The sequence below is a fragment of the Acidobacteriaceae bacterium genome, from assembly GCA_028283655.1.
In the GTDB taxonomy this organism is placed as follows: Bacteria; Acidobacteriota; Terriglobia; order Terriglobales; family Acidobacteriaceae; genus Granulicella.
On the sequence record JAPWKE010000003.1, the window covers coordinates 3,224,280 to 3,281,950 of the forward strand.

Consider the following 57,671-nt stretch of genomic DNA (forward strand, 5'->3'; position numbering starts at 1 on the left):
GAGATGACCCTTGGCGACGCCCCCAATGGCAGGATTGCAGGACATCTGCGCGATAAGGTCTAGGTTCAACGTAAACATGGCCGTGCGGAGGCCCATGCGCGCAGAGGCGGCAGCGGCCTCACAGCCGGCGTGCCCTGCGCCCACCACCAAAACATCGAACTTTTCAATAAATGCCATCGTATACAGAACCATCAACTATTCTAGTTGCCACACAGACCTTTGCGTCAGGCCGTTGCACGAAGTGTGCCCGGTTGGACGTTGGCAACTCATCGCCGAGTACTCAGGAGACTTCACTCACATGCATCGTTTGCATAAGAGCCTTACCGCCGCAACACTGGTTGCGGGACTGGCCGCTGGTTCTGCCGCGCAAGCGCAGGCCGCGAAGAGCACCACTCACCCTGCCGCTCATGCCGCCGTCGCCAGCAAGCTGCCGACGATTAAGTATGAGACCTACACACTGCCCAACGGGTTGAAGGTGATCACGCATGAAGATCATCGCCTTCCGCTGGTGGCTGTCGATCTCTGGTATCACGTTGGCCCGCTGAACGAGAAGGCTGGACGCACAGGCTTCGCGCATCTCTTCGAGCACATGATGTTCGAAGGCTCAGAGCACGTTGGCGAGAAGATGCACATCAAGACGGTGGACGCAGCGGGCGCCACCGACGTAAACGGCACCACCAACTGGGACCGCACAAACTACTTCGAAACGCTGCCTGCGAACCAGCTTGAGCTGGGCCTGTGGCTTGAGTCCGACCGTATGGGCTTCCTGATGGAAGGCCTGAACCGCGAGCTGCTCGCGAACCAGCGCGATGTGGTCCGTAACGAGCGTCGCCAGCATGAGGGCACGCCGTACTCGCTGGGCGAGGAAGAGATGGTGCACCAGCTCTTTCCGAAGGACCACCCCTACTACGGCGTCGTAATCGGCTCGCACGCGGATGTTGAAGCTGCGCGCATTGCGGACATTCGCGACTTCCACCAGCAGTACTACACGCCGAACAATGCTTCGATTGCGATTGCGGGCGACTTCGATCCGGTGAAGCTGAAGGCATTGCTGACGAAGTACTTTGGACCGATTCCCAAGGGCCCTACGGTACCGCCGGTACATGTAGTGACGCCGCCGATCACGGCACAGCGTCGCTCAACCGTGACAGACACGGTGCAGCTCCCGCAGTTGAATATCGGCTGGCTGACGCCCCCGGTGTTTGCAGCAGACTCGTACTCCCTGGCTGTAGCTGTCGATGCACTGGGAGAGGCGAAGGTGAGCCGCCTGGATAAGGCGCTGGTCTACGATCGCCAGCTTGCACAGAGCGTGACCTGCGATAACGATGCGGAGAAACTTGCAGGCATGACGGGATGCTCAATCACAGCACGCCCGGGCGTGAAGCTCGAAGAGATTGAGCCGATCGTGTGGGACGTGATCAAGAAGCTCGACGAAGAGGGCCCTACCGAAGCAGAGGTGAAGGCGGCGAAGGCGAAGGCCCTCTCCGGCAAGATCATCGGCTTGCAGCGTCTGGGTGGCTTTGGTGGAGTAGCCGACACACTGAACCGCTACAACCAGTACATGGGCGATCCGGACTATCTGCCCAAGGACGTGGCCGCGATGAACGCGGTGACGGTGACTTCGGCAAAGGCTGCGGCGCAGAAGTATCTGACCGCGGACAAGGCAGTCGTGGTCTCTGTTGTGCCCGGCAAGAAGGTAGTGGACGATGTTCCCCGTTCGCCAGCGGACACCGATGCCGATGTGAAGATCACCAACCCCTACACGCCGCAGTTCGAGGCAGCGCAGGAGTGGCGTAAGACGAAGCCCGCTCCGGGTGCTCCGGTGAAGTTCAACCTGCCGGTGCCGAAGACGTTCACGATGGAGAACGGGCTGCAAGTGATGGTGGTGGAAGACCACACACTGCCGGTGGTTTCCGTGTCTCTCTCCACGCGCGCTGGCAACGGCGCAACGACGATCGACAAAGCCGGGCTGCCTGCGCTGGCGATGAAAACTCTGACGGAAGCTACAACCTCGAAGAACGTCGAGCAGCTTTCAGCAGCGGAAGAGGAGATCGGCACGAGCATTCACGCAACCACGGTGATGGATGGATCGAGCGTAAGCACGACGTTTCTGAAGAGCAGCACGGCGGAAGCTCTGCCGCTCTTCAGCGATGTGGTGATGCATCCGGCGTTTGCGCAGAAGGACTTTGACCGCCTGAAGAAGCAGACGCTGGTCGGCATCCAGCAGTCTTCGGACAACGTCATGGCGATGGCGCAGCGCGTTGGCCCGAAGCTCGTCTTCGGCGACACGGCGTACGGTATGCCCGCAACCGGCACACCGCTCAGCGTGACAAAGCTGACGCAGGATGAGCTGCCAAAGTGGTACACGACGCACATCGGGCCATCGAACTCGGCGCTGGTCTTCACCGGCGACGTGACGATGGTGGAGGCAAAGAAGCTGGCCGAGAAGTACCTGGGAAGCTGGGCAAACAAGCCTTCTGCCGGTACTGTGCTGGCGACGAACCCCACGATGAAGCCGACGTATATCGCGATCCTCGACAAACCCGGTGCACCGCAGACAGGTCTGCTTGCGTTTGGTGTTGGTATCCCGATCAGCTCGCCGGAGATGCCGACCGTTGAGGTGATGAACTACATCCTCGGCGGCTCGTTCGGTTCGCGCATCAACATGAATCTGCGCGAAGTACACGGCTATACCTACGGTGCGTCGTCGGGCTATCGCGGCTACGCGGACGGCGGCATGTTCCTGGCGGGTGGATTGATCCGCACGGACGCGACCGCAGCAGCCACCAAGGAGATGATGGGCGAGCTCACCCGCTTCCCCACCGCTCTGGTGACCGATGTGGAGCTGAACAGCGCGAAGGATGCTCGCATTCAATCGCTGCCTGGGCAGTTTGAAACGACCGAAGCGACAGCAGCCGCGCTGCGCGGCATCTTCCTCTTCAAGCTTCCGATCGACTACTACGCCCAGCTTCCGGGCAAGTATCGCGCGGTGACGGCAGAGGATGTAAAGCATGCAGCGATGACGGACCTGCACCCGGACCAGCTTGTGATCGTGACCGCGGGCGACCGCTCGAAGATTGAGCAGTCACTGCGTGATGAAAAGCTCGGTGATGTGGTGGTGGTCGATCTTGCAGGCCAGCCGGTGACGGAGAAGAAGTAGGGTCTAGGGTCTAGGGTCTAGGGTCTAGGGTCTAGAAAAGCTAACGTCTCGCCACTCTTTCAAGTGGCGAGACGTTTTGTTTGTGGGCATTGGGCTATCGAAGGAAATGCAGAGTTGTGGAGGATGCCGGGGCTGAAGCCCCTTCTCACCAGGAGCAGGACGGTGGGCTAAAGCCCGCCTCTACTCCGTCAATAAGTGCCACCTGCGCGTGCCTACGTCGAGGCTCTGGAACCTTCGCTTTTGAGTCTTCCCTTAGCGCTTGAGTCTCGACTTTGAGCCCTGGAGCCTAAGCCCTGTCCTTACGCCGAAAGTGCGGCAAGAGCCTTCTCCAGGCTGGCCTTGTCTTCGATGTTGACCGTGGCGAGGGCGCGGTCGATCTGGCGGTTGAGGCCGGTGAGCACCTTACCAGGGCCGACTTCGAGGTAGTTTGTCACGCCGGAGTTCCGTAGCAGGTTGATGCACTCAACCCAGCGCACCGCGCCGGTGACCTGGCGGATGAGCGCGTCGCGGGCGTCCGCTCCACGGCGAACGAGGCGGGCGTCGACGTTAGAAACAACAGGGATGGTCGAGTCCTGGAACGCAACCGACTCAAGCTGGTTCGCGAGGCGTTCCTGAGCGGGCTGCATGAGCGCGCAGTGGAACGGAGCGCTGACGGAGAGCATCACGGTGCGCGAAGCACCGGCTTCCTTCAGGCGTTCTACAGCGACTTCCACCGCGCTCTTTTCGCCAGAGATCACGGTCTGGTTGGGCGAGTTGAGGTTTGCCGGGGCGACCACCGTGCTGACGCGTGAGGCAGCCTGCGCAGGTGTTACGTCCACGGAGTCGTCCTTCATCTGCGAGACGACAGCTTCGCTTTGCTCTGCGGGATCGGAGGGATTAGCTGGCGGGTTCTGCGTAAGTTCGTCCGAGACAGCGGCGCAAATATCGTTGATGCGCTCCGGGTCGAGGCCAAGCACAGCGGCCATCGCGCCCAGGCCTGCAGGGACTGCGGACTGCATGAACTGGCCACGAGCACGGACGGTTCGGACGGCGTCCGCGAAGGAAAAGGTTCCGGCAGCAACGTGTGCGGAGTACTCACCGAGCGAGTGGCCGGCAGCGAACGCAGGCGCAAAGCCGAGTGCCTTCAACTGCGGCTCCAATACGCGCAACACGGCGATGGACATGGTGAGAATTGCAGGCTGCGTGTGCTCTGTCAGCTTCAGGTCCTCTTCGGGGCCGTCGAAGATCAGGCGGGAGAGCGGGAAGCCAAGCGCATCGTCGGCTTCTTCGAAAACAGCGCGTGCGGCGGGTTCACTCTCAAAAAACTCGCGGCCCATGCCGACGGTCTGCGATCCCTGTCCGGGAAAAAGAAGGGCAATCTGCTTCGGGGCGGTTACGATTTCTTCGCTCATCAGGCTTAAGAGTATCCTGCGCGGCAGGGCTATTCCAGCGGCGCGGTTGAGAAGCTGGACTCGGCTTTCGCCGTGACCAGCCTGTAGAGCGCGAAGTCGCGCGAGGTATTCGCACGGCGCTCAAACAACAAGCTGGCGCGATGCGATCCATCTGCATCGACCACATCAATGAAACGCATCCACGGCGCACGGTTCAGATGCGCCGAATCAGTTACCTGCGCGAGCGAGACCTGCACGTTGCCTTCAGGTAGGCGCTGCGCCACGATCGCCACGCGAGCGGTCACGACGGTGCCGTCCTTAGCCATCGCGACCGGTGCGCTGGCGGTATAGACAAATGTGGGCAGACCACCGTAGCTAAGGTTGAAGGCGTGCAGCTCTTCATTCGCAAAGGTGAGCGTCACGACAGGCGCCGCTTGAGCTTTATGCGACGACTTCGCCTTGCCAGCCTTCGATTTCGTTGGCGTTTTGGGAGCTGCGGCTGGCGAAGTGGCAAGCGCAGCTTTGTGTGTCGCGGTGTCCACGCCCTGCGGGGTACGCTGCAGCTTCGGTGGAGCTCCACTGTCGTCGCTGGAAGCTACAGGCACAGCCGTTTCTTCGGTCAGAAGCGTAGGAGTGGCCGTGGCTTTGGCAGGAACAAGAGCGTTGGCCGCGAGGTACGCCTTGACTCGCTCTGCAGCGAGCGCACGCATGGCGTCCAGCGTCTGCTCGCGCTCCACAGAAGAACTCCAGCCGCGCGTGAAGATGTGCTGCGGGCGGTTGCCGGGATCAGAGACGGCAACCGCCTGGTGCATGTCGGCGGGCAGGCCTGTGAGCATGTCTGGCTCATCGCTGGCTTTCTTGCCGTGGCTCAACGTAGGGCGGTCGGGGTCGTCGTTCAGGTTGCCGTAGCCCGTGACGTAGCCCTGCGGCTTCTGCTTCTTTTCTTTCTTCTTCTTGTCGTCGTCGACGGATTCGGCACGGCGTGCGAGCGTGGGACGCTCGGGGTCGTCAGCGTCGTTGCTGGTGGGATGAGCGCGACGGTTCATCGTCGGCTTATCGCTATCGTCGGCCTGCGCGGGACGCTTGGTCACGAAGTGCGGCTCGGAGTCGTCATCGTCGGCCGAACTGTCAATCCTGGCGGGCAGCTTTGAAGGTTTCAGCTTCTTCAGCTTTTCCGGCGCGGGAGGATGAAAGTCGCCGTAACCGTACCAACTGCCTGCTCCTGTCTCCACATCCCCCGGCCCTGCAGTGGTGAGCTTGCGAGCGTTCTTCAGCTCCAGCGTGCCTTCGGCATCGCCAGCCTTCTCCACCGAGTACAGATTGCCTGCAGCCAGCGCAAACGGCACAGGACGCGAGAGATAGGTGCCACCGTCTTCAAGCTCGTCGTTGATGAATACAGTGACGGGCACCAGACGCACAGCCTTGGGCTTGTCGAGCGGGCCAGTCCACTCGTAGACAGAAACGGCGCGCGTGACGTCTTCCGGCTTGTCGACGTGATGCATCTGCGCCGCCGCAGAGAACGGCAGGACTGTGGCCGGGAGCAACAACACGAAGCTGCGAAGTTTCTGGCGCATGAGAACAAGGGTAGCCGCGCATGGTTAGACGCGGCAAAACGCCATCAGGTTCTAGTCCCCCGCTGCCGGATGCGGCTCATGCCCTGCCGGACCGTGCGAGGAGGGCTTGCGACGCGGCAAACCGACGAAGTCCCAGAGCCACGAACGCCAGACTGGCAGCTTGAGGCGGACCCATTCAAACGCGAGGTAAACGACCGGCGTGGTGAAGAGAGTGAGGCACTGCGAGACGATGAGGCCACCGATGATGGTGACGCCCAGCGGCTGACGAAGCTCCGACCCTGTCCCCGTCCCCATAGCCAGCGGGATGGCGCCGAGCAGCGCGGCCATTGTGGTCATCATGATGGGACGGAAACGCAACAGGCAAGCCTCATAGATGGCTTCCTGCGGCGACTTGCCATGTTCGCGCTCGGCGACCAGCGCGAAGTCGATCATCATGATGGCGTTCTTCTTCACGATGCCGATCAAAAGGATAATGCCAATCATCGCGATGACGCTGAGGTCGATCTTGAAGAGCAGCAACGCCAGCAGAGCACCCACGCCCGCCGAAGGCAGGGTGGAGAGAATTGTCAGAGGATGGATGAAGCTTTCGTACAGGATGCCGAGCACGATATACACCGTGACCAGCGCGAGCAGGATCAGCAACGGCTCTGACGAGAAAGAGGCCTTGGCCGCCTGTGCGGTACCAGCAAATCCGCCGCGAATCGTTGACGGCATACCGATCTTCTGGCGGGCCGACTCAATCGCAATCGTCGCCTGGCCGAGCGAGTAGCCCGGTGTGAGGTTGAACGAGAGCGTCGCGGCCGGGGACATGCTCTGATGGTTGACGGCCAGCGGCATACGCGAGGTAGTGAGCTTGGTAACAGCCGACAGCGGCACCTGGGCGCCCGTCGAAGACTTGACGTAGATCGACTGCAACGCCTCAGGCGATTGCTGGAAGGGCTGCGCCACTTCAAGCACCACGTGGTACTGGTTGAGCGGACGATAGCTGGTCGAAACCTGACGCTGGCCGAATGCGTCGTTCAGCGTGGCGTCGATGGTCAGCGTGCTAACTCCAAGACGGGATGCCGTATCGCGGTCGATGGTGAGATAGCTCTCGAGGCCGTTGTCCTGCTGGTCGGTCGCGACGTCCTTCAGGCCTGGCAGTTTCTGCATGGCGGCCATCAACTGCGGCGCCCATGTGTCGAGCGTCGTCGTGTCCGGAGCAATCAGCGTGTACTGATACAGGGCCGCGGAAGAGCGGCCACCGACGCGAAGCTCCTGCGAACTCTGCATATAGAGCTGCGCACCAGCCATGTGCGAGGTCTTCGGACGGAGACGCTGGATGATCTTGTCAGCCGTCTCGCCTTCCTTCGCACGCTTCTCCGCGTCCTTCAGAATGATGAACATGCTCGCCGTGTTCGACGACGATCCGCCGGGACCACCGGCACCGGCAAACGCCAGCGTGTTTTCCACCTGTGGATCCTTGGCAACGATCTTCGCCACCTGTTGAATCTGGGCCTTCAGCGTATCGAAGCTCGTGTCCTGCTGGGCCTTCAACTGCCCCTGAATACGGCCTGTATCCTGCTCCGGGAAGAAGCCCTTGGGGACAAGGATGAAGAGGTAAATGTTCAGGAAGAACGTTACGACAAAGATGAAGAGCGTGAAGATCTTGTGGCGCAGTACCCACTGCAGGCCGCGCTCGTACTCGGCAGTAAGGCGAGCAAGATGGCGCTCGCCGGTGACGTAGAACCAACCCTTCTTCTGCTCGTCGTGAGACTTCAGGAACTTGGCCGAGAGCATCGGTGTGGTGGTGAGCGAGACGACCAGTGAAACGGCGATGGCCACCGAGAGTGTCACGGCAAACTCGCGGAAGAGGCGGCCGACGATACCCGGCATCATCAGGATCGGGATAAAGACCGCGATCAGCGAGATGGACATCGACATGACCGTGAAGCCGATCTCCTTGGAGCCGATCATGGCAGCTTCGAAAGGCTTCTTGCCCATCTCAAGATGGCGCATGATGTTTTCGATCACAACGATGGCATCGTCGACAACGAAGCCGGTCGAGATCGTAAGCGCCATCAGCGAGAGGTTATCCAGCGTGTAACCGAGCAGGTACATCACGCCGAAGGTGCCCAGCAGCGACAACGGCACGGAGATCGACGGGATAACAGTCGAGCGACCCTCGCGAAGGAAGACGAAGACCACAAGAACGACCAGCAGGATCGAGATGATCAGCGTGAACTCAACGTCCTTCAACGAGGCGCGGATGCTGAGCGTACGGTCGAGGACCACATCCAGCTTGATGTTCGGCGGAATAGATGCCTGCAGTTGCGGAAGGGTCTTCAGCACGTTATCGACGGTTTGAATAACGTTCGCACCGGGCGATTTGAAGACCACGACAAGGATGGCGGGCTTGCCGTTGAAGAGACCCATGGTGTGGATGTCTTCGACGTTGTCCTCGACCTGCGCGATATCGCGCAGGCGAACGACTCCGTGCTCGTTGGTAGCGCCGACATCAGTGATGGTGGAGGTGGCGAAGTTCTTGACTGCGGTACTGCTTGTCGTGCTGCTCGCCGTACTGGCGGCGCTGCTTGTCTTCGAGGTGGAAGTAGTGCTCGTGGTACTGCTGGTCGTGGCGCTGGAAACGGCTGAAGCGACAGAACTCGGCAGGCCGCTGGCCGCAGTGGCGTTCGAAACCGCGCCACGATTGGTGGCAATAATCAGCGGGGCATACGCGGCCGAACCATACAGTTGATCGGTCGTGGCAATGCGAGTACGCTGTCCGTTTTCCCCGTCGCCGTTGAGGTAACCCGTAGGCTTGAGCACGTTCACGGTGCTCATGGCGGTACGCACATCTTCGAGCGAGAGACCGAAGCTGGAGAGCATGTACGGGTTGGCTTCAATGCGGACTGCGGGTTTGGCCGAGCCACCCGTGAAGACCTGGCCGACACCGTCTACCTGTGCGATCTTCTGCGCGAGCACGGAGTCAGACGCGTCGTACATCTGCGCACGCGTAGCGTCGTCCGAGGTCAGCGCAAGAATGAGAATCGGAGAGTCGGCCGGGTTGATCTTGCGGTACGTCGGGTTCGAAGGCAGGTTGGCGGGAAGCTGTGCGCGGGCAGCGTTGATAGCAGCCTGGACGTCTCGCGCGGCACCGTTGATGTCGCGCGAAAGGTCGAACTGCAGAACGATGCTGGTGGACCCCGTGGAGGAGGACGAGGTCATTTCATTGATGCCCGCGATACGCGTGAACTGCCGCTCGAGCGGCGTCGCGATCGAGGAGGCCATCGTATTGGGGTCAGCACCAGGCAACGATGCGCCAACCGCAATGACCGGAAACTCCACCTGCGGCAGCGAAGAGACAGGCAGCAGGTTGTACGCTACGCTGCCGGCGATGAGGATCGCGATGGAGAGCAGGAACGTTGCGACAGGGCGCTGGATAAACGGTGCCGAAAAGTGAACGCCACCGATAGGCTCGCCAGATTCACCGAGCTCCTGCTGCGTGACGTGCGGCTCGTCAGGAGCCTGCTCGCCTGCACGTTCGTTCGCACCGCCATTGCCGTGCGCCTTGGCGTAGTCGCCGGGAAGCGGAGCATCGTGTGGGGTCTTGTCGCCGGGTTGGGGTTTTTCAAAGCTCATGCAGAAACCAGGGTTCGCTCACGTGTTGTCGTGGGCAGCGGGGGGTTAGTCCCCCGCTGCCGTTTGCGGATGTTCCGGACGATGCTGGCCACCGTGCGAGTGCTCGTACAGCTCTTCATCAGCCTTTGCCGTGCCGAGATACTTACGGCCGATGCGGTCAAAGAACAGGTACACAACCGGCGTGGTGAAGAGCGTAAGGATCTGCGAGATGATGAGGCCGCCGATGATCGAGATACCGAGCGGACGGCGAAGCTCCGAACCCGTACCCGAACCGAAGGCCAGTGGCACAGCGCCTAGCAATGCGGCCATCGTCGTCATCATGATGGGACGGAAGCGCAGCAGGCAGGCCTGATAGATCGCCTCTTCCGGCTCCATGCCCTGCTCACGCTCGGCCTCGAGCGCAAAATCGATCATCATGATGGCGTTCTTTTTCACGATGCCGATGAGCAGGATGATGCCAATCAACGCGATGACCGAAAGGTCCTCGTGGAAGAGCAGCAGCGCAAGGATGGCTCCGACGCCCGCCGAAGGCAGCGTGGAGAGAATCGTGACCGGATGAATGTAGCTTTCGTACAGCACGCCCAGCACGATGTACACCGTGATGAGCGCAGCAAGAATAAGGATCGGCTCGTTTGCGAGTGAGGCTTCAAACGCAGCAGCCGTTCCTTCAAACTGCGTCTGCACGCTGAGCGGAAGGTTCAACCCAGCGACAGCCTTGTTCACCGCCTTTACCGCTTCACCAATGCTCTTGCCATCGGCGAGGTTGAACGAGACAGTGTTAGCCGGAAACTGGCCCTGTCGGCCGATCGACAACGCCGCTGGCGAGGGCGATACGGTGATGAACGTAGAGAGCGGAACCTGCGTGCCGTTTGAACTCTTCACATACAGCTTGCTCAAAGCATCGTTCGTGCGCTGGAAGTTTGGAGCGACCTCCAGCACGACGTGGTACTGGTTGAGCTGCGTGAAGATGGTCGAGATCTGGCGCTGGCCGAAGGCATCGTCGAGCGTGTCGTCGATGTTCTGTGGCGTGATGCCGAGGCGCGAGGCCGTGTCACGATCGATAGTGATCTGCGTGCCGAGGCCGTTGATCTGCATGTCGCTGGCGACATCCTTCAACTCCGGCAACTTCTTCAACGCATCGACGATCTTGTCTGTCGCTGAAGAAAGCTCTGTCTGGCTGGGATCTTCGACCGAGTACTGATACTGCGTACGCGAGACTCGATCTTCTACCGTGAGATCCTGCGAGGCCTGCAGATACGTCTCAATGCCGGTGACAGCATTGGCCTTGCGTTGCAGGCGCGCGAGCACTGTCATGACGTCGTCGGAACGATGATCGCGGTCCTTCAAATCAATCTGAATGCGGCCCGAGTTCAGCGTCTGGTTGGTGCCGTCGATACCGATGAAGCTCGATAGGTTCACAACATCGGGGTCATCGAGCAGCGCCTTTGCCAGCGCCTGCTGCCGGGTAGACATCGCCGAGAAACTGGTTCCCTGGTCAGCCTGCGTAATGGCAACGATGACGCCGGTGTCCTGCACCGGGAAGAAGCCCTTGGGCACGATGATGTAGAGCACCACGGTAACGATGAACGTGGCGACGGTGACGGCCAACGTGAACTTCTGGTGCGCCAGAACCCACTTCACACCATGACCGTAGAGCTCGATGGTGCGCGTGAAGAACCGCTCCGACGCGTTGTAGAGCTTGCCACGTTCGCTCTCCGGCTTGTGCTTCAGCAGGCGGGCGGACATCATCGGCGTCAACGTGAGCGAGACGACGGCAGAGACGAGAATCGTCACCGAAAGCGTCACAGCAAACTCGCGGAAGAGGCGACCGACGATGTCTCCCATGAAGAGCAGCGGGATGAGCACGGCGATGAGCGAGACAGTCAGCGAGAGAATCGTAAAGCCGATCTGCTCGGAGCCCTTGAGCGCTGCCTCGAGAGGAGTGTCCCCCATCTCAAGGTAGCGATCAATGTTCTCAATCATCACGATGGCATCGTCGACGACGAAGCCGGTCGAGATGGTCAGCGCCATCAGCGACAGGTTGTCGAGCGAGTAGCCAAGCATGTACATCACGCAGAACGTGCCGACAATCGACAACGGTACCGCTACCGCCGGAATCACCGTCGCCGCGAACGAACGCAGGAAGAGGAAGATCACCATGACCACGAGCGCGATGGTGAGACACAGCTCAAACTTCACGTCCGACACCGAAGCGCGGATGGTGCTGGTTCGATCAGTGAGAACTTCCAGCTTCACACCCGGGGGCAACGAAGCCTGCAGCTTGGGCAGCAGAGCCTGAACACGATCGACGACGCCGATGATGTTCGCTCCGGGCTGACGCTGAATATTGAGCAGCACCGCAGGATCGAGCGAGGCCTTGGTCGCCGGAACGGTAACTTTATTGCCGAACTTGTCCTTGTCCGTGTGCTCTTCGACGGCAGCCTTCCCCGTCCATGCAGCCTGATACAGGTTCTCTGCACCATCGATGGAGTTCGCCACATCCTTCAACCGCACGGGAGCGCCGTTGCGATACGCGATGATGACGTTCTGGTAGTCGGTGGAGTTGAGCAGCTGATCGTTTGCGCCAATCGTGTAAGCCTGGCGGGGTCCGTTCAGCGAGCCCTTCGCCTGATCGATGCTCGTTTCAGCAATCGCCGTACGAATGTCTTCGAGTGAAAGGCCGTAGCTGGCCAGCGCCGTGGGGTTCGCCTGGATACGTACCGACGGCTTCTGTCCGCCAGCGATCGACACGAGACCGACGCCGGTGAGCTGCGAGATCTTCTGCGCCAGCACGGTATCGGCGAGATCTTCCACCTTGGATAGCGGCAGCGTGTTCGACGTCAGTGAAAGCGTGAGAATCGGTGCATCGGCCGGGTTCACCTTCGCATAGACCGGCGGGTTCGGCAGATCGGTAGGCAGGTAGCTGTTGGCGGCGTTGATGGCCGCCTGCACATCCTGCTGGGCGATGTCGATGGACTCAGAGAGCGAGAACTCCAGCGTGATGACGGAGCCGCCGCCGGAGGAGACGCTGGTCATCTGCTGCAGGCCGGGGATCTGGCCGAACTGGCGCTCGAGCGGCGAAGTGACCGAGTTCACCATCACCTCCGGGCTTGCGCCCGGATAGAAGGTCGTCACCTGAATAATCGGGTAATCCACCTCCGGCAACGCGCTGACCGGAAGCTGCATGTACGCTACTGCGCCCGCAAGCAAAATGGCCACCATTAACAACGTGGTGGCCACCGGCCGCAGAATAAATGGCCGTGAAGGGCTCACTAGTTCGATCCTCCGCCGTTTGCGCTACCGCTGGGCGTTGAGTTGACGGTCGAGCCGGGGCCAGACGCGTTATGCGCATGGCTCCCGCTCGAGGGTGTCGATGAGTCGGTAACGAGACCGCTGTTCCCCGTATCGGCAGCCGCTGCCGGCTTCGGCGAGGTCTTGGCAGCGAGAGGGGTGACATTCGCGCCGTCAACCAGCTTCTCCTGGCCGTCGATCACAACCTGCTGGCCCTGCTGAAGAACTCCGCTGGACAGGATCGACTGCGTGCCGATGACGAAGTCCACGTGCACCAGAACCTGATCCGCGTGGTACTTGGCAGCGCCGTCGTCCTTAGCCGTTTCGGTCGTGCCTGCAGCCTTCGCCGCACTGGCTGAGGGCTGGTTCTGCAGCTTGTCCTGAGGCGTCGGGCCGGAGTTCACCACGAAGATGTAATCGCCCTTCGTACCGCTCTCGATAGCCGCAGTCGGAATCACGGTCGCGTTCTGGCGCTCGTTCAGAATCAGGCGAACGTTGACGAACTGGTTGGCGAAGAGTTCGCTGTCCTTGTTGTCAAAGATTGCCTTCAACTTGGCCGTGCCCGTGGTGGTGTCAATCTGGTTGTCGATCGTCAGCAGCGTGCCGGCGGCGATCTTGTGGGAGTCAGCGCGGTCATACGCTTCGACGACCAGCTTGTTGCCGCCCTTCATCGCCTTCTGCACCAGCGAGAGCTGATCTTCCGGCAGGGTGAAGACAACGGCGATCGGGTGGATCTGCGTGATGACCACAAGGCCGGTCGTGCTGCTGGCCAGGACAAGGTTGCCGGGATCTACCTGGCGCAGACCAACCACACCGTCGATCGGCGAGTAGATGCGCGTGTAACCAAGGTTTACGCGGGCCGACTCGATAGCTGCGCGGTCCGCCTTCACCGTGCCTTCCGCCTGTCCAGCGGTGGAGACCTGCGTCTGCTGCGACTCCTTGGAGACGACACCAGCCTGATAGAGCGCCGAGTACCGCTGGGCCTCTGCCTGCGCGTACTTCAGGTTCGCTTCGTCCTTGGCCAGGGTGCCGATCGCCTGATCCAGCGTCGCCTGGTAGGGACGGGGGTCGATCTGCAACAGCAACTGCCCCTTCTTCACGGTCTGCCCTTCGCGGAAGTTCACCTGCAGCAACTGACCATCGACGCGCGAGTTCAGGGTGACAGTGTTGTAGGCCGTTACCGTTCCCAGCGCGCTCAGGAAGACAGGCACGGTCTTGAACTGCACCGGCACGGTCTGTACGGGGGTCGGGCGATTCGCAGCAGCTTCCGCCTTGGCAGCTTCCTTCTTAGTAGCAGCGTTATTGGAGTGAATGCGCCAGAAGATAACGCCGATGACGAGCAGAATAATCAGCAGCACAATCCAGAGACGCCCGCTGCCACCGTGGCGCGGAGTATCTTCCGTTGCGTGTGCCGGCAAAAGGTGACCGGGGTCCGTGACCGTGGGCTGCTGGTGGGTGGGGGTATTGTGCGCGTCGGGCATACGCCTGGGGGAACTCCTGCGGAAGATTCTTGCTTTGTGTTTCTTAGGACACTCTCTCGGACGCTGAAACGACGTCTGGGGTTTGCGCCCATGGCACACTTCACCCTATACGCCGAACCACTGGCAAGCCAATACGTCGGAGAAAGACGATCTTACTGACGGTATAGTGACGAGAGATAAAAGCAGAGAGTTTCGAAGCGAGCCGGTATCCAATCCGGCACTCTCACCTCTATAGGAGCCATTTTGCCGGAAGTACCGCCATTGCCACAAGATAGCCTCCGCCCTGGCGTCGCGCTCTGCGTGGACCTGGACGGTACATTGACAAAATCCGACACACTGCACGACTCCCTGCTGGCTCTGGTGCGCCGTCACCCCGGCAAAATCATGCAGGTTCCTGGCTGGATCGCCCAGGGCAAGGCCAGTTTTAAGCGCAACGTCACGCGCTCGGTCGAGCTCGACGTTGAACATTTGCCGTACAACCGGCCGCTGCTGGAGTGGCTGCGACAGGAGCATGGCCGCGGACGCGCCATCTACCTCGCCACCGCAGCAGACAAGAGCCTCGCCGACCGGGTCGCCGAATATGTGGGCATCTTTGCCGGTACCCTGGCCTCGGACGGCGAAGTCAACCTGGCCGGAAGCAATAAACTCGCGGCTTTTGAGAAGCAGTTCGGCAAAGATGGATTCTGCTACATCGGCAACGCAAAGCCCGACATCAAGCTGCTGAACGCCTGCCAGTCCCCGATGGTCGCCAACCCGCACGGTGCCCTGACCGCAGGACTGCGCAAGGCAGGGACCGTTCCTGCCGCCAGCTTCGAAGACCGCACGCCGTTGGTGAAAAGCTGGTTAAAAGCTGTCCGCCTGCACCAATGGGCCAAGAATGTACTGATCTTTGTGCCGATGCTGCTCGGCCACCAGATCAATCTCGCCACCTTTGCTGGTGCGCTAACAGCGTTCTTCAGCTTCGGCCTCTGCGCTTCCGCGACGTACATCATCAACGATCTGCTGGACATCGAAACCGACCGTCGGCACCCTCGCAAGCGCCGTCGCCCGTTCGCAGCCGGCGATCTGTCGATGTTTGCAGGCTTCGCCAACGTCGCCGTCCTCTTTACGCTGGCCATTCTGCTGGCCATTGCCCTGCCCCGGATCGTCGATGCCATGCCCGGGCCCTACATACTGACGGAACCCTATGCGTTCCTTGGCTGGCTGGGACTTTACACGGTCACGACGCTGACATACTCCTTCTATCTGAAGAAAAAACTGCTGCTGGACGTCTTCGTCCTCAGCGGCCTGTACACCGTGCGCATCCTCGCCGGATCAGCCGCGACGGGTGTGCCTATTTCGCCCTGGCTGGCGGGTTTCAGCGTGTTTTTCTTCCTCTCGCTGGCGTTCGTCAAACGCTTCGCCGAGCTGGAAAGCCTGCGCGAACGCGGAAGCTCTGTGACGAACGGCCGCGGATACTTCGTCTCCGATCTGGAACAGTTGCGCGCGCTCGGCACGGGAGCGGCGTACGCCTCGGTCGTCGTGATGGCGGTATATATCTCGAACCCAGAGACCGCGTTGCTCTATCACCACACGGTTCGCCTGTGGCTGGTAGTGCCGGTGCTTCTGCTCTGGCTTAGCCAGGTGTGGATGCTCGCCAGCCGTGGCGAAATGCACGACGACCCCGTCGTCTGGGCCTGCACCGACAAGCGCAGCCTGCTGCTCGGCGTTCTCATGGCCGCGGTAGTGATCTGGGCCATGTGGCCTTAGGAGCCAGGGTTTAGGGCCCAGGATTCAAGGCCCAAAAAACTTTGCCGTTGTGGAGATCAATGTTCTTGCCTTCTCGACGCGAGGCCCTGAACCCTGGATCCTCTCTCACCCCGCCAGCATCACCGCCTCGCTCCAGACGACCGCACCCCGTAAGATAGAAGCACTGTTCTGGCGCAGCTTGCAGCGCGCCCTCGTAAGGATCGACGTTGGATATTCAGCAACTCACAGATTTTTCTCCCGCAGCCATTGAGCAGGCGTTCGCCGCCGTGCTCGCAGACGCGCAGGCCTCCATCACCGCACCCGGTTTTGACGCAGAGGCCTTTCGTCTTGAATGGCTTGGCCGCAAGCAGGGCCGCCTGAAGCAGCTCTCCGACGTCTGGCTGAAGACCGCGCCCGTCGAAGCGAAGAAGCTTATCGGCCAGCGCTTCAACGCGCTCAAGGACGAAATTGAAGCCGCCATCAGCGGTGCCGGTGCGAGCGCATCCGCCAAGTCGACCGCGCGTGCGCTGGACTTCACCCTGCCCGGAACCACGCAGCCGGTTGGCGCGGAGCATCCGCTGGTAAAGACGATGGCTGAAGTCGTCGAAGTCTTCCGCCGCATGGGATACTCGCCGCGCCTTGGCCCCGAGGTCGAAAGCGACTTCTACAACTTCGAGTCGCTGAACTTCCCCCCGAACCACCCCGCGCGCGACACGCAGGACACGCTCGTGATCGCCGACCAGGATGGAAAACCGTTGCGCGACCGCCTGCTGATGCGCACGCACACCTCGCCGGTACAGATCCGCTCCATGCTGATGGACGACCCACCCCTGCGCCTCGTCATCCCCGGCAAGGTGCACCGCAACGACGAGTCCGATGCGACGCACTCGCCAGTCTTCCACCAGGTCGAAGGCCTGTGCGTGGATACCAACATCACGTTCAGCGACCTGAAGGGCACGCTCGACCACGCGATGAAGTCTCTCTTTGGCTCCAGCGTGAAAACGCGCTTCTTCCCGTCGTTCTTTCCGTTCACGGAGCCGAGCGCCGACGTGCAGATCTCCTGCATCTTCTGCGGCGGCAAGGGCTGCCGCAAGTGCAAGCACTCCGGCTGGATCGAACTGCTGGGCTGCGGCATGGTCGACCCGAACGTCTTCGAAGCCGTGAACAAACGACGCATCGAACTGGGCAAGGACCCCGTCTACGACACGTCGAAGATCTCCGGCTTTGCCTTCGGCATGGGCGTCGACCGCATCACGATGATGAAGTACGGCATCAGCGATATCGGCCTGCTTTACTCGGGCGATACACGCTTCCTCGAACAGTTCGCCTAGAACGAAATAAAACGTCGAAAGGGCCAGCAAATGCTGGCCCTTTCGACGTTTTGCTAAAGCTTAGAAATGGTAGTTGACGCCTGCGGTGACGGTGCTGAAGTTTACCGTCTGCGTAGAGCTCACACCATTTGTGGCGGTGAAGAGCACTTCCGGCACAGCAATGTTGCCAACATGGTTGTAGCCGTATTCGGTCACGAACGAGACGTGGTGAGCGAGAGCGTACTCCAGGCCCGCGCCGGCAACGTAGCCGTTGTGAACCTTGCTCTGGCTGTAAACGCCGGTCCCGCTGGAGATCGCGCCGGTGACCTTGAACTCAGTGTCGGCAACAAGCAGACCGCCATGAACGTACGGCAGAGCGCGGTGGTAGCGGCGTCCGACGCGGCCACGAACGGTAGTCATCTGCTTAATCTTGCTCTGCAGACCATCGAGAAGGCCGGTGTTCGAGGACTCGTTGAACTTGAAATGAGCGTTCGACCATGACCAGTCGGCGAGAGCGCCGACAACGAGGCCGTGTAGGTTGAAATCAACGCCGCCGTGAACACCGACGCGACCACCCGAGAAAGCTGAATCCAGGTTGAGATAGCTGGTGCCATCGGTTTCGTTCAGGTTGTAGTTGCCTGCGGCTGCACCTGCAATGACGCCAACGTGGGTGTCGATCAGGTGGTGCTTTTCAGTCTGTGCGCTGGAGGTCACGGTGGCCACGGCAAGAAGTGCAAGGAAAGTGAAGCTCAGCTTGATGATTTGACGCATGTTTTCTGTAATTGCCTTTCGATTGGACAAACCTCTACCGACCGATAACGACAAACGTTTCCACTCACTGCCAGCAAAGCGGGCAGCTCGGTCAGATGATCGAAGGACTTTTTCCTGAGGAGTCGGACGAACGGGGTGAGGATGTCGTCAGTAAGGGTAGCAGTGTCGCATGTCGATATGTCGCGAAATCACGCGGAATCACCTAAGTGCTAACTAGCAGAAAGCGCAGAAGTGGATACGTTTCCGTGGTAGGCTCTAGCCTTATCACCCACCTCAGGAGCTTTCCCATGCTGCGCACGTCTACCGTGCTCCGCGGCCTATTGGCTGCACCATTTCTTATTGCCTCTCTAGTTGGTTGCGGAGGCAGTTCTTCCAGCGTCGCCACACCCAATCCCATCCCTGTCCCGACGCCTACTGGAGTCAGCACGCTATACGCGATTGTGCGTCCGACGACGCAGACGCCGTTCCAGGTGCAGACGTTTCCCGCCACTTCGAGTGGCGCGGTGACGGCTTCGTCCACGCTGACGCTGCCGACGGGACTGCAGCCTGAAGTTTTGGCGCTCGACAGCAACGGCGCGCTCTATGTGGCTGGCATGACCGGTGCGGCGAATGGCCTGCAGGTGATGGTGTACGCGGCCGGTGCGACCGGTACGGCGACGCCGACGCGCACCATCACGATGACCTCGGCGACCTACGACGGCATCCAGTCGATGGCCTTTGATTCAAGCAATAATCTGTGGCTCGTGCGCGGGCTGAACAATTTGTATGTGATTCAGGAGTTTTCCCCGACCGCTGACGGTGCAGCCACGCCGATGAAGTCAATTAGCGGTGCGAACACGCTGTTGAACAGCAGCCTCTACACCTCGGTGAATGGAATCACGTTTGACTCCGACAACAATCTCTACGTGCTGACCAACGACGGCGTGGTCGGGTATGCGATCTCGTCGAACATGGTGGGGCGGCTGCTGGTGTTCCCGGCAAACAGTGATGGCAACGTGACGCCGACGCGCTCGTTCACGACCCGAGGCGTGGCGCTGAGCTCGCTAGTGCTGGATAGCTCACGCGATGTCTACATCGCTGAGAATCCCGGTGCACTGAGCACGACGCCGACGTTTATTTCGGAGTACGGCCCGACCACGAGCGGCGTGGCGACCGCGCTGAAGACCATCACCTTCCCGACGCTGCGGCCCGGTGCGATGAACACCATGCACATCGACAACGCGACCAACCGGCTCTTTGCGGCGATGCAGACACAGAACACCGGAGGAACGAACTACCTGATCGACTTCCCGACCTCGGCAACCGGCGACACCACGCCGGCCAGCGTGACGGTGACGAGCGGGTTCTACCTGGGTGGGTACGGGTTCGACATTCGCTAACAACGCAAGCAAAAACACAGAGGCCGCCGGAGTGATCCGGCGGCCTCTATGCTCGTTGCGAACGATCCTTGGTTACTTCTTGCCGATCTCGAGATCGAGGGTGATCTTCACTTCATCGCCCAGCATGGGAGGAGCAAACTTGGGACCGAAGTTAAAGTCTGCGCGCTTGATCACGGTGCTTGCCGAGAAGCCGCTGACCAGGCCGCCCTTCATGCCCTTCTGCGGGGGAACCGGGCCGTCGACGTCGAGCTTCACCAGCTTGGTCACACCAGCCAGCGTCAGGTTGCCCCATACGACCAGCTTGCCACCTTCGTGCACAACCTTGGTGGACTGGAAGTGGATCGTCGGGTTCTTTGCGACGTCGAAGAAGTCAGGCGACTTGAGGTGCTTATCGCGTGCTTCCATCGTGGTGTCGACGGTGTTGGCATCCAGGTCGGCAACGACCGAATCCTTTGACGCGTCCTTTTCGTCCCAGACAATCTCGCCCTTGATGCCGCTGATCGAGCCGCGCACGTTCGAGATGCCCATGTGGCGGATCTCGAAGTTGGACTGCGAGTGTGCCGGATCAATCGTCCACGTGCTCGTCTGTGCGAACGCACCCATAGCGGGCGCCAGAACGAGCGCAGCCGCTGCTGCCAGAATCATGTTCTTCTTCATCGAAATCTCCTCGTGGGAAACGTGCCGGTCGCACCTTGCCGCGCCCTGGCTTTCCAGTTTCACCACTCTACCGGAACAAGATGAGCAGGAAAAGTATATTGATGCAAATATTTTCGATATCCATCTTTTCTTCAACGTTTGAGACAATAGACCACTGAACCGCAATGAACCTGATAACTCCCTGGATCCGCTCGTTTCTGCCTGCCCTTCCGGTCTCTGACCGCCAGCTTGCCGAGGACCTCACACTCCGCGGCATCGCCGTCGAAGGCGAGTTCCCCTTTGCCGACGGCAACGGTACGCGCTTCGAGATGGACATCACGACCAATCGCGTCGACGCCATGAACCACTACGGCGTAGCGCGCGAAGCTGCCGCTATCTATAACGTGGCGCTGACGCCGCTGACCGCCTCGCTGGCGGCTCCCGTAAAGGAGACGCGCGAGGGTGCAGGCTATCCCGTTCGTATCGAGGCCGAAGACCTCTGCGGACGCTTTACGACGCGCATCCTTCGCGGCGTTACGGTGAAGCCCGCCACAGGCATGATCGCCGGATACTTTGCCGCGCTCGGCCAGAAACCGATCTCCGGTCCAGTGGATGTCACGAACTTTGGCTGGCTCGCAATGGGGCAGCCGACGCACGTCTTTGACCTCGACAAGGTTGAAGGCGCGATCGTCGTTCGCCGTGCAATGGCGGGCGAGAAGCTGCGCCTGCTCGATGGCACCGAGAAGACGCTCGTCGCAGACGACCTCGTCGTCGCCGATGAAAAGAAGGCCCTTGGTCTGGCAGGCGTGATGGGCGGGTGGGAGTCGCGCGTGACGGAGGAGACGAAGAACATTCTCGTTGAAGCCGCATGGTTTGATCCCGCTTCGATCCGCGCCAGCTCGCGCCGCCACGGCCTGCACACCGATGCCTCACACCGCTTCGAACGAGGCGCTGACTTCAACGCGGCACCTGTTGCCAACGCCCTGATTACGCGCCTCGTGCTCGAACAGGCGGGCGGCGAAGTAGAAGGCCCGCTGGTGGACGTGATCGTCCCCGCGCTGGCGGCGAAGACCGCCGAGCGCAAGCCGATTCAGCTTCGCGTCAGCGAAGTGCAGCGGCACCTGGGCACGACGCTCGATGGCTCTGAACTTTCCGCAGAACTCATCACGCAGTACCTCTCCGCACTGGGCTGCGAGCTGACGCCGAACGGCGCGCCGGGAGATTTTCTCGCGAGGCTGCCGAGTTGGCGTCTCGACCTGGAACGCGAGATCGATCTGATCGAAGAAGTGGCCCGCGTCTACGGCTACAACCGCTTCGCCGATACGTTGCCGACATTCTCGGGCGAGGTCATCGACCTGCCGCACGCCGAGCAGGAGCGCGTGATCCGCACGACACTGCGCGCGCTTGGCTTCAGCGAAACCATCTCCAGCACCTTTGTCTCAGCCGAAGCGGCAGCGATCTTCGCTGCGACGCCCGCTGTGCCGATGGGCAACCCCCTGAGCGAAGAAGCGGGCGTGCTGCGTCCTGCGCTTGCGGCCAACATGGCCTCCGCGCTGGCGCTGAACCTGAACCGCGACGTCGACACCGTGCGTCTCTTTGAGCTGGGCACAGCGTTCACCGGTTCCACCGCCGAGGTCACCGAGCGCCAGTCGCTCGCACTCGGTCTAACCGGCAACGCTCTCGCGACTGCGCTCTACACCGCTGCGGACGCACTCTTCTATGAGGCCAAGGGCGCGCTGGAGGCTGTACTCGCGAAGTTCAACGGTGCGGTCAGCTTCTCGGCAGACAATCTGCCGACGTGGATCGAAGCAGGCCGTGGCGCAAACGTTTTGATCGATGGCAAGCTTGCCGGCAGCTTCGGCGAACTCAGCTCCACGGAGTTGCAACGCCGCAAGCTGAAGCAGACGTGCGTGCTCGCCGAACTCGACGCGCAGACGCTGCTCGAAACGACGCTGCGCCAGCCTGTGATTCGCGAGCTTTCGCGCTTCCAGTCCGTGGCGCGCGACTTCTCGTTCCTCTTCCCGGACAGCGTGCAGTGGAGCGCGATCGACACCGCCATTCGCGGCCTCGCGATCCCCGTTCTCACCTCCGTTTCTGCAGTCGAGATCTTCCGCGACCCGAAGGGCAGGGCCGTGGCCGCTGGCAGCTACTCGCTGCTGGTGCGCACGACGTTGCAGTCGCCCGAACGTACGTTGACCGACGAAGAGATCACCAGCTCCACCGAACGCATCACTGCGGCCCTGACCAGCCTCGGCGGCTCACAACGCGCTTAGCGGCACCACGCTTCACCTGACGCTTATGGCACTGCGCACAGCGAACATTATCGGTTCCGGCCCCAACGGCCTCGCAGCGGCGATCACCCTCGCCCAGCGAGGCGTCGCCGTCACCGTATACGAACGCAACGCCATGCTCGGCGGCGCGTGTTCGACCGCCGAAGTCACGCTACCGGGCTTCAAACACGACCTCGGCTCGTCGGTATATCCGCTCGGAGTCTGCTCACCGTTCTTCGCGGCGCTGCCGCTGGCCGACTACGGTCTGGAGTGGATCGAGCCAACGTCGCCACTGGCGCATCCGTTCGACGACGGCACCGCGCTAACGCTTGAGTACTCCATCGACGAGACCGTGCGACACATGCCGGGTCGCGATGTGAAGGCGTGGCGCAACCTTGTTTCGCCGTCGCTGCGGCACTGGACCGAGATCGTCGAAGGCGTGATGAACCCGCTGCTGGGCATTCCGCACCATCCGTTTGAGATGGCCCGCTTCGGGATCGACGCAATGCTGCCGGCACGCAAGCTGGCGGAAACCCGCTTCCACGACCCGCACATGCGTGCGCTCTTCGCCGGATGCGCCGCGCACTCCGTGCTTCCGCTCTCGCACATCGCCAGCTCTGCCACGGGACTCATCCTCGCCTCAGCGGCCCACGCCACCGGCTGGCCGATCATTCGCGGCGGTGCAGGCGGACTGACGCAGGCGCTCGCCAGCTACCTCCGTTCGCTCGGTGGCGAGATCGTGCTGGAGCACGAGATCCGCTCGCTCAGCGACGTTCCCACGGCGGATGCCACGCTCTTCGACGTGATTCCGGAAGCACTCATCAAGATCGCCGGAGAAGAGCTGACGCCAGCCTTCCGCGACTCGCTCGAGCGCTTCCAGCGCGGCCCCGGCATCTTCAAACTCGACTGGGCCCTTAGCGAGCCGATTCCCTGGACCGCGAAGAACTGCCTGCGCGCCGCGACGATCCATCTGGGCGGCTCGCTCGAAGAGATCGCACAGTCGGAGTACACGGCGTTCAACGGCGGCGAGACCGACAAGCCCTTCGTTCTGCTGGTGCAGCCGAGCCTCTTCGACGACTCGCGCGCCCCCGCAGGCAAGCACACGGCGTGGGCCTACTGCCACGTCCCCACCGGCTCACGCGCCGACCGCACCGAACTGATCGAGCGTCAGGTCGAGCGTTTTGCCCCAGGCTTTCGCGATGTGATTCTGGCGCGCCGAGCGAGCTCCGCTGCCGAGCTTGCAGCATGGAACCCGAACCTCGCGTGCGGCGACATCTCCGGCGGCGCGATGACGCTCAACCAACTTCTCTTCCGCCCCACAAAGAAGCTCTACCGCACCAGCAATCCGCGGTTGTATCTGTGCAGCTCCTCGACGCCTCCGGGCGGCGGTGTACACGGCATGTGCGGCCATAACGCTGCGCTGGCAGCACTGCGCGACCACGGCGCGTAGAAGCGCAGGAAACGCTCCCTGACAGCTTGCATCTGAACTGTGATACCCGCGTTCCCAACGCCGGAGGTCACTTTGCGCAGCAGTCTCGATTTCAGCTCATTTCACGCGCTCCTCACCACGCTGGTAAGCCTGGCGGTCATCACACTGCTCGGCGTCGGCATCCGGCTGCTGACGCAGGTCACCATTCAACAGCGGCGCGAGCGTATGAACCGCCAGATCAACGAGCGCCTGCGCGCCCTGATGGCGGCGTACAAGACGTTGGGCGGGTCTTTCACCGGGGATTTGACGGTGGACCCTGCCCACCTCCGCGATCTTCGCCGGAGCACCGAGACACCGGCTGTCGCACCGCCGTTGAATCTAAGCGAGAGCGTCGTTCAAGGCTCGGACCGCGCACGGAGGATTCGGGATGCCGTGGAAGGTGCGTTGTCGGACATCATTCTGCTCGGCACCGAAGACCAGGTGCGACTGGCGGCGAACGCCGCGCACGAACTCGCCACAGGCAAGCTCGTGCATACGCAGGATCTGGTCGTCTCGCTGCGCATCTTCATCCGCGAAGCACTCGACCTTGACCCCATCCCACGCGATGTAGAAATTCCTGTCCAGGGTCCGGCACGACCGAGCGCCTCGGGCGGCAAAGAAAAAGGCGACAAAGCCGAAGGCCGTCAGGGGAGCGGAGGAGGTGGTGGTGGCATGGGTGGCGGTATGGGCGCAGGCGGAGGCTTCAACTTCGGATCAGGGTCACACCAGGACGAAAGCGAGGACGAGCAGGATGGGGCAGGCGCCTCGCCTCATCACGGCTAGTTCGTCTCTGAGGCCATCTGTCCCGCACGAAGCGAAACAACCACGCACTCCAGCGGCAAGCCCTCAGACGAAGACAACGCTGTTACGACCCCGCTTCGCCTCGTAAAGAGCTTCGTCGGCGCAGTTCAACGCCAGTTGCAACGTGCTTCTATCGGTGGAGATGAGACAACCGCCTGCACTCACGGTCGTGCGCACCGGAAGCCCGTTCGCTTCGATAGCCGCCGTCTGAAAAGAGACCCTCACCTCTTCCGCCAGCAGCAAAGCATCCTCCCGCGAGTAGTCCGGTAGAAGGAGACAAAACTCCTCCCCGCCGTGCCTGCCGATCAGGTCTTCGGGGCGCAGGAACTGGCGCGCCGTCATGATGAATGCCTGCAGGAGTCTGTCACCTGCCTCGTGGCCATGCGTGTCGTTGACTGTCTTGAAGTGATCGAGGTCGTAAAGCAGGAGCCACACCTGCTTGCGCACCTGCAGGCAACGCTCGATTTCGAGGTCGGCGCGCTCTCGAAACCCTCTGCGATTCAGGACTCCGGTGAGAGCGTCGCGCTGCGCCTGATGCAGCAGACTGTTCGCATAACGCTCGTTGAGCATCAGCAGGATCGACAGGCTCCAGATAAGGAAGATCGTCAGGAAGACGATGCTGGACAGCGCGTCGATCCACGGTGCATCCTGCCCGTGCGAGAGCAACCGGAAGAGGTTGGAGATGCGTAGAACCGAGACGATCGGTACAGAGAGAAACATCGACATGGCGAGCCTGCGCATGAAGAGGTTTTCCTGCTGCTGGCCGCGCCAGCATTCGACAAAGCTGCAGAGGCAGTAGACCGAACTGACCAGCGAGTAAGCGTAAATGTGCCACAGGACGAGGTTGACGCTAGGAAGGGGCACGCAGAATAAAAGGGCAACTCCAATCGGGCCTGCCCATACCGCCCACCAGCGGATGGGGCGTGCATCAAATGATCGCAGTCCTGCCCAGGTAAGGCTGAAGAAGGCAATCAAAAGCCCATTGGCTATTGCCGTAATGACGCTTCGTCCCTGCTGCGCATACAAGCCGAACAAGAGGCTTCCGCAGCCACAACTGAGATTGGCACAGCCCCAGATCAGGAAGACGCGCTCAAAGAGCTGCTGTCTCCAGTTGAAAAGAAACAGGCAGCCGAAGACGCACGAGCACAACACCACCACGATCAGAATGGTGGGCGTATCAAGAAGGATGCTCGGCATAGACATTCGTTTGATTGCCCAAGTAAGAATTTGTAATTCAACCTCAGCCACGAACAGCACAAGCTTGAAGAAGACCTCTTTGCGAAAGGTCCTATAACTTCGGTGGAAGTAACTTCCTGCACGAACTCAACGATGGATTCGCCAATCAGATCGCAAACGTAGCCCGGCCTTGCGACAGACCGCCTGCACTCTTGCTCTTTTCCCGGCAAGCGTCTCGACAACTTCTGAAGCAGCTCTGGCCGCAGTGCTGAAAAATGGAGTGCCGTCGTCATAGTACCAATCAGCTGTTGTAGCGTTACGTCTAATCCTGAATCGCACGCAGACGAGCCTGCGTCTCAGGAGGCTCTCCCGAAGCATAGAAACCCGATGAACCGCGACCGTGGCCCACGACTCCCGGCAAAACCAGCAAGGGCTTGAAGACAACACCCAGCTCAAAAGCAGAGAGGCAGTACGAGTTTTTGCAACCTTCGCAGGTTTGTTCGAAAATCGTCGGAAGCAGCTACGGTTTACTCAGGGGGCGGGAAACGTGGAAGGCTCAATCACCGTTCGGCAGGGCACCCAGATTATGCCGATCGTTCCAAAGGTGATGCGAAAGCATCCTGGCCTCGCTGCGCGAGGGCTGCATGTGGAGCACCATGTGGTGGAACCGACCGAGTTTCCCGAGCGTGAACTCCTGCAACACAACATCTTTCTCTACACCGGACCGGCAGCGCAGGCAGAGATAAAGAGCCCGGAGTTCACAGGGACCCAATGGATGCGTCCCGGGTCGCTGTGGATCATGCCCAGGGGAAGTCGACACGGTGTCCGCTTCATGAAGAGCGTAGAAGGTGTCGCACTGGCGTTCGAGCCCAGCTACTTCGATCACTTAGTGCAATCCTCAGAGGGGAAACATTCTCAGACAATCCTGCACTCCCTCGCCGCCTGCCCACCAAAGATCGATCACCTGATGCGAGCGCTGATGTATGAGAGCAACGATGCGAGCACAGAGGAAGGCATCGGCCTGGAGTGCATTGCCACGGCAATCGCTCTGGCAATATGCCAGCACACCAGGTCTCTGCCATCCACGATGAAGGCCGGGCCGCGACTTGCGCCAAGGCAAATCCGCGCAGTGCAAAGCTACGTCGAAGACAATCTGAACCGACACATCACACTGGCGGATCTCTCGAACATTGCCGAGCTAAGCGCCTTTCATTTCCTGCGCAGCTTCAAAGGCAGCCTGGGGATAACACCTGCAAAGTATGTGCTCGACTGCAGAGTGGAACGAGCGAGGTCCTTACTTCGCAGCAGCCATCTCACCATCTCGGAGATTGCAATCAGAGTGGGGTTTGAAGACCTGAGCCACTTTTCTCGCGCCTTCCGTCGTGTGGTCGGTGTGCCTCCCTCAACCTTCCGAAACGAGCTCCAGCAATAAGCAAGAACCGGCAAGTCACAGCAATCTCTGGTAACAGTAATCTCCGGCTTTCCCTTCACAATCAGCACTAACGGCCAGCAGAGGTCTCTTCCAGAGATCACTGCTGGATCGTGATCGATCTAATGCTGCTGGAGGAATACTTATGCCACAAACCACTCTTTCCAAGAACATCGTCCTGGTTCACGGCGCCTTTGCCGATGGATCAAGCTGGTCCAAGGTAATCCCTCTGCTACTGGCCAAGGGATACAAGGTGACCGCCGTCTCCAACCCACTCACCTCTTTCCAGGAAGATGTTGCAGCTACGAAGCGCGCGATCGCGGCACAGGACGGCCCGGTCATCCTGGTCGGGCACTCGTACGGCGGCGTCATCATCACAGAAGCAGGCAACGATCCTAAGGTTGTGGGGTTGGTCTACGTCGCAGCTTTCGCTCCCGACGCCGGGCAGTCCATTGTGGACATCAGCAAGCCCTTCCCGCCGCCTCCGGGGCCGCAGACAGCTGTTCCAGTAGGCGATGGTTTTCTGCTCTTGTCTCCTGAGGGCATCGAAACGGACTTCGCCCAGGATCTGAGCAAGGAGGAAAAAGCTCTTCTCACCGCAGGCCAACCGCAGACATCAGGCGCGATCTTCGTTGCACAGCCGACGCAGGCAGCATGGCGCAGCAAGCCATCGTGGTACATCGTCGCGAGCCACGATCGTATGATCGCTCCCGAACATGAGGCAAGCATGGCGCAGCAACTCAACGCAGCGACGACGACACTTCCGTCAAGCCACGTTGCGATGCTTTCTTATCCTGCAGAGGTAGCGAAGGTCATCGAAGACGCCGCAACAGGCACGAGATAGCCGCTTCGATAGAAACTACCTCTCCACGGAGAGGTCTTCAGGCAAAACAAAAGGCCAGCCCCTGAAAGGGGCTGGCCTTCGATGCTGAGCAATGCTTGTTAGCTCTGGACCGGCTCGGCCACAGCAGCAGGTGCCTCTAGCGCAGCGGCTGCCGGAGCCTCGGGCTTGGGAGCCTCAGGGCGCGGCGGTTTGGGTGCCGCAGGAACGATCTTCTTGCTGGGCGCGAGGATGGCGTGCAGCGTTGTGCCTTCCATGCGCGGCATGAACTCGACCACACCGGCTTCGCCGATGTCCTGGATCAGGCGGTTGATGATCTTGTAGCCCAGGTCGCGGTGCGCCATCTGGCGGCCCTTGAAGCGAAGGCTGGCCTTCACCTTGTCGCCATCGCCGAGGAAGCGCACAGCCTGGATTCTTCTTTGTCTGGTAGTCGTGTTCGTCCACAGTTACGGAGAACTTCACTTCCTTGATGACGATGACCTTCTGGGTCTTGCGCGCCGCGCGTTCGGACTTGTCCTTTTCGTACAGGAACTTGCCGTAATCCTGAATCTTGCACACGGGCGGCACAGCGTTGGGCGAAATCTCGACCAGGTCGAGCGAGCGCTCACGGGCGATCTTCAGCGCCTCAAAGGGCACCATCACGCCGAGCTGTTCGCCATTTTCGTCAATCACGCGGACTTCGCGCGCGCGAATGCGTTCGTTGGTGCGGATAAAGGATTTCTGCGAGCGTTTATCGAGAGGTGGAATAGTCTGTGTCTCCAGCGCGCCGGGTTGCGGCGCTGCTTCTTTCAGTTCTTATGATGCGCCTACCAGCCAAAACGGCGCAACGACGCACTCGCGAGTATACCAGTCCAAGGTGAAAGGGCGCATATAGACTGTCTGCACCCGATATTTCCGGCCAGGAGCCCTTCCTCCTATGAACCGCGTCGCCTTTGCGCTGCTCGCGCCCGCCATCCTGTGTACTACGGCCGCTTTTGCCCAATCTGCGCCCGCACCCATCAAGCTTCAGCACATTGACGTCACCAACGTCGATAAGAGCGTAAGCCCCTGCGATAACTTCTTCCAGTACGCCTGCAGCAACATCATCAAGGCAAACCCCATCCCGGCTGACCAGATGATGTGGGGCACGTTCAACAAGCTGGCCATGTGGAACCAGCAGATGATGCACGAGATTCTCGAAGCAAACATGGCCCCAAGCTCCTCACGCACGCCCAACCAGCAGAAAATAGGTGACTTCTACGCAAGCTGCGTACAGCAGGCAGACTCCGGTAAGGATGACCGTGCGGCTATCGACGCCCTGGTGGCGCGCATTAACAGCATGAAGAGCAAGCGCGACCTGCCCGCCGTGCTCGCCGCCGTGCAGACGGCTTATGGCCAGGTCTGGAGCGCGAACGACAACGAAACCTCCATCGCTCTCTTCGGTTTTGGCCCCACTCCAGACGCAAACAACGCACGCATGGTCGTCGCCGGGCTCGATCAGGGCGGCTTGGTGCTGCCCAGCCGCGACTACTACCTGAAGGACGATGCGAAAAGCGTCGCCATCCGCAAAGACTACGAAACCTATCTCGTAAAAATGCTGACGATGGACGGCATGAGCGCCGAAGCCGCCAACTCGGCCGCCGCGACGGCTCTCAAGTTCGAAACAGCCCTCGCCAAGGCGCAGATGGACAACGTGACGCGTCGCGATCCGAACAAGACGAACAACCGGTTCACCCCGGCACAGCTCAAAACGCTGACGCCGAACTTCAACTGGACCGCCTACTTTGGTGCCCTTGGCGCCCCCAGCGCGCCGTTGTATGAAGTCTCCTCCCCGGAGTTCTTCCGCACGGTAAACGGCATGATCGCCAGCGAGAGCCTGGATACCTGGAAGATCTATCTGCGCGCACAGCTTTTGAACACGGCCAGCTCGTCGCTCGGCAACCAGTGGCGCGAGGTCAGCTTTGAGCTGACGAAGGCCATCACCGGCGCCAAACAGCAGCCGCCCACCTGGCGCCGCTGCAGCATCAACACGGACAAGGCTCTCGGCGAAGCGCTCGGCCAGGTCTACGTCGCCAAGGCGTTCCCGCCGGAGAGCAAGACCCGCGTGCAGAAGATGGTGAAGAACATCGAGGCGGCGATGGGCCGCGACATCGACGAAGCCACCTGGATGCAGCCGGAGACGAAGCGTCAGGCGCATCTGAAGCTCGCCGCGATCCTCGACAAGATCGGCTACCCGGACAAGTGGATCGACTACAGCTCGCTGACGATAACGCGCGACAGCTACGCCGTGAATGTTTCGGACTCCACGAAGTTCGAGTTCAAGCGCCAGCTTGGCTTCATCAACAAGCCGCTGGACCGGATGCAGTGGAGCATGACGCCGCCGACCGTAAACGCCTACGAAGATCCGCAGACGAATACGATCAACTTCCCTGCCGGCATTCTGCAGCCGCCCATGTTCGACCCGACTGCGGATGACGTGCTGAACTACGGCGCGGAAGGCGCAGTGATCGGCCACGAACTGACCCACAACTTCGACGATCAGGGCCGCAAGTTCGACCTGAACGGCGACCTGAAGGACTGGTGGACGCCCGCCGACGCGAAGGCCTACGACGAGCGCGGCGAGTGCATCGCCAAGGAGTACAGCGGGCCTGCTCCCGGAGTGGAAGGCGTGCAGCAGAACGGCAAGCTGACCCAGGGCGAAAACACCGCCGACAACGGTGGCCTGAACCTTTCGCTGAGCGCGCTGACCTTCGACCTGAAGCAGCAGGGCAAGACACTCGAGGACAAGGACTCCAACGGCCTGACCAACCTGCAACGCTTCTTCCTGGCCTTTGCTAATGACTGGTGCGGCACCGAGCGACCCGAGATTGCGCGTCTGATCGTCATGACGAACCCGCATTCGCTGGCCGAACTGCGCGTGAACAACACGGTCGGCAACATGCCGGAGTTTGCCAAGGCATTCGGCTGCAAGGCCAGCCAGCCGATGGTCCACAAACCCGCCTGCCACGTCTGGTAACAGACCAAACAAGACACAACGCAACGAGGCAACGGGCAGAGCAGACAGCTCTGCCCGTTGTCTTTGCGAAGACATCCGCCACGCTGCCTACTTGCACAGGCGGCGAGCAACACGGAAAATGGATTGTTAGGAGAAATCCATAGTGGCAAAGCGTAAAGTTCTGCTCGTCGATGACGAGGTTACCGTCCTTCTGACGATGAAGGCCGTGCTCGAGATCTCGGGCTTTGATGTCGATACCGCCGCCTCTGCGCGCGAAGGCAAGTCGAAGATCCGCACCGGCGTCTATCAGATGGTCATCACCGACATGCGTATGGAGTCCGACGCGGCCGGTAAGGAAGTGATTCTGGCGGCACGCATGGCGTCCTACCACCCTGCAGTCGCCCTGCTGACAGCGTACCCGATCGCCGATGAAGACTGGCAGGACATGGGCGCCGACCACATGCTCGTAAAGCCGACGCATGTGAAGGAGCTGCTGCGCCAGTTGGAACAGCTGCTTGAAAAGCACTCGGCGAAGCTGGCAAAGATTTCGTCCTCGGCGGCTGCTCCGGCGAAGCCCACGAAGAAGTCTGCGGCCAAGCGCCTGGCGAGCAAGAAGCTGCCTTCGCGCAAGACCGTTGCCGCGAAGCCGCTTGCAGCAAAGACTGCTGCGAAGAAGGCCGCTGCGCCCAAGACAGCGAAGAAGGCCGTCAAGAAAGCTGTGAAGACTGTAGCCAAAAAGGCTGCCAAGAAGAAGTCGAAGTAACAGCCAACCTGCTTCAAACCGCTCGCCGCGCCTGTGCGCTGCGGGCGGTTTCCTTTGTACTCGCGAACGACGCGCCTGTGTTCGCAAACACAAAGTCAACGCGCCAACGGTGATACTCTTTCCAACGATGAATGCTTCTCTCGCCGCCCCGCTGCGGCTCCATCACACAGGCGTCGCCGTCAAGGACATTGCCGCGGCCGCCGCGAACTACGTCTCACGCTTTGGCTACACGATCGTTTCGCCGGTGATCCATGATCCGGCGCAGACCGCGCATGTGCAGTTTCTGCAACTGCCCGGCGAGCACGCGCTCCTCGAACTGGTGGCACCCGACGGCGCGACCGGCAAGCTGGTCGCCGCGACGAAGTCCGGTGGCGCGCTGCACCACCTCTGCTTCATCACGGGCCCGCTGGAAGCTGAGATTGAACGCCTGCAGGCCACAGGCATGTTGCTGCTCTCAGACCCAACACCCGCCGTCGCCTTCGCGGGTCGCCGCATCTGCTGGCTGATGGGCAACGACCGCGTCCCCATCGAACTGCTGGAACGCCGCAGCGACGACGACAGGTGCGAGCCCGGAGTCTGAGGCAGGGCCCAGGGTTTAGGGTTTAGGGTTTAGGGTTTAGCCGACAGAGTTGTGGCACTAACCACTAACCACTAACCACTAACTCCGATTCGCCTCCACCGCTGCCTGAATACCATCCCACAGCGCCAGACGCGCACGGATGGCTTCTTCCGCAGCTGTTGTAGCCTCCTGCCAGAGTGCAGGATCGTTGCCGCAGAGGTCAGCAACCATGCGCAGCGAAAGCGGCCCATGGTCTTCGCCGTCGACTTCAATATGCCGCTCAAGGTACCAGATGAAGGTGCTCAGAGAGCCGGCAAGCTCCTTGTTCAACTCGCGGATGAAACCGCGGAATAGGTCGGGGATCACGTCCTCGCGGCCAAAGGTAAACGCTGCCGCCTGTGCCGCCAGCGAACCCTCGCGGATGACGCGGAAAGTCTCTTCGACAAATGCCTTGGCGGGTTCAGGCGCGCTCTGTAAAACCGCCTGCCAGTATCCACGACTCTCCGCAGCGTCGATCACAGACTGCATCCGTGCCGCGTCGGCCCCGGCAGCCTGCATGGCGAGCAGGTAAATTTCAAAGTGGCTGAGCGGCTGCCCGTTGTACTCATCGCTCTCTTCACCGAGCACGATCTCGTTCACGAAACGGCGGCTGGCCGGAAACCGTGACGGAACCCACGGAACATCGACCGAGGTCAGGCCACGCTGCAACGCCTTCAGCAGGCTCATAAAGTCCCACACGGCGAAGACGTGCGACTCCATGAAGACGCGCACATCGGCAATCGACTGAATCGACGCGTAAAGCGGATGGCTGGCAAGCTGCTCTCGCAGCGGAGCCAGACGCTCTTCAATTGCAGCAATAGAACAAAGTTCAGCAGGAAACGAAGCAGACATGCAAAGGGTCCTCAATTCGTCGCGCATTGTGCTGCGCGGCATCTACCATTCTACGAAGGGAACCGCATGACTGTCCGCGAAGCTACGACCGAAGCTGTTGTCACACTGGAGGCCGCAGGTGTTTCTGCGCGCGATGCGCAGGTGCTGCTGGGCCACGTTCTGCAGCGCGAGCGCGCATGGGTGCTCGCCCATGCGGACGATGCCATCAGCCTCGAAGAGCTCGAAACGCTGCGGGCGCTCACCGCACGACGCGCCACGCGCGAGCCGCTGCAGTACATCCTCGGCGTGCAGGAGTTCTACGGCATGGAGTTCGCCGTCACGCCCGCCGTGCTCATTCCACGTCCGGAGACCGAACTGCTCGTCGAGGCTGTCGAGCTCTGGGCCACGCAGAGGAACTCCGCACGCACGCTGCAGATCGTCGATGTCGGCACGGGCTCCGGTGCCATCGCTGTGACGCTCGCAACGCATGTTGCCGGGGTACGCTTGACCGCGGTGGACATCTCCCCCCGCGCGCTGGAGGTGGCAAAAGCCAACGCGCGGACGCACTCCGCCGACCGCAGGATCGATTTCCTGGAGAACGACCTGCTCACCGGCATGAACGAGGGCATCTTCGACTGCGTTGTTTCCAACCCGCCGTATGTGCCGCAGCTGGACCTGCCCACCATGCAGCCCGAAGTCACCGACCACGAGCCACACCTTGCGCTCTTCGCCGGAGACGATGGCCTGGCCGTTTATCGCAGGTTGATTCCCCAGGCCGCGCACGTGCTGCCGCACGGTGGGCTGCTCGCCATGGAGTTTGGCTTCGGTCAGCGCGAGGCCATCGCCGAGTTGCTGAAGGAGTGGAGTGAGGTGCGCTTCCTCGACGATCTCGCAGGCATCCCACGCCATGTACTCGCGGTGCGGCCACGCTCAATGAGCGAAGCTAGCCAACTCTGAACTCAAGGGCCTGCGCGTTCAGCGCGTCGTGATGCAGCAGTATGCCTGCTGCGATGGCGAGCAGAAGAAAGAAGAGCGACTCCAGCAGACCTGCCGGAAGATCGCGCTTGAAGAGCTTCGCCAGCGACATGCGAACGGCGTAGCAGGAGTACGTGCCCACCACCGCGCCGATGGCTCCGAGAATCGCTCCGCCAGCAGCCGGTTCCAGGATGGCCGCAGCGCAGATCGCTCCGCACAGTGCCCCCAGAACGATGCGTGAGACGAACGGCCCAATCAGCTTGCGGCTGGGCGTGGAGGGCAGCACGTCGAAGACGTACTCACTGAGCGCCGCCAGCGAGAAGATGACCGTTAGAACGATCTTGCCAGTCCACGAAGCCCAGGTGTGGTCGAGCGGCACCCACTCCAGCATGGCGAACCAGCACAACACAGCCATGCCCGTCATCGCTCGAGAGCCCGTCACCACGCCGAAGAGAATTGCGCTCAACATCGTGCGTCGAGTATACGGCCAGCGAAAGCTTATCGGCTGTACCGTTGGTAACCATCGAAGACGGAAGACTCTGCGTCCGTGACCGGCTCCCATAAGGCTTCCATCGCATCGAACATTTCCCGCGTCACGACAAAGGAGTACGTCGCGCTGGCACCTTCGTTGCGCTGCGTTATGCGCTGCCAGCGGAGCTCGGCAGAAACCTCCAGCACATGCAACGCACAGCGCACACCAGCCTCTCGGGCGCGGAGCAGCCAGGCTTCGCGCTGAGCCCGATCCGTAAAGCCTAGATCAAGCACCACGTCCACACCGATGGCAGCAAGCTGACGTGTCATAACGGCCACCTGCTCCTCGCAGCGACGCACGCGCGCAATAGCCCAGGCGTAATCGTTCTTCTCCGGCAGGTCAGGCCAGAAAAGCGTTTGCATCCACTGGTCGATGGCAAAGGGAATGGCTTTGCCATCCGCACAAAGGGAACGGGCCAACGAGCTCTTTCCAGCGCCCGTTGGCCCACACAGCAAATGCCAAGTTGAAGTTGTCAGAAGCTGCTCCGTAAAAGTTCGTTAGGGGCGAAGAAAACCGTAGAGTGGAAACTGCTCGGCCAACTCGGTGACGCGGCCTGCAATGTCCTTCAGCTTCGCGTCGTCGTTGCGGTTCTCGAGCGCCTCGGCGATCCATCCAGCGATCACCGTCATCTCCGCTTCCTTCATGCCGCGCGTGGTGAGTGCAGGCGTGCCGATGCGGATGCCCGACGGCTTCATCGGCGGGTTCGTGTCGAACGGGATCGCGTTCTTGTTCACCGTGATGCCAGCCTTGCCCAGCGCAACCTCGGCTTCGGAGCCGAGCATACCCTTGGCGAAGACGTCGATCAGCATCAGGTGCGTGTCCGTACCGCCGGAGATGACGCGGAAGCCTTCAGCCTGCAGCGCTGCTGCCAGCACCTTGGCGTTCGCCACGGTCTGCGCGGCGTAGCTCTTGAACTCAGGCTGCAAGGCCTCGCCAAACGCCACAGCCTTGGCCGCAACGATGTGCATCAGCGGGCCGCCCTGCTGGCCGGGGAAGACCGAGCGGTCAACACCTGCAGCAAGCTCCTGCTTGCAGAGCACCATGCCGGCACGCGGTCCACGCAATGTCTTGTGCGTGGTCGTGGTGACGATGTCAGCAAACGGCACCGGCGAAGGATGTGCTCCACCCGCGACCAGACCGGCGAAATGCGCCATGTCGATCATCAGCTTCGCGCCAACCTTATCCGCGATCGCGCGCATGCGAGCGAAGTCGAACTGACGCGGATACGCCGAGCCGCCGCCCACGATCACCTTCGGCTTTTCCGCCACGGCGAGCTCTTCGAGCTGGTCGTAGTCGATGACTTCCGTATCCTGCCGAACCTTGTAGCCAACCACCCGATACAGCTTGCCGGAGAAGTTCAGCTTGTGCCCGTGGGTCAGGTGGCCGCCATTGGCGAGGTCCAGACCGAGGATCGTGTCGCCCGGATCGATGATCGTCATGTATGCCGCAGCGTTCGCCTGCGAGCCGGAGTGCGGCTGCACATTCGCGTGTTCGGCACCGAAAAGCTCCTTGGCACGGTCGCGGGCGATGTTCTCCACCACATCGGCGTACTCGCAGCCACCGTAGTAGCGCTTGCCGGGATAGCCCTCGGCGTACTTGTTCGTAAAAACAGTTCCTGCCGCTTCAAGAACGGCGCGCGAGACGAAGTTTTCGCTCGCAATCATCTCCAGTCCCTCGTGCTGACGCTCAGCTTCAAGAGCAATCTGCGAGGCAATTTCAGGGTCGACGGAGGCGAGAGGGGCGTTCAGGTCAATCGGCATACCGCTAGTTTACCTTCGCCCCTCAAACCAGCATGCCCCATAGGTTGTAGCCGCCGAACGGATGGGGGAAAGCTTAGAACTCTCTTGGAATGGTCTCTCCGCCACGAAAGGCAGCAACATCAGTACATAGGCGAAAGGGGTGGCAGGATGAATCGCGCAAAAAAGCTTGCTACACCCTCACGGGCCGCACTTTTTGTGGTTCCAGCCCAGCCCGAACAGGCTGCCGAGCAGGGAGCCACGCGACCGTTCTTGCCCACTCAACTGCTACCCGCTCAGCTTCGCCGCCATCGCGGCTTGTTGCTGGTAGGCGAAGATCATCAACCGGCAACACAGGTGCTTGCTGGCAATAAGAACGGCAGCCATTCCATGCAGCAGGCTGTTCGCATCGTGCAGCAGGTGGAACAGGAAATTGCAGAACGTGCGGACCGCGAACGCAAGATTCGCCAGATGCCCTCGTCTGCCAGCCCCGCCTCCTCGCGTGCGCATGGAAACCTGTGGCAGCGAATCCTGGCCCGCGTCTTCCCTGCACGAACAGCCTGATAGGCCTAGCTCGTACGCGTCGCGCTCCAGCGTTCGCCGAGCCGCTTGAACGAACTCCACACAAACTGGCCCATGTAATAGCCGTCGAGGTACTTGTACGGGAACTCGCCGGTCGTGTAGTGTCCGCAGGGCAGCACGCGCGAGACGAAGTCGATCTGGTGCTCGCGGAAGTTCTTCAACACATCGAGCGAGAACTCCAGCGGGAACGTCAGATCGTACGTCGCGTGGATCACGAGCACGCGCTTGGAGTTTGCCGCAAAGCGCTCCATGTAGCTCATCGGGCTGGCTCCGGCGAGGATGCTGCGCGTGAGGTCCTGCGTAAGCCCTGACCGTTCAAACGACGCGCGAATGTGCCGCGTGCTCTGCCCTTCCCACACCACATCGCCGAACCACGTCGACGCGTGATTGAAGAGGCAGACCTCAAGGCGCGGGTCCATCGCCGCAGCCAGAAAGGCGTAGCAGCTTCCAAGGCTTGTGCCGAGCACACCGAACTGCTCATAGCCCTGCGAGGCCAGCCAGTCGATGCACGAACGAATGTCCGCCACAGCCTGCCGCGAGGCCTCCAGCGTGCGCCCCACGTTCGCGCTCACCGCGTAGTCGGAGCGCTCCAGCTCTGCCGGACGGCGAACGTCATGGTACGGCTTGGACAGGCGCAGCGAACTGACGCCCCAATGCGCGAAGATCTCGCAAAGCGCGTTGTGCGAGAACGCATCGGCGTTCCACTGCGGCATCACGATCATCGCCTGCTTCGGCTTGCCGGGCTTCTGCTTCGCTTCGTACCAGCGAGCGTTCACCGTGTCGTTTTCGGCATACTGCGTCTGCACCGCCGAGGTGAAGCGCAGGAACGGCTCTTTGCGCAGTTCGCCTACTTCGGCACGACGCTTCCACTCCGCTTCCTGCTCCAGCGTCTCCGGACGAACGTTCGTCGGATAAAGCTCGGGAAAGTGCTGCTCGATGCGGAAGTCTTTGGGCGTCTCATAAGCGAAGTAGGCGTCAGGGTCAGCCACGATGCGACGGTTGAGCTCGATCATCGCGTCAAGCCCGGAGATCTCGCCACGCTCCACGCGTGCGGCCATCTCGTCACCGCCAACTCTTCCCAGCCGGTCAAAGCCCCACTCCAGCGGACGCTCCACACGGTTTTCATCACGCGTCGTCAACGCGGTTTCCCATGCGTACATCCACTTTGCGTAGAGCTTCGAAAACATCTATCCAGTGTACTTGCTGCGGCTTGCTCGAATCTAGCGCACAACCATGTGGCCGCGCATACCGCAGAGAATGTCATAGCCAATCGTGTTGGCCCACACGCCGTGGTCCTCTGCGCTAACGCCTTCGCCAAGCAACGTTGCGTCATCCCCCAACGCCACCCCGTTGTGCCCGGTCACGTCTACAACGAGAAGGTTCATCGACACGCGGCCCACCACCGGCGCGCGACGGCCTGCAATCATCACCCAGCCATTCCCCAGCCCGGACGAAGCCGCTCGGCGGAAGCCGTCCGCATAGCCCACCGGCAGCAGCGCAAGCTGCATCTCGTGCCCGGCCGCAAACGTTGCGCCGTAGCCTACCGTCGTCCCCGGCGCAATGCTGCGCAGGCCAATCACGCAGGTCTTCCACTCCATCGCAGGCTTCAGCTTCTGCACAAGTTTGCCAGTACCGTTCACCACTGGCAGGCAGTGGCCGTACGTCGCATACCCCGGCCTCACGATCACGCGAGAGCCAAAGCTCTTCGCCTGCTCATGAATCCACGGCATCGTCGAGCCTTCGTCCACCGCCGAGCTGTTGCCCATATGCAACCAGTGCGGTGTAAGGCCTGCCTCACGAACCTGCTGCAGCGCCTCGCCAAACCGCGCACGCTGGTCCGCTGTCACCACCGAGGCCGCCACCTCGGACTCCGCAAGATGCGTAAAGACGCCGTCGCAACGCACATGCTTCGAACGCTTGATCGCTTCGAGCACAGCTACCAATCCCTCACCCGGAGCAGCACCCTGGCGCGACATGCCCGTGTCGACCTCAACGTGTACCGCGATGTCCTTCGCCCCAGCCTCATTCGCCGCAGCGTCCAACGCGGCGACATGCTTCGACGTCCAGACGCTCGGCGTCAGACGCCAGCGAACAACCTCAGCAGCGTCCGCCAGCTCGATAACGTTCATCACCAGTAGATCTATCGCGGGCCCCACCACCTCGCGAACCACGCGACCTTCTTCCACATCGGTAACACCCATCCAACGGACGCCAGCCTGCGCCAGCAGCGGCGCAACGCTCGCGGCGCCGTGGCCATAACCATCGGCCTTGATCACCGCCAGAACCTCGGCCCCAGAAACCTCGCGAATCGCGGTGACGTTCGAAGCCAGGTTTGCAGCGGAAATTTCAATCCAGCTCTTCAAAAGCTTGTCCCATCCAGGCTTTCATTATCCGGCGCAAAGCTGTGCAGGCTAAGCCAAAGCCTGCAAAAAGAAAACGCCACGAAACCGATGGCTGAAGAGAGCGACTGGTTGGCAAGAAAACAAAAGACAAAAGGCGCAGGAGGGATCCCCCGCGCCTTTTGCCCTCTTTTCAAACGCTCTAGCCTTCGCGGCTGTGACGTCCGCCATACGTCCACTGGCGCACCGGGCCTACGTCCACGTGCACAAACTGGCTCGTCGGGTAATAGCCCACGCCGCCCGCGTGCAGGCTCAGCGCCGCATTCCGCAGCACCAGCGTCTTCACGCCCGGCACACGAATATCAATCGCCTTCGCCAGCATGTGCTGCGAGTGCTCGGCTACGCCCGTCGCCTTGTAGCTCGCCCGCCCCCTGCGCGTACGCAGGAAGTTGTTCGACCACGGCGTGCGATAGCCGCAGACGATGTCGATCGTCGCGTCGTTACGGTGCAGTGTCGCCAGCAGCTCATGCAACGTATCGAACTCGCGGGGGTCGTAGTGGCTGACCGCGTCCGTGCGCGAGTCACGCAGGAAGTGGTTCAACTGGTCAATCGCCTCCGGCACATACTTGTCGCCGATCCGGTAGACCACATCGATCGATTCGCCGGTGTGCAGGTGGTGCAGGCGAAGTTCGTACTTTGTGCCTTCGGGAGAAGCCGTGTCCACGGCCGCAGCCGTCACGGGTTCCGTGTGGCGCTCGATACCGCAGCCGCTCATCCCAGCCAGTGAGCCGAAAAGAAGCGAAGCAGAGAGAAGTTTGGATGTCGTACGAGACAGGGACAGGCAGGAGATCAGGTTCAAAGAAACAAACTCCAGAGTATGAGTGTCAGATACCGGCTTTACCAAATCGCATTTGCAATCTCGCATTCGCCTACTTCAATTTTACCCACCGATTCCCCAGGAGTTGCCCTATGCCCTGTAATGCTTTTGTCGCAGAAACCTTCACTTACGGGTCATGCACGCTCGCCCTCAACCCCCTCCAACGGCTTATCTGGCTGACTCTGAAAGACTTCCTCCACTCGCTCCAGGGTGTCGATCTCCTGCACCGGTTTGTCGTCACGTAGCCGGACGATGCGCGGAAACCGCAGCGCGAAGCCCGAAGCATGGCGATCCGAACGCATGATGTTGTTGAACGCGACCTCCAGCACACGCAGAGGCTCCACCGTACGAAAGTGCCCGTGGTCGGCGAGCGTGTGTGCTTTCAGCCACTCGGTCATCTCTGCGATCTCGACGTCCGTAAGTCCGGAGTACGCCTTGCCGACGTTCAGCAGCTCGCCGCCCGGGCCGCGCACAGCGAAGGTATAGTCGCTGAGCACCTGCGAGCGCCGGCCTGAGCCGAACTCCGCACCGGTGATCACAACGTCCAGCGTCTCCAGCGTGCGCTTCAGCTTCACCCACGCCAGCCCGCGACGCCCCGGCAGATACGCCGAGCCAGCCGCCTTGATCATCACGCCCTCGTTCGCCCGGGCGCGAGCGTCAGCGTACGCGCGATCGATCGCTTCGGCGGATTCCACCGTTTGTGCAGGCGATATCCTCAGCCTTTCCACTGCTTCCTCAGAGCTTTCTGCAGCGAACAGGCCACCGGGCACAAACGCAGCGTCGAGCTCCAGCGGGGACACAGCCTGCGGCTGCAACGCTGCTGCAAGCTGCTCCAACAGCGCCCGACGCTCACGCAGCGGCCTGGGCAGCTGCAGATCGCCCGACGCAAACATCACGTCGAAGGCCATGAAGACGACCGGGACCGTCCGTCGCAGATCGTTGTCGACGCGCTTCCGGCCGATGCGCTGGCCGAGCACGGCAAACGGTAGCGCTCGGCTCGCGGCAAACTCCCAGCCGAGAATCTCGCCGTCCAGAATCGTCGCGCCCGTCGCGTTCGCCTTGGCAAACGCCTCCACCAGTTCGGGAAAGCTTTGCGTGATGTCCTCGCGGTTGCGCGAGTAAATCGCAACGCGCCCCGGCTGCTCAGGGTCGCCGAAGTGAAGCTGCGCGCGCATTCCATCGAACTTGTCCTCAAGCAATGCGTGAACCTGCCCAGGATCGCCCCTCTCGTCGGAGATGCCTGCCTCGGCAGCTACGTCTTCGGCCATCGCCTCTTCAGCAGCATCCACGGCAAGCTCTCCAGCAACCTTCCCGGCTCGCTTCTTAGGCTTGCTCACTGGCTTCGGCTTCGCAGTGAACCGCGCGACCGCCTCTTCGGGCGACTCCACCGGAGAAGCCAGCATGAAGCCCAGCGGATGAAAGAGCCGCATCCTCGCCTGGGCGAGCGTCCCGGCAAAGGCCATCTCCGCCGCGCGACCGAGGTCCGCCTCCAGCATCACGGCGTGCCTCACCGCCGCGACATCGGCAACCTGGCCCGCGTTCGTCGCAGCCACGGCGATCGCCTCTTCGATCAGGCTCGCCTTCACCCCGATCCGCATGTCGCCCAGCATCAGCTTCAGCAGATACTTCGCCTCCAGCGCCGTCGCCGCTTGCAGCATGCCCACGAGCGCAACCTCCCGGGCCTGCGTCGAACGCGCCGTGGCCATGACATCGAACGCTAAACTCACGTCCAACAGCGTCAACGTAGCCTGCAAAGGAGCCTTGCCCAGCAGTTCAAACGCCGCCTCTCCCAGATCGCCGTGGCGCCGGTAGGCGGCGGTCAACTCTGCGTCCGTGGCGCCGGAAAGACTCTTCACCACACGCGAGAGAATCGCCCCGCCAGCGTTCAGCTTGCGTGGGTCAGCCTCTGCATACGGCTCGCCTGCAAGGTAACGCACCAGCCGCGACAGATCGCCGCTCGCGCCCTCGCGGTACACTCGCTCCACCACCACTGCAATCGACGAGCGCTTTTTCAGCCTGCTGCTTTCTTTTGCCAAAGCATCGGCCAACGAAGCAACCTCGGCAAACAATGTGTTCTCCATGCTTTGTAGAGATGCTTTTTTCAACGCTACGAAACGCTTCTTCGTTTTCGCAGCACGACAATCCCCCATAAACGCGTTTGCGGTTGCATTCTAGAAATCTAGGAAACAGCCTTGGCTCTTCACTTGTCCGTTCTTCGCCGCTCCTCTGCTGCATTCGCGCTTTTGCTCACAACCCTCTGCGTCCACGCGCAGCAATCTCTGCCGTCTGCACCGAAGCCGCAGAGCGGCACCGTGCTCGGCAACGTCATCGACGCCGACAACGACCTCGTACCCAACGCCACCGTCGTGTTGACCGAGAACAACGTCGCCGCCGAACGGTTGGAGATGCGCTCCGACGCTGCCGGCCACTTCGAGTTCCACGACGTTCCCCCAGGCACCTGGACGCTGCACGTCACCGCGCCCGAGCTTCGACCGTTTGAGGAAGGCAAGATCGTCGTCCATCCCGGCGGCTACGCGCTCGTGCAGGGCATCGTGCTCAACGTCGCCGCCACGCACGCTGACGTCACCGTCACGATGACAACGGAGCAGGTGGCCGAGCAGGAGATGCACGACGAGGAAAAGCAGCGCGTGCTGGCCATCTTCCCAAACTTCAACACCAGCTACGTCTGGAACGCCGCGCCGTTGAACGCACGGCAGAAGATGCACCTCAGCCTGCGCGCCGTCACCGATCCCGCCGCGTTCATCACCGCTGGCATCGTTGCAGGCAGTGAGCAGGTGAACAACACCTTCCCCGGCTATGGCGACGGCGCAAGCGGCTTCGGCAAACGCTACGGCGCAGCGTATGGCGATGCCTTCATCGGCCGCATGCTCGGCTACGCCGTCTTTCCGGCCATCTTCCGGCAGGACCCGCGCTACTTCTACATGGGGCCGGGTTCGCCCACCAAAGAACGTGCGTACCACGCCATCGCCAGCGGCCTGCTCTGCCGCGGCAACAACGGCCACACCCAGATCAACTACTCGCATCTGCTCGGCAACTTCACGGCAGGGTACATCTCCAGCGTCTATCACCCCGATCAGAACAATGCGGTTGGTTTGGCCGCAAGAAACACCGTCATCGGCATCGGCGGGACAGCGGTCGTGAACCTCGTACGCGAGTTCGTGCTCAAAGCCGTCTCAACCGGTGTCCCCAAGTATGGAAAAGGCAAGCCGACGGCAGAAAGCAGCAAGGAATTGCAGCCCTGAAGCGTGCTCTGTGGGACTCTGGAGAAGTATGCGTTTGCCTGGAAACATTGTCGCCGTCCTCTTCAGCCTTTCGCTCACCGGCCTTGCCACCGCGCAGGACGCAACGCCCCCGCCGCAGAGCGCACAGGTGCTGCACATGCCCCAGCCGGAAACCTACGAGCCCGCTCTGGCAACAGCCATGGCGAGCGCCGCCAGGCAGGAGCAGAAGCTTCGCACCACGCTACCCAGCTTCACCTGCAAAGAGCAGGGCGTCAGCCAGCTTCTGCGTAACGACGAGGTCCGCAAGGAAGTTCCCTTCACCGGCGTCATTCGCGCCGTGCGCCAGCCGGACGGCCAGATTGAAGAGACGCACGAGTTCACCACCATCAAGGGCCGTCCCGTGGGCAAGCACCCCGAGGTCCCCTACTACGTCCACGACGCCTTCACCCGTGTGCTGACGTACGTCTCCGCGGCCTACCAGCCCTGCTATCACTTCACCGTCTCGGACAAAGATCCACGCCGCATCAACTTCGTGAATCGCCGGCCGTTCAACGTGATGTGCGAGAACTACCCCGGCACGGAAGGCTTCTTCACCTGGGACGAGAGCGGGCAGATCAACCACCTCGAACGGCTTCTGCCCGAAGTCAATGCTGAAGGCTGGCCCGTGCCGTTCGCCGCAGTCGACATCAGCACCGTGCAGCTTGGCGAGAAGAGCTATCGCCTGGCCTCGCACATGGAGAGCGAGAAGGCCGACGGCAAGGACATCGAGCGCGAAGACGTGAACTTCACCGACTGCAAGCTCTTCAAGGCCACCATCCGCATCCTGCCCGATGCGACCGAAGTGCAGGACGGTAATCCCCCGGACGGTAATCCCAAAGACGAGCCCGCACCACTGAGGCCGCGATAAGCCTCGCACCGCACGGCGTCGCCAGCCACCGCCTTATCGAGTTCTCTGCAACTATTGCGACAACGCAAACGTATCGTCACGCATGAAGATGCTGAGCATTCCCGTCGCAGCCCTGATGGTTGCCCTTCCACTGTGCGCCGGAGCCACCGGCCCCGACAAGAAGGATCCGGCCAGCTATAACCTCGACGTTACGATCCTGGGCTCTGCCTTTTCGCATCAGGACCTCCGCATCTATGCCGAGGTTGAAGGCAGGCGAGAATGGTTGGGCTGCACGCTGTACAACTCGGTCGACATCTATCTTCTGGCGCCGGGCCATTACAAAGCCTTCAAAGAAGCTCGCGACAAGAAACGACCCGATTACGATCTGCGCCAGACGTATTACATGTGGTTGCCAGATGGAAAGATCGAGCGTTGTGGTGTCGAGATGGTCGGTCAGATGCCCAGCTATCCCTCCCCTGACGCAGCAGCGGCCCACTAAGTTCAGCTCTGAATCCCACACAAACGCGTTACCATCTAAGTAGCGATGCGTTTGTGCACGGCAAATTCGGTGAACTCCTCCCGCGTGGCGTTTGACCGCCACGACTTTGCCTAGCTGCGCCTACACGCGACCCTTCGTTTCCCCACTGACATTCAGCAACAACCTGGGCCCCCGGCCCTGGAACCTGACCACTCGGATACCTCGCCATGTTTGACAAGCTCGATCAACTCGAAGAACGCTACGAAGACCTTGGCCGCCAGCTCGGCGACCCCACCCTGCTTTCTGACCAGAAGAAGTTCCAGCAGGTCGCCAAACAGCACCGCGACCTCGAACCGACCGTCGAGAAGTTTCGCGAGTTTCGCCGCCTGAAGCAGGCCATTGAAGACTCAAAAGCCATGCTCGAAGACGCCGACATGCGCGAGATGGCCGAGATGGAACTCGCCGACCTCGAACCCAGGCTGCCAATCGTCGAAGAAGAGATGAAGGTGTTGCTGCTGCCCAAGGACCCCAACGACGACAAGAACATCGTCATCGAAGTCCGCGCAGCCACCGGCGGCGACGAAGCTTCGCTCTTCGCAGCCGAGGTCTTCCGCATGTATCTCCGCTTCGCCGAACAGCATCGCTGGAAGGTGGAAGTGCTTTCGGAGTCGCCGACGGATGTGGGCGGCCTGAAGGAAGTCACGGCCATCTTTGAAGGAGACAAGGTCTTCTCGCAGATGAAGTATGAGTCCGGCGTTCACCGCGTGCAGCGCGTTCCGGCCACCGAAACGCAGGGCCGCGTCCATACTTCGGCGATCACCGTTGCGGTGCTGCCGGAAGCCGAAGAAGTCGACGTGAAGATCGAGAACAAGGACCTCCGCGTGGATACGTTCTGCTCCTCCGGCCCCGGCGGACAGTCGGTGAACACGACCTACTCGGCGATCCGCATCACGCATCTGCCCACCAACACCGTGGTGAGCTGCCAGGACGAAAAGTCGCAGATCAAGAACCGCGAAAAGGCCATGCGCGTTCTCCGCGCACGCCTCTACGAGGTCGAGCAGGAGCGTCTGCACCAGATTCAGGCCGCAGCGCGTAAGTCGCAGGTCGGCTCCGGCGATCGCTCCGAGAAGATCCGCACCTACAACTTCCCGCAGAACCGCCTCACCGACCACCGCATCGGCCTCACCAACCATCAGCTTGCGATGGTGATGGAAGGCCTGCTGCAGCCTACGGTCGATGCGCTGATCGCGCACGACACCGCCGAGCGTCTGAAGGCCGAGAGCGCAGCGTAACTCCACAAACATCTGCAAGGAGAAGGGCGCGACTTCGGTTGCGCCCTTCTCCTTGCCTCCACGCCACGCACTCCGATACCGGCACAGGCACCCCGCAAAATCCATAGAATCAAAGAATGCTTGCTCTGATCGCCACAGTCGTGACGTTGGCCGCCCTCTTTGGTCTGGTCAGCACTCGATGGCTGAAACTGCCTATCGCCGTCGGCACCATGCTGCTGACGGTGCTGCTCTCGATCGTGCTCGCGCTCACCAGCCAGCTCTTCCCGGGCGTCCACGCCTGGGCCATGCACTCCGTGCTGCGCATCGACTACGGTCCGTTCATCCTGCACGGCCTGCTCTCGCTTCTGCTCTTCGCTGGCGCCTTCCTGCTCGACCTGGAGCACCTGCTGAACGAGAAGCTGGCCGTCGGCTTCCTCGCCGGTCTCGGCACCGTGCTGTCCACCGTGCTGGTGGGTGTGGGGATGCACTACGGCGCGGTGCTGGTCGGCTTCCACCCCTCCTGGGCGCAGGCGTTTCTCTTCGGCGCGCTCATCTCGCCGACCGACCCCATCGCCGTGCTGGAGATGCTGCGCCGCGTCGCTGCGCCGCACTACCTGCAGGCACAACTCGCCGGGGAAAGCCTCTTCAACGACGGCGTCGGCGCAGTCATCTTCCTCACCGTGCTCGGCATCGCCGAAGGCGGCAAGGTGCCATCGATTGGCGAGGTCAGCGCGCAGCTACTTATCGAAGCAGGCGGCGGACTGCTGCTCGGCGTGGCACTGGCCATGCCCGTCTCCCGCATGATGCGCGCCGTGAACACCTATCACGTGGAGATTCTGCTCACACTCTCACTCGCGCTCGGCGGCTATGCCATCGCCGATAACCTGCACCTCTCCGCTCCGCTCGAAGCCGTTGCCGCAGGCCTGGCGCTGCGCTGGATGAACGCTCGCCACCCGGCAGCCATCTCGCACGTACAGATCGAGCACTTCTGGACCGCCATCGACGAGGTCCAGAACTCGGTGCTCTTCGTCCTGATGGGCTGCGAGTTCCTCGCCGTCACCTTCACCCGCACATCCCTGCTGACCGGCGTCTTTGCGATTGCCGTGGTCAACGCGGCCCGCTTCGCAGCCACAGCGATCGTGCTCGGCCTCATCCAGCGGCTACAACCCGGCCACCGCAGTTCGCTGCTCGTGCTCGGCTGGGGAGGCCTGCGCGGCGGCCTCTCCATCGCTCTGGCCCTCAGCATTCCAGAAGCGCTCGGCCGCAACTGGATTCTCACCGCGACCTACACCGTCGTCATCTTCTCCATCGTGCTCAAAGGCGGAACGATGGACCTCTTCCTCCAGAGGTTCCGCAACAGCATCGCGGCATAGCCTCGCGAAGTTACCCGCAAAAAACTCAGAAGAGCGGCAATCCACTTCACCTCCTGCAACGTTTTCCTTACAGAGGCGTCGCAGAACGCTTTTATCGGCAGAGACTTACGGGCACGGCTCCGGCTCTTTCTGGCGAGGAAAGCTGCTTCAGGAAAGACCTTCTCCCAGATCTTTTCATTCTGTTTTTTTGAGGGTATTTCAATGGTTATTCCAGCTCAACCCAGGCTTTTAAGCCCCAGCGGCCTGCTCAAAATGCCACCCATCACTGTCTCTGTTTTTCTCGTGCGCGAGATGGCGGAGCGTAGCATCACGGCTTCCTGCATGGAACGCAGCACGCGATAAACCCAGCCATCCCGGTACACTGGATTAGCTGTGAACTCCGAACCCCAAACCCTCCCCCTGCTGAAAGTTACCCGCCGTGCCGCCGAGCGCCTTCGCGCTGGCCACCTCTGGGTCTACCGCTCCGACGCTGAACTTCCCGAACCTGCGCCTGCCCCCGGCTCGCTGGTTGAAGTTACCGACGCACGCAACGCCGTCCTTGGCACAGCACTCTTTTCGTCCACTTCGCAGATCATCGCTCGCCTCGTCTCGCCGGAACATGGCGTCACGCGCGAGCTCTATCTCCAGCAGCTTGCCGAACGCATCGACGAAGCCTTTGCCCGCCGCGCCATCATCGCGCCGCTGGGAGTACACACCACCGCGCAGCGTCTGCTCTTCTCTGAAGCCGACAACACGCCCGGCATCATCGCCGACCGCTACGGCGAACTCGTGCTCGTGCAGTTGCTCACGCAGGGCACAGCGCAGGACGACGTCCGTGCCGTCGTCGTCGCGTCCATGCGCAAGCACCTCGAGCAAAACGAAGCCGCGCTCACGATGTGGGAGCGTCCCGACCCCAAGATTCGCGAACTTGAAGAGCTCGCACCGCCGCCGAACGATGGCCTGCTCTACTCCAACCAGCCGGACAAACCCACAACGGCGACCTTCGCGCTCAACGACCTGAGCTACCACTACTCGGCCGCAACCGGCCAGAAGACAGGCGCGTTCCTCGATCAGCGTCTGAACTACGCCGCCGCTGCCGCGCACGTGAAGGCCAGCGGACTGACCGGCCGAGCACTCGACGTCTGCACCTATCAGGGCGGCTTCGCGCTGCACCTTGCCACGGTCTGCGAGCACGTCACCGGTATCGACCAGTCGCACGGCGCGCTCGAGACGGCCGATTGGAACCTTTCCCTGAACCCGCAACTCGCAGGCCGCGTGGACTGGATCGAGGCCGACGCCTTCGACCTGCTGCGCGCCTTCGACGATGCCCACAACAAGCCCGATCCGCGCAATCCGGAGCTTCCGCTGGACGTCGCCACAGGCTTTGACGCCATCGTGCTCGACCCACCGGCGTTCGCCAAGTCCAAGCGGGCGCTCGCGGGCGCTCTGCGCGGCTACAAGGAGCTGAACCTGCGTGCCATGCGCCTGCTGAACCCCGGCGGAACGCTGATCACAAACTCCTGCTCCCACCACGTTTCGCTCGCAGAGTTCATGGAAACCGTGGCCTCCGCCGCCAGGGATGCAGGACGTCGTGTTCAGCTCATCGAAACACGTGCCGCAGCCCCCGATCACCCCGAGGTACTCGCGTTACCCGAAACGAGTTACCTCAAGTGCCTGATCCTGCGCGTGGAGTAAACCTTGGGTGTTGATCACTTTCCAAATAGTCCTTCTATTTCGGGAAGCAGTAACCAAATCCCCTGCCTCTTATGGAGACAGGGGATTTTTCTGCCCGCAAAGGCCTGTTTGCTGCAATCTGCGAGTAATTGAAAACAAGTACTGTCGTCCGCAGCCACTGCACCCAACGTTGAATGGTTTCAATTTAGGTTAGTCCTGACCCTAGCTATAGGCCGCCAAAGTGCCGTCGCCAGCTACTTCAAGGACAACGTAATGATTCGCTCTGCTGTATTGTTTTTCTCTCTCTGCATGTGTGTTGCTACCACCGGCTGTGGGATTACCGGGGCCGCCGTGGGCGGACCAAACGATGAAATCCAGGGCTCCCTGATGGGTGGCCAACAACCGATCTCCGGCGCGACCATTACGGTCTGGCAGGCAGGCTCCACAGGCTACGGCCAGGGAGCGACCAAAATGGCTTCGACCACTACCGATGCCAACGGAAACTTCAGCTTCGCCAGCAGCTCCTACACCTGCACCAGCTCCAACGCGCCCATGTACCTGACAGGCGCAGGTGGCAACCCCGGCGGCGGTACCAACGCCAACGTCATGCAGCTTGCCGTCATCGGCCCCTGCCAGGCTGGCCGCACCTCTTTCTTCGTGATGAACGAAGTCTCCACGGCAGCTGCGGCTATCGTGCTGGCACCGTACATGAGCCCCACCCTTGGTTCCAGCGCGACGCCTGACATCGGCGCAACATGCTCGGGCTGCGCCTCCGGCACCTTCAACAAGGGCCTGCTTTCGGCCATGAATGAAACGCTGCCGGCGGTGCTGACAAAGAGCAGCGGACAGGCTGTGGCCACACACACCACCAGCGCAGGCATCACGGTAACGACCGAAGCCGCGAAGATTAACTCCATCGCGAACATTCTGGCCGTGTGCGTAAACACGACAGGACAGACCTCCTCCACCGAGACTTCGAGCGGGTGCGGGCAGCTCTTCAAATACACCACGCCTTCCGACGCAACCACGCGTCCGTACACAACCCTGCAGGCCGCGTTGATGATGGCGCTGTATCCGTACCAGAACGTCTCCTCGCTCTACAACACGACACCTCCCACGCCTCCCTTCACAGGGCTCACCGCCGCGCCTTCCGACTGGACCGTCGCTGTCTCGTACACCTCCTCCGCCTTCGGCCTGGGAGTGAACCCGGCGACAAGCAGCACGATGAGTGTCGATGCCAACGGCAGCGTCTGGTTCCCAACCAATACCGCGTCCTCCCATGGGCTGGCGTACTTTGATCCCACGGACCAGAGCTTCCACGGCCCGTATGCCACAACGCTGACGCACCCGCAGTATGTTGCCGTCAGCAACACGACAACACCCAGCGTTTACGGCAACGACTCCACCTCCGGACACGTCGGTGGAACCTCCATCTCATCTCCTACGACGACCGGCACCTCCTACGCCACAGGCGACGGATCCACGCTGGTCTCCACGGGCCCTCTCTTCGTCGACAACGACGGGAACGTCGCCTTCGCCGGAATGAAGACGGCAACCACCGCAACCAACTACGTTCTGCTCAGCACAGCCAGCACGACCAAGAACATTGGCGGCAGCAACACCTTTGCGACCATCCCCACGGCCTACAGCGGCTACCCCGCTACAGACTACGGGCTCGCTGGAGCTGCCGGTAACGGTGCCAGCTCAGCGTGCTACGGCATGTACCTGTATGGCAACAGCAGCGACACCGGCACCTCGGTTTCCAGCAACACACTGCTCAGCACCTCTTCGAGCCCTTGCGTTGCGGGCGGCGTTGCCATGGACTACCAGAGCACGAACGACTGGGACTACGTGATGACAGCCAGCACGCTCAACCAGTTCTGCACCGTCCGCAAGGGCTGCACAACGTACAGCAACGGTATGAGCACGCCGATGGGTGTCGCGTTCGACAGCGCCAACCGCGCATGGATCGCCAATGCGGGCAATGCTTCGGTGAGCATCCTTGACGTGACGCTCTCCTCCAACGGAGCCACCTACACCGCCCCCTCCTCCGTGGCATACCAGCACGGCACCAGTCACGGCGGCACGGCGACAAAGCCATACGGCATCGCCATCGATGGCAGTGGAAACGTGTGGCTGAGCAACGCAGGCTGCACCACGGCGAGCTGCTCGGCCACGTCTTTCACGCTGACAGAAATTCTCGGCGCGGCCTCGCCCGTCATCACGCCTCTCAGCACCGTCTTCAAGAACAGCAGCTTCAACACCCTGCCAACCAATTAACCCGGCAGGACACGCAACAACCAACGGCGAAGACCGCAAGCAGGTCTTCGCCGTTTTTGCTTTTAGCCGTAAGCCTGGGCGAGACTCAACAGTGGCATGAACCAACCCATCTCCACCGCAACCCCTACAGGCCTCACCGCCGACTCGCCAGAGATCGTAACGCTGCGCCGCGCCACCGCCGCAGATGCCGCCGCGCTCGCGCTGGTAGGCAGTGCGACGTTCCTCGAGGCGTACACCTGGATGCTTCCCGGCGCGGACATCATCGACTTCTGCGCCACGCACCACACGGCCGCGAAGTATGCCGAGTATCTCGCGCAACCCACCACACGCATCACCCTCGCCGTCGCTGGCGTGGATGCTCCGGTAGGCTACGCGATGCTCTCCGCGCCCGACCTGCCCACCGCCACGACCAGCAACGAAGACATCGAGCTCAAGCGCATCTACCTCTTCTCGCGCTTTCGCAGCCATCTGGTCGAAGGCATCAAAGCCTCACAGGCGTTGATGAGCGCCGCGATCAGCGACGCTCGTGCGTTGGGAGCAAAGCGGCTGCTGCTCGGCACCCACGCGAGCAACGCCCGGGCCATCGCCTTCTATCGCCGTAACGGCTTCGAGATCGTGGGTACGCGCACGTTCCAGGTTGGCGAACAGACTTGCTCTGACTACATCCTCGGACGCGCTCTCTAAAAAACAAAAGAAGACACTCGACGCCAGCTCCGCGAAGTTTCGCCACGAATCCCTGCGCTTCCACACCTCTTCCTCTCATGCCCTTCGCCTACACTTCTTCCATGAACGCCGAACGAGCCCGAGAGTTCCTGCTGACGCTGCCGCATGTGGTCGAGACCACGCAGTGGGGCGACAACCTCGTCTTCTGGGTGGGGGACAAGCGGCTGGGTGGCAAGATGTTTGCGCTTCTCGACCTCGACGGCGAACTCTCGCACGGTGTCGCATGCTGGGCCGCGGGGCCGGAGCGCTTCCACGAACTCGTTGAGCAGGAGGGCCTCTTCCCCGCACGCTATCTTGCGCGGGCCCACTGGGTCGCAGCCCGCCAGTGGACGGCGCTGCGCGATCGCGAGTGGCAGGACGAACTGCGCGCAGCCTGCGCCATCGTCCACGACAAGCTGCCAAAGCGCGTACAGGCCGCGCTTCTGCTCCCCGCACGCGAGCAGCAGAAGCTCTTCCGCGAACGAGAGACCAAGGCCGCGCCCGCTGCCGCAAAGAAGCCCCGCAAGCCTAAAGCGTAGGCTGCTCGCGCGTGCTGAGGATGCCGGTGAAGCTTTCGCGGTAGGCAAAGACCAGCACCAGTTCCAGCACCGTCGCCACCAGCCCGGGAGCCATCTCGTGTCCGCCGGTCAGGAACAGGTGGAAGCACAGGATGTTCACCGTAATGGGGCACAGGATGCAGAGCCCAAGCGGCAGCGTTCCGCCAAAGAGCACCAGCAGACCACCGATCAACTGCCCGGCACCCACCACCTTCATCCACCCGGACACCATCATGACGGCGTGAAACTTGCCCACGAGAGAATCCGCCGGAGGCATCGGCCCCATGGGCAGAAATGGATGAAGGATGTTCGCGCCGAAGACAACGAACATGAGGCCAAGCAAAACGCGACAGACCAAGGCAACGATCTTCATGGAGAGGAACTCGCTTTCACGCACGCTGGCAGGCGTGGCGCATAAGATAAAGAAACTTCGGGCCCCGCGCACGCAACGTCATGAACGCTTGCCGTAAGCCTGAACGACGCATCCAAGCTATGCAAGCAAAATCTCACTCAATGGAGTCACCGCAGGTAATGGACGGAATCAAGCTCTCGCTCGAAGGCAAAGTCGCACTCGTCACCGGAGGCTCCCGCGGCATCGGCGCAGCCACTGTGCGACTCTTCCGCCAGGCCGGAGCGCGCGTCGTCTTCAGCTATCGCCTGCGAGTGGCAGAAGCCGAGGCTCTCGTAGCAGAGTGCGGTGGCAGCGAGTTCTGCCACGCCGTGCAGCAGGATCTCTCCTCCATCCTCGAAGGACAGGCCCTTGTGCAGGCCGCCATCTCCGCCTTCGGTCGCGTGGACTGCCTGATCGTGAACCACGGCGTCTGGCCGCCGCATGACCAACCCATCGACTCCATGCCCGCGCAGCAGTGGCGCTCCACGCTCGGCATCAACCTCGACAGCACCTTCGGGCTGGTGCAGGCGGCGACCGCACACATGCTCTCGCGCGGCGAAGCCAGCGACCCCACCACGGAACTCGGCGCACACCGCTTCGGCTCCGGCCTGCCCACCGCGGAAACCGTTGCGGAAGAAACCGTCGATGCGACCGAACTGCTCGAAGAGCGCGTCTACAGCGACCACATCCACTACGACGCACCGGCCAGCGGCCCGCTCGGCCACATCGTCCTCGTCGCCTCCACCGCAGCGCAGCGCGGCGAGGCCTTCCACGCTGACTATGCCGCCAGCAAAGGCGCACTGCTTTCGTTCACCAAGAGCCTCTCGAGCGAACTCGCCCCGCAGGGCATTCTCGCCAACTGCGTCGCTCCTGGCTGGGTCTCGACCGAGATGTCGGCTGGAACCCTGGAAGACCCAATCGCGTCCAAGAAAGCGCTGGGACTGATTCCTCTCGGCCGCGCGGCCGACCCCGAAGAGATCGCCGGGCCCATCTTGTTCCTTTGCACGCCGTGGGCAGGCTTCGTCTCTGGAGAGATCTTCAACGTCAACGGCGGCGCTGTACTCGTCGGCTAACACCCTGCAAGGATCCTCAATGCGCCTCCGTCACCTGCTGCTCGCCGCTGCTCTCGTCACCACACCGCTGCTCTCGCACGCGCAGGCCTCGGCGCTGCCTTCGGCCACGCCCAACCCGCCGGATAACACCGGCGAACGTGGCCGCAAGCTGCTGGACCAGATGATCGATGCGATGGGCGGCGAGAAGTGGATGCATCGCGGCGCGTGGGCCGAGTACGGCAAAGCCGCCAGCTTCTACAAAGGCCTGCCAAACCCTTACATCTCCGAGTTTGAGGAGTACATCCGCCTGCGGCCCTACGCACAGCGCGTTGTCATCGTCTCCAAGCAGGGTGTATTCATCCCCACCAGTAAGCGCGACGTGGCTGAAATCTTCACCGGCGACAAAGGCTACGAGGTTACCTACAAGGGCAAGAAGCCGCTGCCGAAGGAGGTCGTTGAAGAGTACAAACTGCGCCGCTCCCACGCGCTGGACGTGCTCGTGCTCGACTGGCTGAAGCAGCCCGGCCTCATCATCACCTACGACGGCTCGGACGTCGTCGATCGTAAGCTCGCCGACAAGATCACGCTGATGACCGCGACCAATGACACGGCCTCGCTCTACCTCGATGAAGGAACGCACCTGCCCATGAGTTGCACCTTCCAGAGCCGCAACGAGACCTACAAGGACTTCGACACCTGGACCGAGCAATACAACGACTGGCACACCTTCAACGGAGTTGAAACACCGATGACCATCACTCGTCTGAAGAACGGCGACATGGTCGCCCAGCGCTTTCTCACGCGCATCGACTACGACAAGCCTCTGCCCGACGACACCTTTGATCCCGACCGCCCCCTGCTAAAGAAAGTGAAGAAATAGCGCACCGGTAAGACATTAGAAAGGACAAGACACTAGACATCAGGGAGCGCAGAAGCCTCTCCCATGTAAGTCCCTCAGGCCCCCGGCACATATCGCCTCCCTGAAGCCGAGCGAAGCTCTAATGTCTAACGTCTCGCGGTCTAATGTCTCCCGCCCCCGTCCGCAGCCCACATTCGGGGCAAACTTGATATTCTGACCAGCGATGAGTGATTCCACTACACCCGAAGTTGTCGCGGAGCAGACTCCCGCAAAACAGACCATGGACATCGTTGAAATCATGTCCATCCTGCCGCACCGCTACCCGTTCCTGCTGATCGACCGCGTGGTCGAAATGGAGCGCAAGCAGCGCATCGTCGCGATCAAGAACGTGACGATGAACGAGCCGCACTTCACCGGCCACTTCCCCGATTACCCGATCATGCCAGGAGTGCTGCAGATCGAAGCGATGGCACAGGCAGGCGGCGCTCTGCTGCTGACCGAAATCCCCGATCGCGCCGACAAGCTGATGGTCTTCACCGGCATCGAAGAAGCGAAGTTCCGCCGCCCCGTTACCCCGGGCGACCAGCTCCGCATTGAGGTCACCGTGGTGAACTGGCGCTCGCGTGCCGTGAAGATGGCAGGCGTCATCACCGTGGATGGCAAGCCGGTTTCAGAAGCGACGATCACCTGCCAGCTCGTTCCGCGTCCGCGCAAGACCGAAGCTGTAGCTGAACCGCAGGCATAAGCGCTTACGTTACAGGTGAGGCAGGAACGGTAGGTCACGGCTTCAGCCGTGACATCCGCTACCGAAAACGATCGCGGCTTTAGCCGCTGAGGTAAGAACGGACGATGAGCATTCATCCCACCGCGAGCATTCACCCCACGGCCATCGTCGCCGATGGCGCGGTGATCGGCGCAGACTGCAAGATCGGCCCCTTCTGCACCGTCGGTGCCAACGTCACGCTGGGCGACGAGTGTGAGCTGATCTCGCACGTCGTGCTCGACGGCCACACCATCTTCGGCAAGAAGAACCGCATCTACTCGTTCGCTTGTCTGGGCATCGCACCGCAGGACCTGAAGTACAACAACGAGCCCACGCAGCTCCTCGTTGGCGACGGCAACGACATCCGCGAGTACGTCACCATCTCGCGCGGCACGGTCGGCGGCGGCGGCATCACACGCCTCGGCTCAAACTGCCTCGTCATGGCGTACGTCCACATCGGCCACGACTCCGTAATCGGCAACGGCTGCATTCTGCCGAACGGCGCCACGCTGGCGGGCCACGTCACGGTGGAGGACTTCGCCGTCCTCAGCGCCAACGCACCGGTGCACCAGTTCTGCACGATCGGCCGTTACGCCTACATCGGCGGCGGCACGACGATCACGCAGGACGTGCTGCCCTACTCGCTGACCTCGGTCGAACGCAAGAACCATGCCTACGGCCTGAATAAGGTCGGCCTGCAACGCCGCGGCTTCACAGCCGAAGAGCTTCGCGAGCTGCAATCGGCGATGCGCTCGCTCACCAGCGGCAAGCTGAACACCACGCAGGCCTGCGAACAGATCACCGACATGGTCGAATCCGGCGGCGCGGGCGAGCACGTAAAGTACCTGCTCGACTTCGTGAAGAAGAGCGAACGCGGAGTCATCAAATAACGAATGCATCTATAGCACGGAGTGCTATACTTCGTTCCGTGCTTCGAATCTTCAAAAGCCGCGAGTTTGCTCGTTTTGCAAAGCGCTCCGGGCTTAGTGATCAAGCATTGCTTCATGCCGTGGAGCAGGTTGAGAGCGGATTAATCGATGCAGACCTTGGCGGCGGGGTCTACAAGCAGCGCGTTGCAAGGCCCGGCAAAGGAAAGTCTGGCGGGTTTCGAACCATTCTTCTGATGCGTGCCGGTGAGCTGATTCTTTTCGTGGATGGTTTTGCCAAAAGCGAAAGAGACAACATCACGACCGAGGAGCTCCTCGCTTTCCGGATGGTGGCGAAGGGTCTCCTTTACGACAAACAAAAACTTGCAGAAGCAGTCGAACGCAAAGTTCTCGTGGAGATAAAGCGATGACGATCAAAGCAGCGGTATACAAGAGCAAACGTCTGGGGACGGCTCATCGACTTGCCAAGGAACTCAGTGACGCTGGCATGTTGGAGAAGCGCACTATGCGCGATCTCGACACACTCTGCCTCACGCCTGCCAGGCCACTTACACCGAGCAAGATTGTTTCTATCCGCCGTCGCGAAAAGGCCAGCCAGGCGGTCTTTGCCTTCCACCTGGGCGTGACGGTCAGCCTTATCTCTCAATGGGAGCGCGGAGAAAAGAAGCCCAGCGGACCATCGCTGAAGCTGCTCGCACTCGTAGAGAAGAACGGCCTCGACTGGGTCGCATGAGCAAGCACTCCCACATCGATAGGAATGCGCT

At 61.3% G+C, this 57,671-nt stretch carries 49 protein-coding genes and 1 pseudogene (2 of these 50 cut by a window edge); 30 read left to right on the plus strand and 20 right to left on the minus strand.

The genetic code is table 11. The features are described from left to right. A protein-coding gene (locus PW792_16145; GenBank protein ID MDE1163456.1) for an FAD-dependent oxidoreductase crosses the window boundary here: on the minus strand, positions 1–177 show its 5' end (the start). 2,076 nt of this gene lie to the left of the window's left edge; only the first 177 of its 2,253 coding nucleotides appear in the window; it begins with the start codon at positions 175–177; its stop codon lies off the left edge, out of view. 121 nt (positions 178–298) lie between these two features. On the opposite strand from PW792_16145, the gene PW792_16150 reads away from it, so the two are divergent. Then, a complete protein-coding gene (locus PW792_16150) occupies positions 299–3,160 on the plus strand; it encodes a pitrilysin family protein (protein ID MDE1163457.1) in 2,862 nt (953 codons plus the stop codon). Between the two features lie 299 nt (positions 3,161–3,459). Here PW792_16150 and PW792_16155 read toward each other — a convergent pair whose 3' ends face one another. Genes PW792_16155 through PW792_16175 form a run of 5 tightly spaced genes read right to left on the minus strand, consistent with a single transcriptional unit; the run spans position 3,460 to position 14,497 of the window. Continuing rightward, positions 3,460–4,551, minus strand: a complete 1,092-nt coding sequence (locus PW792_16155) for an ACP S-malonyltransferase (protein MDE1163458.1) — start codon at positions 4,549–4,551, stop codon at positions 3,460–3,462. Positions 4,552–4,580: 29 nt separating this feature from the next. Then, positions 4,581–6,104: a hypothetical protein gene (locus PW792_16160; protein MDE1163459.1), complete on the minus strand. Its 1,524-nt coding sequence runs from the start codon at positions 6,102–6,104 to the stop codon at positions 4,581–4,583. Positions 6,105–6,155: 51 nt separating this feature from the next. Further along, positions 6,156–9,725, minus strand: a complete 3,570-nt coding sequence (locus PW792_16165) for an efflux RND transporter permease subunit (GenBank protein MDE1163460.1) — start codon at positions 9,723–9,725, stop codon at positions 6,156–6,158. A 45-nt stretch (positions 9,726–9,770) separates the two neighbouring features. Continuing rightward, on the minus strand, positions 9,771–12,998 hold the full coding sequence (locus tag PW792_16170) for an efflux RND transporter permease subunit (protein MDE1163461.1): 3,228 nt from the start codon (positions 12,996–12,998) through the stop codon (positions 9,771–9,773). Further along, positions 12,998–14,497: an efflux RND transporter periplasmic adaptor subunit gene (locus tag PW792_16175; protein MDE1163462.1), complete on the minus strand. Its 1,500-nt coding sequence runs from the start codon at positions 14,495–14,497 to the stop codon at positions 12,998–13,000. Before PW792_16175 ends, PW792_16170 begins: the two co-directional genes overlap by 1 nt. A gap of 243 nt (positions 14,498–14,740) precedes the next feature. Between PW792_16175 and PW792_16180 the strand changes: the two genes are divergently transcribed. Then, the gene (locus PW792_16180) at positions 14,741–16,246 is read left to right on the plus strand and encodes a UbiA family prenyltransferase (protein MDE1163463.1); all 1,506 of its coding nucleotides are present in this window, start codon (positions 14,741–14,743) and stop codon (positions 16,244–16,246) included. Between the two features lie 206 nt (positions 16,247–16,452). Further along, entirely contained in the window at positions 16,453–17,556 is a 1,104-nt protein-coding gene (pheS, locus tag PW792_16185) for a phenylalanine--tRNA ligase subunit alpha (GenBank protein MDE1163464.1), read from the plus strand. A gap of 60 nt (positions 17,557–17,616) precedes the next feature. On the opposite strand, the gene PW792_16190 is transcribed toward pheS, so the two are convergent. Next, positions 17,617–18,306 (minus strand): outer membrane beta-barrel protein, encoded by a 690-nt coding sequence (locus PW792_16190; protein MDE1163465.1) that lies wholly within the window; start codon positions 18,304–18,306, stop codon positions 17,617–17,619. 287 nt (positions 18,307–18,593) lie between these two features. On the opposite strand from PW792_16190, the gene PW792_16195 reads away from it, so the two are divergent. Further along, positions 18,594–19,685 (plus strand): hypothetical protein, encoded by a 1,092-nt coding sequence (locus tag PW792_16195; GenBank protein ID MDE1163466.1) that lies wholly within the window; start codon positions 18,594–18,596, stop codon positions 19,683–19,685. A 72-nt stretch (positions 19,686–19,757) separates the two neighbouring features. On the opposite strand, the gene PW792_16200 is transcribed toward PW792_16195, so the two are convergent. After that, complete coding sequence (locus tag PW792_16200) at positions 19,758–20,342, minus strand: YceI family protein (GenBank protein ID MDE1163467.1); 585 nt, start codon at positions 20,340–20,342, stop codon at positions 19,758–19,760. Between the two features lie 164 nt (positions 20,343–20,506). On the opposite strand from PW792_16200, the gene pheT reads away from it, so the two are divergent. The 3 genes from pheT (at position 20,507) to PW792_16215 (ending at position 24,842) form a co-directional block, all read left to right on the plus strand. Continuing rightward, positions 20,507–22,594, plus strand: a complete 2,088-nt coding sequence (pheT, locus tag PW792_16205; protein MDE1163468.1) for a phenylalanine--tRNA ligase subunit beta — start codon at positions 20,507–20,509, stop codon at positions 22,592–22,594. 25 nt (positions 22,595–22,619) lie between these two features. After that, positions 22,620–24,041, plus strand: coding sequence for an NAD(P)/FAD-dependent oxidoreductase (locus PW792_16210; protein MDE1163469.1), 1,422 nt, complete (start codon positions 22,620–22,622; stop codon positions 24,039–24,041). A 72-nt stretch (positions 24,042–24,113) separates the two neighbouring features. Beyond that, a complete protein-coding gene (locus tag PW792_16215; GenBank protein ID MDE1163470.1) occupies positions 24,114–24,842 on the plus strand; it encodes a hypothetical protein in 729 nt (242 codons plus the stop codon). Positions 24,843–24,905: 63 nt separating this feature from the next. Here PW792_16215 and PW792_16220 read toward each other — a convergent pair whose 3' ends face one another. After that, on the minus strand, positions 24,906–26,057 hold the full coding sequence (locus PW792_16220) for a GGDEF domain-containing protein (protein ID MDE1163471.1): 1,152 nt from the start codon (positions 26,055–26,057) through the stop codon (positions 24,906–24,908). A gap of 565 nt (positions 26,058–26,622) precedes the next feature. On the opposite strand from PW792_16220, the gene PW792_16225 reads away from it, so the two are divergent. Together PW792_16225 and PW792_16230 are read left to right on the plus strand one after the other, a co-directional pair. Continuing rightward, positions 26,623–27,468 (plus strand): AraC family transcriptional regulator, encoded by an 846-nt coding sequence (locus tag PW792_16225; protein MDE1163472.1) that lies wholly within the window; start codon positions 26,623–26,625, stop codon positions 27,466–27,468. A 142-nt stretch (positions 27,469–27,610) separates the two neighbouring features. Then, positions 27,611–28,309 carry an alpha/beta hydrolase gene (locus PW792_16230; GenBank protein ID MDE1163473.1) on the plus strand — a complete coding sequence of 233 codons (699 nt, stop codon included), beginning with the start codon at positions 27,611–27,613 and terminating at the stop codon, positions 28,307–28,309. Between the two features lie 98 nt (positions 28,310–28,407). Here the strand turns inward: PW792_16230 and infC (PW792_16235) are convergent, their stop codons facing one another. After that, positions 28,408–28,710, minus strand: a complete 303-nt coding sequence (infC, locus tag PW792_16235) for a translation initiation factor IF-3 (protein MDE1163474.1) — start codon at positions 28,708–28,710, stop codon at positions 28,408–28,410. 70 nt (positions 28,711–28,780) lie between these two features. Then, positions 28,781–28,978 (minus strand): annotated as a pseudogene (gene infC / locus PW792_16240) (translation initiation factor IF-3). Between the two features lie 244 nt (positions 28,979–29,222). Between infC (PW792_16240) and PW792_16245 the strand changes: the two are divergent. From PW792_16245 to PW792_16255, 3 genes are all read left to right on the plus strand, one after another. Continuing rightward, entirely contained in the window at positions 29,223–31,301 is a 2,079-nt protein-coding gene (locus PW792_16245; GenBank protein ID MDE1163475.1) for a M13 family metallopeptidase, read from the plus strand. A gap of 142 nt (positions 31,302–31,443) precedes the next feature. Continuing rightward, positions 31,444–32,043, plus strand: coding sequence for a response regulator (locus PW792_16250; GenBank protein ID MDE1163476.1), 600 nt, complete (start codon positions 31,444–31,446; stop codon positions 32,041–32,043). Positions 32,044–32,170: 127 nt separating this feature from the next. Further along, positions 32,171–32,623, plus strand: a complete 453-nt coding sequence (locus PW792_16255; protein ID MDE1163477.1) for a VOC family protein — start codon at positions 32,171–32,173, stop codon at positions 32,621–32,623. A gap of 78 nt (positions 32,624–32,701) precedes the next feature. On the opposite strand, the gene PW792_16260 is transcribed toward PW792_16255, so the two are convergent. Beyond that, positions 32,702–33,493 carry a DUF3050 domain-containing protein gene (locus tag PW792_16260; GenBank protein ID MDE1163478.1) on the minus strand — a complete coding sequence of 264 codons (792 nt, stop codon included), beginning with the start codon at positions 33,491–33,493 and terminating at the stop codon, positions 32,702–32,704. Between the two features lie 66 nt (positions 33,494–33,559). Between PW792_16260 and prmC the strand changes: the two genes are divergently transcribed. Beyond that, positions 33,560–34,429, plus strand: a complete 870-nt coding sequence (gene prmC / locus PW792_16265) for a peptide chain release factor N(5)-glutamine methyltransferase (protein ID MDE1163479.1) — start codon at positions 33,560–33,562, stop codon at positions 34,427–34,429. Here the strand turns inward: prmC and PW792_16270 are convergent. From PW792_16270 to PW792_16280, 3 genes are read right to left on the minus strand one after another with little or no spacing between them, the layout of a single operon-like run. Beyond that, positions 34,416–34,916 carry a DUF4126 domain-containing protein gene (locus PW792_16270; protein ID MDE1163480.1) on the minus strand — a complete coding sequence of 167 codons (501 nt, stop codon included), beginning with the start codon at positions 34,914–34,916 and terminating at the stop codon, positions 34,416–34,418. The two genes, prmC and PW792_16270, sit on opposite strands and share 14 nt — an antisense overlap. Positions 34,917–34,945: 29 nt before the next feature. Beyond that, positions 34,946–35,434 carry an ATP-binding protein gene (locus PW792_16275; protein ID MDE1163481.1) on the minus strand — a complete coding sequence of 163 codons (489 nt, stop codon included), beginning with the start codon at positions 35,432–35,434 and terminating at the stop codon, positions 34,946–34,948. A 42-nt stretch (positions 35,435–35,476) separates the two neighbouring features. Then, positions 35,477–36,739: a serine hydroxymethyltransferase gene (locus PW792_16280; protein MDE1163482.1), complete on the minus strand. Its 1,263-nt coding sequence runs from the start codon at positions 36,737–36,739 to the stop codon at positions 35,477–35,479. Between the two features lie 147 nt (positions 36,740–36,886). On the opposite strand from PW792_16280, the gene PW792_16285 reads away from it, so the two are divergent. Beyond that, on the plus strand, positions 36,887–37,279 hold the full coding sequence (locus PW792_16285) for a hypothetical protein (GenBank protein ID MDE1163483.1): 393 nt from the start codon (positions 36,887–36,889) through the stop codon (positions 37,277–37,279). Between the two features lie 5 nt (positions 37,280–37,284). On the opposite strand, the gene PW792_16290 is transcribed toward PW792_16285, so the two are convergent. From PW792_16290 to PW792_16305, 4 genes are all read right to left on the minus strand, one after another. Continuing rightward, complete coding sequence (locus tag PW792_16290; protein ID MDE1163484.1) at positions 37,285–38,484, minus strand: alpha/beta hydrolase family protein; 1,200 nt, start codon at positions 38,482–38,484, stop codon at positions 37,285–37,287. A gap of 33 nt (positions 38,485–38,517) precedes the next feature. Continuing rightward, positions 38,518–39,660 carry an alanine racemase gene (alr, locus tag PW792_16295; protein MDE1163485.1) on the minus strand — a complete coding sequence of 381 codons (1,143 nt, stop codon included), beginning with the start codon at positions 39,658–39,660 and terminating at the stop codon, positions 38,518–38,520. Positions 39,661–39,838: 178 nt separating this feature from the next. After that, a complete protein-coding gene (locus tag PW792_16300) occupies positions 39,839–40,495 on the minus strand; it encodes a DUF882 domain-containing protein (protein ID MDE1163486.1) in 657 nt (218 codons plus the stop codon). A 152-nt stretch (positions 40,496–40,647) separates the two neighbouring features. Next, positions 40,648–42,594, minus strand: a complete 1,947-nt coding sequence (locus tag PW792_16305; GenBank protein ID MDE1163487.1) for an ATP-dependent DNA ligase — start codon at positions 42,592–42,594, stop codon at positions 40,648–40,650. 111 nt (positions 42,595–42,705) lie between these two features. Here PW792_16305 and PW792_16310 point away from each other — a divergent pair, with 111 nt between their 5' ends. The 9 genes from PW792_16310 (at position 42,706) to PW792_16350 (ending at position 52,937) form a co-directional block, all read left to right on the plus strand. Continuing rightward, entirely contained in the window at positions 42,706–43,776 is a 1,071-nt protein-coding gene (locus PW792_16310) for a carboxypeptidase-like regulatory domain-containing protein (GenBank protein MDE1163488.1), read from the plus strand. 28 nt (positions 43,777–43,804) lie between these two features. Next, positions 43,805–44,662, plus strand: a complete 858-nt coding sequence (locus tag PW792_16315; GenBank protein MDE1163489.1) for a hypothetical protein — start codon at positions 43,805–43,807, stop codon at positions 44,660–44,662. Between the two features lie 82 nt (positions 44,663–44,744). Further along, positions 44,745–45,140 carry a hypothetical protein gene (locus PW792_16320; protein ID MDE1163490.1) on the plus strand — a complete coding sequence of 132 codons (396 nt, stop codon included), beginning with the start codon at positions 44,745–44,747 and terminating at the stop codon, positions 45,138–45,140. 206 nt (positions 45,141–45,346) lie between these two features. Continuing rightward, on the plus strand, positions 45,347–46,411 hold the full coding sequence (gene prfA / locus PW792_16325) for a peptide chain release factor 1 (GenBank protein ID MDE1163491.1): 1,065 nt from the start codon (positions 45,347–45,349) through the stop codon (positions 46,409–46,411). Between the two features lie 116 nt (positions 46,412–46,527). Beyond that, positions 46,528–47,763, plus strand: a complete 1,236-nt coding sequence (locus PW792_16330; protein ID MDE1163492.1) for a cation:proton antiporter — start codon at positions 46,528–46,530, stop codon at positions 47,761–47,763. A gap of 372 nt (positions 47,764–48,135) precedes the next feature. After that, positions 48,136–49,437 carry a class I SAM-dependent rRNA methyltransferase gene (locus PW792_16335; protein ID MDE1163493.1) on the plus strand — a complete coding sequence of 434 codons (1,302 nt, stop codon included), beginning with the start codon at positions 48,136–48,138 and terminating at the stop codon, positions 49,435–49,437. 252 nt (positions 49,438–49,689) lie between these two features. Continuing rightward, positions 49,690–51,696: a hypothetical protein gene (locus tag PW792_16340; protein ID MDE1163494.1), complete on the plus strand. Its 2,007-nt coding sequence runs from the start codon at positions 49,690–49,692 to the stop codon at positions 51,694–51,696. A 96-nt stretch (positions 51,697–51,792) separates the two neighbouring features. After that, the gene (locus PW792_16345; protein MDE1163495.1) at positions 51,793–52,380 is read left to right on the plus strand and encodes a GNAT family N-acetyltransferase; all 588 of its coding nucleotides are present in this window, start codon (positions 51,793–51,795) and stop codon (positions 52,378–52,380) included. A 101-nt stretch (positions 52,381–52,481) separates the two neighbouring features. After that, positions 52,482–52,937: an MmcQ/YjbR family DNA-binding protein gene (locus PW792_16350; protein MDE1163496.1), complete on the plus strand. Its 456-nt coding sequence runs from the start codon at positions 52,482–52,484 to the stop codon at positions 52,935–52,937. Here PW792_16350 and PW792_16355 read toward each other — a convergent pair. Then, positions 52,927–53,328, minus strand: a complete 402-nt coding sequence (locus tag PW792_16355) for a DoxX family protein (protein MDE1163497.1) — start codon at positions 53,326–53,328, stop codon at positions 52,927–52,929. The genes PW792_16350 and PW792_16355 overlap by 11 nt on opposite strands. 158 nt (positions 53,329–53,486) lie before the next feature. Here PW792_16355 and PW792_16360 point away from each other — a divergent pair, with 158 nt between their 5' ends. From PW792_16360 to lpxI, 7 genes are all read left to right on the plus strand, one after another. Further along, complete coding sequence (locus PW792_16360) at positions 53,487–54,419, plus strand: SDR family NAD(P)-dependent oxidoreductase (protein MDE1163498.1); 933 nt, start codon at positions 53,487–53,489, stop codon at positions 54,417–54,419. A gap of 19 nt (positions 54,420–54,438) precedes the next feature. Then, positions 54,439–55,278, plus strand: a complete 840-nt coding sequence (locus PW792_16365; protein MDE1163499.1) for a hypothetical protein — start codon at positions 54,439–54,441, stop codon at positions 55,276–55,278. 202 nt (positions 55,279–55,480) lie between these two features. Next, entirely contained in the window at positions 55,481–56,002 is a 522-nt protein-coding gene (gene fabZ / locus PW792_16370) for a 3-hydroxyacyl-ACP dehydratase FabZ (GenBank protein MDE1163500.1), read from the plus strand. A 104-nt stretch (positions 56,003–56,106) separates the two neighbouring features. Then, positions 56,107–56,910, plus strand: a complete 804-nt coding sequence (gene lpxA, locus PW792_16375; protein ID MDE1163501.1) for an acyl-ACP--UDP-N-acetylglucosamine O-acyltransferase — start codon at positions 56,107–56,109, stop codon at positions 56,908–56,910. Positions 56,911–56,948: 38 nt separating this feature from the next. Further along, positions 56,949–57,317 carry a type II toxin-antitoxin system RelE/ParE family toxin gene (locus PW792_16380; protein ID MDE1163502.1) on the plus strand — a complete coding sequence of 123 codons (369 nt, stop codon included), beginning with the start codon at positions 56,949–56,951 and terminating at the stop codon, positions 57,315–57,317. Further along, entirely contained in the window at positions 57,314–57,640 is a 327-nt protein-coding gene (locus tag PW792_16385; protein ID MDE1163503.1) for a DNA-binding transcriptional regulator, read from the plus strand. The genes PW792_16380 and PW792_16385 overlap by 4 nt, the downstream gene beginning before the upstream one ends. Further along, a protein-coding gene (gene lpxI, locus PW792_16390; GenBank protein ID MDE1163504.1) for a UDP-2,3-diacylglucosamine diphosphatase LpxI crosses the window boundary here: on the plus strand, positions 57,637–57,671 show its beginning. The gene runs 853 nt beyond the window's last position; the window shows 35 of its 888 coding nt (coding positions 1–35); the start codon lies at positions 57,637–57,639; the stop codon falls past the right edge of the window. Before PW792_16385 ends, lpxI begins: the two co-directional genes overlap by 4 nt.

Bases quoted from the DNA above. Each gene is read 5' to 3' on its own strand.
- PW792_16150 (MDE1163457.1), top strand. From the start codon at position 299: ATGCATCGTTTGCATAAGAGCCTTACCGCCGCAACACTGGTTGCGGGA.
- PW792_16155 (MDE1163458.1), bottom strand. From the start codon at position 4,551: ATGAGCGAAGAAATCGTAACCGCCCCGAAGCAGATTGCCCTTCTTTTT.
- PW792_16160 (MDE1163459.1), bottom strand. From the start codon at position 6,104: ATGCGCCAGAAACTTCGCAGCTTCGTGTTGTTGCTCCCGGCCACAGTC.
- PW792_16165 (MDE1163460.1), bottom strand. From the start codon at position 9,725: ATGAGCTTTGAAAAACCCCAACCCGGCGACAAGACCCCACACGATGCT.
- PW792_16175 (MDE1163462.1), bottom strand. From the start codon at position 14,497: ATGCCCGACGCGCACAATACCCCCACCCACCAGCAGCCCACGGTCACG.
- PW792_16190 (MDE1163465.1), bottom strand. From the start codon at position 18,306: ATGCGTCAAATCATCAAGCTGAGCTTCACTTTCCTTGCACTTCTTGCC.
- PW792_16195 (MDE1163466.1), top strand. From the start codon at position 18,594: ATGCTGCGCACGTCTACCGTGCTCCGCGGCCTATTGGCTGCACCATTT.
- PW792_16200 (MDE1163467.1), bottom strand. From the start codon at position 20,342: ATGAAGAAGAACATGATTCTGGCAGCAGCGGCTGCGCTCGTTCTGGCG.
- pheT (MDE1163468.1), top strand. From the start codon at position 20,507: ATGAACCTGATAACTCCCTGGATCCGCTCGTTTCTGCCTGCCCTTCCG.
- PW792_16210 (MDE1163469.1), top strand. From the start codon at position 22,620: ATGGCACTGCGCACAGCGAACATTATCGGTTCCGGCCCCAACGGCCTC.
- PW792_16220 (MDE1163471.1), bottom strand. From the start codon at position 26,057: ATGCCGAGCATCCTTCTTGATACGCCCACCATTCTGATCGTGGTGGTG.
- PW792_16225 (MDE1163472.1), top strand. From the start codon at position 26,623: ATGCCGATCGTTCCAAAGGTGATGCGAAAGCATCCTGGCCTCGCTGCG.
- PW792_16230 (MDE1163473.1), top strand. From the start codon at position 27,611: ATGCCACAAACCACTCTTTCCAAGAACATCGTCCTGGTTCACGGCGCC.
- PW792_16245 (MDE1163475.1), top strand. From the start codon at position 29,223: ATGAACCGCGTCGCCTTTGCGCTGCTCGCGCCCGCCATCCTGTGTACT.
- PW792_16255 (MDE1163477.1), top strand. From the start codon at position 32,171: ATGAATGCTTCTCTCGCCGCCCCGCTGCGGCTCCATCACACAGGCGTC.
- PW792_16260 (MDE1163478.1), bottom strand. From the start codon at position 33,493: ATGTCTGCTTCGTTTCCTGCTGAACTTTGTTCTATTGCTGCAATTGAA.
- prmC (MDE1163479.1), top strand. From the start codon at position 33,560: ATGACTGTCCGCGAAGCTACGACCGAAGCTGTTGTCACACTGGAGGCC.
- PW792_16270 (MDE1163480.1), bottom strand. From the start codon at position 34,916: ATGTTGAGCGCAATTCTCTTCGGCGTGGTGACGGGCTCTCGAGCGATG.
- PW792_16280 (MDE1163482.1), bottom strand. From the start codon at position 36,739: ATGCCGATTGACCTGAACGCCCCTCTCGCCTCCGTCGACCCTGAAATT.
- PW792_16285 (MDE1163483.1), top strand. From the start codon at position 36,887: ATGAATCGCGCAAAAAAGCTTGCTACACCCTCACGGGCCGCACTTTTT.
- PW792_16290 (MDE1163484.1), bottom strand. From the start codon at position 38,484: ATGTTTTCGAAGCTCTACGCAAAGTGGATGTACGCATGGGAAACCGCG.
- PW792_16305 (MDE1163487.1), bottom strand. From the start codon at position 42,594: ATGGAGAACACATTGTTTGCCGAGGTTGCTTCGTTGGCCGATGCTTTG.
- PW792_16315 (MDE1163489.1), top strand. From the start codon at position 43,805: ATGCGTTTGCCTGGAAACATTGTCGCCGTCCTCTTCAGCCTTTCGCTC.
- PW792_16320 (MDE1163490.1), top strand. From the start codon at position 44,745: ATGAAGATGCTGAGCATTCCCGTCGCAGCCCTGATGGTTGCCCTTCCA.
- prfA (MDE1163491.1), top strand. From the start codon at position 45,347: ATGTTTGACAAGCTCGATCAACTCGAAGAACGCTACGAAGACCTTGGC.
- PW792_16330 (MDE1163492.1), top strand. From the start codon at position 46,528: ATGCTTGCTCTGATCGCCACAGTCGTGACGTTGGCCGCCCTCTTTGGT.
- PW792_16340 (MDE1163494.1), top strand. From the start codon at position 49,690: ATGATTCGCTCTGCTGTATTGTTTTTCTCTCTCTGCATGTGTGTTGCT.
- PW792_16345 (MDE1163495.1), top strand. From the start codon at position 51,793: ATGAACCAACCCATCTCCACCGCAACCCCTACAGGCCTCACCGCCGAC.
- PW792_16350 (MDE1163496.1), top strand. From the start codon at position 52,482: ATGAACGCCGAACGAGCCCGAGAGTTCCTGCTGACGCTGCCGCATGTG.
- PW792_16355 (MDE1163497.1), bottom strand. From the start codon at position 53,328: ATGAAGATCGTTGCCTTGGTCTGTCGCGTTTTGCTTGGCCTCATGTTC.
- PW792_16360 (MDE1163498.1), top strand. From the start codon at position 53,487: ATGGACGGAATCAAGCTCTCGCTCGAAGGCAAAGTCGCACTCGTCACC.
- PW792_16365 (MDE1163499.1), top strand. From the start codon at position 54,439: ATGCGCCTCCGTCACCTGCTGCTCGCCGCTGCTCTCGTCACCACACCG.
- fabZ (MDE1163500.1), top strand. From the start codon at position 55,481: ATGAGTGATTCCACTACACCCGAAGTTGTCGCGGAGCAGACTCCCGCA.
- lpxA (MDE1163501.1), top strand. From the start codon at position 56,107: ATGAGCATTCATCCCACCGCGAGCATTCACCCCACGGCCATCGTCGCC.
- PW792_16385 (MDE1163503.1), top strand. From the start codon at position 57,314: ATGACGATCAAAGCAGCGGTATACAAGAGCAAACGTCTGGGGACGGCT.